The sequence below is a fragment of the Agromyces zhanjiangensis genome, from assembly GCF_040496055.1.
Lineage (GTDB): Bacteria > Actinomycetota > Actinomycetes > Actinomycetales > Microbacteriaceae > Agromyces > Agromyces zhanjiangensis.
Genome location: NZ_JBEPKB010000004.1, coordinates 113,732 through 168,927, shown reverse-complemented (window position 1 = coordinate 168,927; position 55,196 = coordinate 113,732). Strand labels below are relative to the sequence as shown.

The 55,196-nt window shown below is 71.7% G+C and carries 55 protein-coding genes and 4 tRNA genes (2 of these 59 running past the window's edge); 31 read left to right on the top strand and 28 right to left on the bottom strand.

Translation table 11 applies throughout. The features are described from left to right. Positions 1-222, bottom strand: partial view of an NAD(P)-dependent oxidoreductase gene (locus ABME02_RS09910; protein ID WP_353815126.1) — the 5' end (the start) only. 708 nt of this gene lie to the left of the window's left edge; only the first 222 of its 930 coding nucleotides appear in the window; its start codon is at positions 220-222; its stop codon lies off the left edge, out of view. Between the two features lie 187 nt (positions 223-409). Between ABME02_RS09910 and ABME02_RS09905 the strand changes: the two genes are divergently transcribed. After that, positions 410-757: a hypothetical protein gene (locus ABME02_RS09905; RefSeq protein ID WP_353815125.1), complete on the top strand. Its 348-nt coding sequence runs from the start codon at positions 410-412 to the stop codon at positions 755-757. Between the two features lie 83 nt (positions 758-840). Here the strand turns inward: ABME02_RS09905 and ABME02_RS09900 are convergent, their stop codons facing one another. Beyond that, a complete protein-coding gene (locus tag ABME02_RS09900; RefSeq protein ID WP_353815124.1) occupies positions 841-2,385 on the bottom strand; it encodes an FAD-dependent monooxygenase in 1,545 nt (514 codons plus the stop codon). 76 nt (positions 2,386-2,461) lie between these two features. Between ABME02_RS09900 and ABME02_RS09895 the strand changes: the two genes are divergently transcribed. Continuing rightward, positions 2,462-3,037: an RBBP9/YdeN family alpha/beta hydrolase gene (locus ABME02_RS09895; protein WP_353815123.1), complete on the top strand. Its 576-nt coding sequence runs from the start codon at positions 2,462-2,464 to the stop codon at positions 3,035-3,037. On the opposite strand, the gene ABME02_RS09890 is transcribed toward ABME02_RS09895, so the two are convergent. Beyond that, entirely contained in the window at positions 3,000-3,857 is an 858-nt protein-coding gene (locus ABME02_RS09890; RefSeq protein ID WP_353815122.1) for a DNA/RNA non-specific endonuclease, read from the bottom strand. The genes ABME02_RS09895 and ABME02_RS09890 overlap by 38 nt on opposite strands. Before the next feature lie 128 nt (positions 3,858-3,985). Between ABME02_RS09890 and ABME02_RS09885 the strand changes: the two genes are divergently transcribed. Next, on the top strand, positions 3,986-5,575 hold the full coding sequence (locus ABME02_RS09885) for a molybdopterin-dependent oxidoreductase (protein WP_353815121.1): 1,590 nt from the start codon (positions 3,986-3,988) through the stop codon (positions 5,573-5,575). A 79-nt stretch (positions 5,576-5,654) separates the two neighbouring features. After that, positions 5,655-5,873, top strand: a complete 219-nt coding sequence (locus ABME02_RS09880) for a hypothetical protein (protein ID WP_353815120.1) — start codon at positions 5,655-5,657, stop codon at positions 5,871-5,873. Between the two features lie 30 nt (positions 5,874-5,903). Here the strand turns inward: ABME02_RS09880 and ABME02_RS09875 are convergent, their stop codons facing one another. Continuing rightward, on the bottom strand, positions 5,904-6,890 hold the full coding sequence (locus tag ABME02_RS09875; RefSeq protein WP_353815119.1) for an acetylxylan esterase: 987 nt from the start codon (positions 6,888-6,890) through the stop codon (positions 5,904-5,906). A gap of 156 nt (positions 6,891-7,046) precedes the next feature. On the opposite strand from ABME02_RS09875, the gene ABME02_RS09870 reads away from it, so the two are divergent. From ABME02_RS09870 to ABME02_RS09860, 3 genes are all read left to right on the top strand, one after another. Continuing rightward, positions 7,047-9,014, top strand: coding sequence for a gluzincin family metallopeptidase (locus tag ABME02_RS09870; protein ID WP_353815118.1), 1,968 nt, complete (start codon positions 7,047-7,049; stop codon positions 9,012-9,014). A gap of 21 nt (positions 9,015-9,035) precedes the next feature. Then, positions 9,036-10,277, top strand: coding sequence for an MBL fold metallo-hydrolase (locus ABME02_RS09865; protein WP_353815117.1), 1,242 nt, complete (start codon positions 9,036-9,038; stop codon positions 10,275-10,277). 89 nt (positions 10,278-10,366) lie between these two features. After that, complete coding sequence (locus ABME02_RS09860; protein WP_353815116.1) at positions 10,367-11,239, top strand: carbohydrate kinase family protein; 873 nt, start codon at positions 10,367-10,369, stop codon at positions 11,237-11,239. Between the two features lie 28 nt (positions 11,240-11,267). Here the strand turns inward: ABME02_RS09860 and ABME02_RS09855 are convergent, their stop codons facing one another. From ABME02_RS09855 to ABME02_RS09840, 4 genes are all read right to left on the bottom strand, one after another. After that, complete coding sequence (locus ABME02_RS09855; RefSeq protein ID WP_353815114.1) at positions 11,268-11,693, bottom strand: pyridoxamine 5'-phosphate oxidase family protein; 426 nt, start codon at positions 11,691-11,693, stop codon at positions 11,268-11,270. A 59-nt stretch (positions 11,694-11,752) separates the two neighbouring features. After that, positions 11,753-13,177, bottom strand: a complete 1,425-nt coding sequence (locus ABME02_RS09850; protein ID WP_353815113.1) for an MBL fold metallo-hydrolase RNA specificity domain-containing protein — start codon at positions 13,175-13,177, stop codon at positions 11,753-11,755. A gap of 3 nt (positions 13,178-13,180) precedes the next feature. After that, positions 13,181-14,017, bottom strand: a complete 837-nt coding sequence (locus ABME02_RS09845) for a universal stress protein (protein ID WP_353815112.1) — start codon at positions 14,015-14,017, stop codon at positions 13,181-13,183. A 117-nt stretch (positions 14,018-14,134) separates the two neighbouring features. Then, a complete protein-coding gene (locus tag ABME02_RS09840) occupies positions 14,135-15,052 on the bottom strand; it encodes a DNA-3-methyladenine glycosylase family protein (RefSeq protein ID WP_353815111.1) in 918 nt (305 codons plus the stop codon). A 95-nt stretch (positions 15,053-15,147) separates the two neighbouring features. Here ABME02_RS09840 and ABME02_RS09835 point away from each other — a divergent pair, with 95 nt between their 5' ends. From ABME02_RS09835 to ABME02_RS09815, 5 genes are all read left to right on the top strand, one after another. Next, complete coding sequence (locus ABME02_RS09835; protein WP_353815110.1) at positions 15,148-16,146, top strand: TIGR00341 family protein; 999 nt, start codon at positions 15,148-15,150, stop codon at positions 16,144-16,146. Between the two features lie 64 nt (positions 16,147-16,210). After that, positions 16,211-17,377 carry a trans-sulfuration enzyme family protein gene (locus ABME02_RS09830; RefSeq protein ID WP_353815109.1) on the top strand — a complete coding sequence of 389 codons (1,167 nt, stop codon included), beginning with the start codon at positions 16,211-16,213 and terminating at the stop codon, positions 17,375-17,377. Positions 17,378-17,441: 64 nt separating this feature from the next. Further along, the gene (locus ABME02_RS09825; RefSeq protein WP_353815108.1) at positions 17,442-17,957 is read left to right on the top strand and encodes a hypothetical protein; all 516 of its coding nucleotides are present in this window, start codon (positions 17,442-17,444) and stop codon (positions 17,955-17,957) included. A gap of 88 nt (positions 17,958-18,045) precedes the next feature. Beyond that, complete coding sequence (locus ABME02_RS09820; RefSeq protein ID WP_353815107.1) at positions 18,046-19,053, top strand: hypothetical protein; 1,008 nt, start codon at positions 18,046-18,048, stop codon at positions 19,051-19,053. A gap of 9 nt (positions 19,054-19,062) precedes the next feature. After that, positions 19,063-20,340: a DNA polymerase domain-containing protein gene (locus ABME02_RS09815; protein ID WP_353815106.1), complete on the top strand. Its 1,278-nt coding sequence runs from the start codon at positions 19,063-19,065 to the stop codon at positions 20,338-20,340. On the opposite strand, the gene ABME02_RS09810 is transcribed toward ABME02_RS09815, so the two are convergent. Further along, the gene (locus tag ABME02_RS09810) at positions 20,337-20,924 is read right to left on the bottom strand and encodes a TetR/AcrR family transcriptional regulator (RefSeq protein ID WP_353815105.1); all 588 of its coding nucleotides are present in this window, start codon (positions 20,922-20,924) and stop codon (positions 20,337-20,339) included. The genes ABME02_RS09815 and ABME02_RS09810 overlap by 4 nt on opposite strands. Positions 20,925-21,002: 78 nt before the next feature. Here ABME02_RS09810 and ABME02_RS09805 point away from each other — a divergent pair, with 78 nt between their 5' ends. From ABME02_RS09805 to ABME02_RS09795, 3 genes are all read left to right on the top strand, one after another. Next, complete coding sequence (locus tag ABME02_RS09805) at positions 21,003-22,079, top strand: SDR family NAD(P)-dependent oxidoreductase (RefSeq protein WP_353815104.1); 1,077 nt, start codon at positions 21,003-21,005, stop codon at positions 22,077-22,079. Between the two features lie 161 nt (positions 22,080-22,240). Beyond that, positions 22,241-23,257 (top strand): SDR family oxidoreductase, encoded by a 1,017-nt coding sequence (locus tag ABME02_RS09800; RefSeq protein ID WP_353815103.1) that lies wholly within the window; start codon positions 22,241-22,243, stop codon positions 23,255-23,257. A 103-nt stretch (positions 23,258-23,360) separates the two neighbouring features. Beyond that, a complete protein-coding gene (locus ABME02_RS09795; protein WP_353815102.1) occupies positions 23,361-23,531 on the top strand; it encodes a hypothetical protein in 171 nt (56 codons plus the stop codon). A 6-nt stretch (positions 23,532-23,537) separates the two neighbouring features. On the opposite strand, the gene ABME02_RS09790 is transcribed toward ABME02_RS09795, so the two are convergent. Continuing rightward, positions 23,538-24,722: a low temperature requirement protein A gene (locus tag ABME02_RS09790; protein ID WP_353815101.1), complete on the bottom strand. Its 1,185-nt coding sequence runs from the start codon at positions 24,720-24,722 to the stop codon at positions 23,538-23,540. Positions 24,723-24,882: 160 nt separating this feature from the next. Between ABME02_RS09790 and ABME02_RS09785 the strand changes: the two genes are divergently transcribed. Beyond that, positions 24,883-25,536, top strand: coding sequence for a DUF305 domain-containing protein (locus ABME02_RS09785; protein WP_353815100.1), 654 nt, complete (start codon positions 24,883-24,885; stop codon positions 25,534-25,536). Positions 25,537-25,640: 104 nt separating this feature from the next. On the opposite strand, the gene ABME02_RS09780 is transcribed toward ABME02_RS09785, so the two are convergent. After that, positions 25,641-27,332 carry an LVIVD repeat-containing protein gene (locus ABME02_RS09780; protein WP_353815099.1) on the bottom strand — a complete coding sequence of 564 codons (1,692 nt, stop codon included), beginning with the start codon at positions 27,330-27,332 and terminating at the stop codon, positions 25,641-25,643. A 331-nt stretch (positions 27,333-27,663) separates the two neighbouring features. Here ABME02_RS09780 and ABME02_RS09775 point away from each other — a divergent pair, with 331 nt between their 5' ends. Next, positions 27,664-28,386: an SOS response-associated peptidase gene (locus ABME02_RS09775; protein ID WP_353815098.1), complete on the top strand. Its 723-nt coding sequence runs from the start codon at positions 27,664-27,666 to the stop codon at positions 28,384-28,386. A 36-nt stretch (positions 28,387-28,422) separates the two neighbouring features. Continuing rightward, positions 28,423-28,812 carry a DUF2255 family protein gene (locus tag ABME02_RS09770; protein WP_353815097.1) on the top strand — a complete coding sequence of 130 codons (390 nt, stop codon included), beginning with the start codon at positions 28,423-28,425 and terminating at the stop codon, positions 28,810-28,812. Between the two features lie 39 nt (positions 28,813-28,851). Here ABME02_RS09770 and ABME02_RS09765 read toward each other — a convergent pair whose 3' ends face one another. The 7 genes from ABME02_RS09765 to ABME02_RS09735 all read right to left on the bottom strand — a co-directional run bounded on the left by ABME02_RS09765 (position 28,852) and on the right by ABME02_RS09735 (position 34,892). Continuing rightward, complete coding sequence (locus ABME02_RS09765; RefSeq protein ID WP_353815096.1) at positions 28,852-29,538, bottom strand: DnaJ family domain-containing protein; 687 nt, start codon at positions 29,536-29,538, stop codon at positions 28,852-28,854. 73 nt (positions 29,539-29,611) lie between these two features. Continuing rightward, the gene (locus tag ABME02_RS09760; RefSeq protein WP_353815095.1) at positions 29,612-29,950 is read right to left on the bottom strand and encodes an SHOCT domain-containing protein; all 339 of its coding nucleotides are present in this window, start codon (positions 29,948-29,950) and stop codon (positions 29,612-29,614) included. Between the two features lie 344 nt (positions 29,951-30,294). Further along, positions 30,295-30,912, bottom strand: coding sequence for a DUF333 domain-containing protein (locus ABME02_RS09755; RefSeq protein ID WP_353815093.1), 618 nt, complete (start codon positions 30,910-30,912; stop codon positions 30,295-30,297). 112 nt (positions 30,913-31,024) lie between these two features. Next, a tRNA-Gly gene (locus ABME02_RS09750) sits at positions 31,025-31,100 on the bottom strand. A 107-nt stretch (positions 31,101-31,207) separates the two neighbouring features. Continuing rightward, positions 31,208-32,269 carry a hypothetical protein gene (locus ABME02_RS09745; protein WP_353815092.1) on the bottom strand — a complete coding sequence of 354 codons (1,062 nt, stop codon included), beginning with the start codon at positions 32,267-32,269 and terminating at the stop codon, positions 31,208-31,210. A gap of 9 nt (positions 32,270-32,278) precedes the next feature. Further along, entirely contained in the window at positions 32,279-34,150 is a 1,872-nt protein-coding gene (locus tag ABME02_RS09740) for a substrate-binding and vWA domain-containing protein (RefSeq protein WP_353815091.1), read from the bottom strand. A 67-nt stretch (positions 34,151-34,217) separates the two neighbouring features. Next, positions 34,218-34,892, bottom strand: a complete 675-nt coding sequence (locus tag ABME02_RS09735; RefSeq protein ID WP_353815090.1) for a phosphatase PAP2 family protein — start codon at positions 34,890-34,892, stop codon at positions 34,218-34,220. A gap of 61 nt (positions 34,893-34,953) precedes the next feature. Between ABME02_RS09735 and ABME02_RS09730 the strand changes: the two genes are divergently transcribed. Continuing rightward, positions 34,954-35,493: a YaeQ family protein gene (locus tag ABME02_RS09730; RefSeq protein WP_353815089.1), complete on the top strand. Its 540-nt coding sequence runs from the start codon at positions 34,954-34,956 to the stop codon at positions 35,491-35,493. A gap of 44 nt (positions 35,494-35,537) precedes the next feature. On the opposite strand, the gene ABME02_RS09725 is transcribed toward ABME02_RS09730, so the two are convergent. Then, positions 35,538-35,624, bottom strand: a tRNA-Leu gene (locus ABME02_RS09725). 303 nt (positions 35,625-35,927) lie between these two features. Here ABME02_RS09725 and ABME02_RS09720 point away from each other — a divergent pair. The 9 genes from ABME02_RS09720 (at position 35,928) to pknB (ending at position 48,120) form a co-directional block, all read left to right on the top strand. Beyond that, complete coding sequence (locus tag ABME02_RS09720; RefSeq protein ID WP_353815329.1) at positions 35,928-36,728, top strand: HAD family hydrolase; 801 nt, start codon at positions 35,928-35,930, stop codon at positions 36,726-36,728. Beyond that, positions 36,725-39,247: a glycoside hydrolase family 65 protein gene (locus ABME02_RS09715; RefSeq protein ID WP_353815088.1), complete on the top strand. Its 2,523-nt coding sequence runs from the start codon at positions 36,725-36,727 to the stop codon at positions 39,245-39,247. Before ABME02_RS09720 ends, ABME02_RS09715 begins: the two co-directional genes overlap by 4 nt. A gap of 100 nt (positions 39,248-39,347) precedes the next feature. Then, positions 39,348-40,097, top strand: coding sequence for an FHA domain-containing protein (locus ABME02_RS09710; RefSeq protein WP_353815087.1), 750 nt, complete (start codon positions 39,348-39,350; stop codon positions 40,095-40,097). Next, on the top strand, positions 40,094-40,627 hold the full coding sequence (locus tag ABME02_RS09705) for an FHA domain-containing protein FhaB/FipA (protein ID WP_353815086.1): 534 nt from the start codon (positions 40,094-40,096) through the stop codon (positions 40,625-40,627). Before ABME02_RS09710 ends, ABME02_RS09705 begins: the two co-directional genes overlap by 4 nt. A gap of 3 nt (positions 40,628-40,630) precedes the next feature. After that, positions 40,631-41,863, top strand: a complete 1,233-nt coding sequence (locus ABME02_RS09700; RefSeq protein ID WP_353815085.1) for a PP2C family protein-serine/threonine phosphatase — start codon at positions 40,631-40,633, stop codon at positions 41,861-41,863. A gap of 61 nt (positions 41,864-41,924) precedes the next feature. Beyond that, positions 41,925-43,256, top strand: a complete 1,332-nt coding sequence (locus tag ABME02_RS09695; protein WP_353815328.1) for an FtsW/RodA/SpoVE family cell cycle protein — start codon at positions 41,925-41,927, stop codon at positions 43,254-43,256. Further along, positions 43,253-44,707 (top strand): peptidoglycan D,D-transpeptidase FtsI family protein, encoded by a 1,455-nt coding sequence (locus ABME02_RS09690; protein ID WP_353815084.1) that lies wholly within the window; start codon positions 43,253-43,255, stop codon positions 44,705-44,707. The genes ABME02_RS09695 and ABME02_RS09690 overlap by 4 nt, the downstream gene beginning before the upstream one ends. Continuing rightward, positions 44,704-46,389, top strand: coding sequence for a serine/threonine-protein kinase (locus ABME02_RS09685; protein ID WP_353815083.1), 1,686 nt, complete (start codon positions 44,704-44,706; stop codon positions 46,387-46,389). The genes ABME02_RS09690 and ABME02_RS09685 overlap by 4 nt, the downstream gene beginning before the upstream one ends. Positions 46,390-46,443: 54 nt before the next feature. Further along, positions 46,444-48,120 (top strand): Stk1 family PASTA domain-containing Ser/Thr kinase, encoded by a 1,677-nt coding sequence (pknB, locus tag ABME02_RS09680; RefSeq protein ID WP_436408258.1) that lies wholly within the window; start codon positions 46,444-46,446, stop codon positions 48,118-48,120. 4 nt (positions 48,121-48,124) lie between these two features. On the opposite strand, the gene ABME02_RS09675 is transcribed toward pknB, so the two are convergent. Beyond that, on the bottom strand, positions 48,125-48,763 hold the full coding sequence (locus tag ABME02_RS09675) for an anthranilate synthase component II (protein WP_353815081.1): 639 nt from the start codon (positions 48,761-48,763) through the stop codon (positions 48,125-48,127). Positions 48,764-49,018: 255 nt separating this feature from the next. Here ABME02_RS09675 and ABME02_RS09670 point away from each other — a divergent pair, with 255 nt between their 5' ends. Further along, a complete protein-coding gene (locus ABME02_RS09670) occupies positions 49,019-49,258 on the top strand; it encodes a cell division protein CrgA (protein WP_129234281.1) in 240 nt (79 codons plus the stop codon). 263 nt (positions 49,259-49,521) lie between these two features. Here the strand turns inward: ABME02_RS09670 and ABME02_RS09665 are convergent, their stop codons facing one another. Next, on the bottom strand, positions 49,522-50,379 hold the full coding sequence (locus ABME02_RS09665; RefSeq protein WP_353815080.1) for a rhomboid family intramembrane serine protease: 858 nt from the start codon (positions 50,377-50,379) through the stop codon (positions 49,522-49,524). 10 nt (positions 50,380-50,389) lie between these two features. Further along, complete coding sequence (locus tag ABME02_RS09660; RefSeq protein WP_353815078.1) at positions 50,390-50,929, bottom strand: peptidylprolyl isomerase; 540 nt, start codon at positions 50,927-50,929, stop codon at positions 50,390-50,392. 120 nt (positions 50,930-51,049) lie between these two features. On the opposite strand from ABME02_RS09660, the gene ABME02_RS09655 reads away from it, so the two are divergent. Further along, positions 51,050-51,586: a hypothetical protein gene (locus ABME02_RS09655; protein WP_353815077.1), complete on the top strand. Its 537-nt coding sequence runs from the start codon at positions 51,050-51,052 to the stop codon at positions 51,584-51,586. A gap of 562 nt (positions 51,587-52,148) precedes the next feature. Further along, complete coding sequence (locus tag ABME02_RS09650; RefSeq protein WP_353815076.1) at positions 52,149-52,403, top strand: hypothetical protein; 255 nt, start codon at positions 52,149-52,151, stop codon at positions 52,401-52,403. Between the two features lie 88 nt (positions 52,404-52,491). Here ABME02_RS09650 and ABME02_RS09645 read toward each other — a convergent pair whose 3' ends face one another. The 6 genes from ABME02_RS09645 to gyrA all read right to left on the bottom strand — a co-directional run. Then, positions 52,492-52,935: an NUDIX hydrolase gene (locus tag ABME02_RS09645; RefSeq protein WP_353815075.1), complete on the bottom strand. Its 444-nt coding sequence runs from the start codon at positions 52,933-52,935 to the stop codon at positions 52,492-52,494. 12 nt (positions 52,936-52,947) lie between these two features. Beyond that, on the bottom strand, positions 52,948-53,739 hold the full coding sequence (locus tag ABME02_RS09640) for a class I SAM-dependent methyltransferase (RefSeq protein WP_353815074.1): 792 nt from the start codon (positions 53,737-53,739) through the stop codon (positions 52,948-52,950). A 59-nt stretch (positions 53,740-53,798) separates the two neighbouring features. Beyond that, positions 53,799-53,871, bottom strand: a tRNA-Ala gene (locus ABME02_RS09635). A gap of 42 nt (positions 53,872-53,913) precedes the next feature. After that, positions 53,914-53,987, bottom strand: a tRNA-Ile gene (locus ABME02_RS09630). Between the two features lie 65 nt (positions 53,988-54,052). After that, positions 54,053-54,457 carry a DUF3566 domain-containing protein gene (locus ABME02_RS09625; RefSeq protein ID WP_129233062.1) on the bottom strand — a complete coding sequence of 135 codons (405 nt, stop codon included), beginning with the start codon at positions 54,455-54,457 and terminating at the stop codon, positions 54,053-54,055. A 5-nt stretch (positions 54,458-54,462) separates the two neighbouring features. Further along, positions 54,463-55,196, bottom strand: the end of a protein-coding gene (gyrA, locus tag ABME02_RS09620; protein ID WP_436408257.1) for a DNA gyrase subunit A. It continues 1,780 nt past the right edge of the window; only the last 734 of its 2,514 coding nucleotides appear in the window; the start codon falls outside the window, past its right edge — the gene reads right to left on this strand; its stop codon occupies positions 54,463-54,465.

Genomic DNA, 55,196 nt, shown 5'->3' with positions numbered 1-55,196 from the left:
CACCTCGCGCGAGTGCTCGGACCTCGGCAGCGAGGTGAACACGGCGTCGGCGTCCCGCGCCGCGGTCGCGGCATCGGTCACGACTCGCACTCCCGTGGCCGCCGCACGCTCGGCCATGCCCGCGTCGACGTCGAAGCCGACGACCTCGTGTCCCGCCTCGACGAGGTGCGCGGCCATCGGACCGCCCATGTGCCCGAGCCCGATCCACCCGATCACGGCCATCGCGTCCTCCTCGACGTCGCGGGCGGCCCCGTCGCCGCACCCGCTCCCACGCTACGACCCGGGGCGCGGCCGCGCACGGGTCGCTCGTCCTTCGGCGGCGCGATGCGCAGTGCGCGGTGCGCGACTCGCCCCCGCGCCTGCCGCCCGGCCGAGCCCGGCTGGGGTTGGCTGTGCAAAGGGGTGCACGATGACGAAGCCATTCGGAAGCCTGACCGACGACGAGGTGCAGCACGCGGGGCGAGTGGAGTTGCGCCGGGTCGTGGTGACCGACGACGTCGAGTCGTGGGACCTGCTGCTGTACACGGCCGGCGGGATCGAGCCGATCGCGGTCGATGCGTTCAGCCTCGACGAGCTGAACCGCATCAACCCGCCGTCGTCCCGCGACCTCGCCGACGGCGTCGCGAAGGTCGTGCTCGGATGCCACGGCCTGCGTCGCACGGAGCCGTGGACCATGTCGCGCGACGCGGCGGCCTGGTCGGCGCGCGTCGCACCCGTGCCGGTCGCCGCCTCGGAGGAGGCGCCGGCGAGCGGCTGACGCGGCGCGGAGGCGGGGATGACACGGCGCCGAACCGCTGGGTCGGGGCCACGGGCCGCCGCGGTCGGAGCCCCGCCGCGCGCTCAGCCGTCGAGCTGCTCGAGGAAGCTCGCGGGCACCGCACCGCGTTTCGCACGTCGCCCGGCCGCGACGCTCGCCTCGGCCGCGACGAACCCGTCGGGTCGCACGAGGTAGAGCCGGTCGGATCGGAGCCGACCCGCCGCCGGCGGGAACACGTGGTGCTCCAGGCCGAGCGACCCGGCCACCGCGCGCACGAGCTCCGCGGGGGCGCCGTAGCCGTGCACCTGCCATCGGAACGACCGCAGCGCGTCGAAGTTCGACGGGTCGGCGCCGGCGTAGGGCAGCCGCTTGCCCACGATGTCGTCGCGCACCTGCGACCGCGAGGCGCGGCGCGGCGACATCCGGTACCTGATCCGGATCTGCGAGATGAGGCCGAAGATCCGCTCACCGCCGAGGATGCGGGGAAGCATCGGCGCGAGCACCGGTCCGACCGTGGGGATCATCCGCCCGCGGATCGTGTGCGCCAGCTCGGCCTCGGACGTCACGTTCGAGAAGATCCGGTCCGTGGTCGCCACCAGCTTCAACGCGACCGGACGGCGCTCGGCTTCGTACCGGTCGAGGCGCGCCGGCGGCATCCCGTCGACGAGCACGTCGCCGAGCGCGTTCGCCAGGTTGTGCGCGTCCTGGAGACCGGTGTTCATGCCCTGGCCGCCGACCGGCGAGTGGATGTGCGCCGCGTCCCCGACCAGGAAGCACCGGCCGTCGCGGAACCGGGCCGCGACGCGGTGGTGCAGGCGGTACGTCGCGAACCACGTCGACGAACGGTAGCCGACCGTGAACCCCCGGGCGAGGCGCGAGCGGAGGAGCTTCTCCGAGAGCTCGTCGGCGCCCTCGAGTTCGGTGTCGCGCACGACGCCGAGGATGCGGTGATGACCCTCGCCGCCCATCGGGAACGACAGCAGCAGGTCGTCGGGCGCGAACCGCACGTTCACCCAGCCCTCGACGAGCCCGCTGACGCCGACCGCGTCCGCGACGAAGAACGTGTGCTGGTTCGTCACGCCCTCGAACGGGATGCCGTGCAGGTCGCGCACGGCCGAGTGCGCGCCGTCGGCGCCGATGACGTGCCGGGCCTCCACCACGATGGGGCCGTCAGGTCCCTCGAGCGTGGCCGAGACCAGCGAGGTCTGCGAGCGGAGCCCGACGAGGCGATGGCGCCAGCGCACCTCGCGCCCGGACTCGGCGAGCGCGTCGACGAGCAGCCGCTCGTTGCGGCTCTGCTCGAAGACCGTGAGGTCGGGGAACGGCGTCAGCCCCTCGCCGAACCGGCGCAACGGGATGCGGCCGAGCTCGCGGTGCCGGAAGCAGAGCACGGCGCCCTGCGCGTCCGCGCGACCCGCGAGGACCCGGTCGGCGAGCCCGAGCTGGTCGTACAGCTCCATCGACCGCGCCTGCACGAGCAAGGCGCGGGACTCGTGCGTCGGACCGTCCTTGGCGTCGACGACGATCGCGTCGACCCCGCGGCGCGCGAGGACGACCGCGGCCATGAGCCCGCTCGGTCCCGCGCCCACGACGAGCACGTCGGTGCGGAGGATCTCGGGTTCCGCCATGACCCCAGCCTGTCACCGGGCGCGCGATGACGGAATGCGTCACGGCGGCGCGGCTCGGGATGCCATGCTGGGCGCCGTGACCCACCCCCTCGTCATCGTCCCCGGCATCGGCGGCTCCGGCCCCGGGCACTGGCAGTCGCGCTGGGAGGCCGCACTGCCGGGCACCGTCCGCATCGCCCCGGCGTCGTGGGACGAGCCGGAGCTCGCCGACTGGGTCGCCGCGATCGACCGGGCGGTGGCGGCGAGCCACGCGCCGCCGGTGCTGGTCGCGCACAGCCTCGGCTGCCTCGCCGTGGCGCACTGGGCGGTCGAGGCGGATGCCGCGTCCGCGCGCACCGCGGGCGCGTTCCTCGTCGCACCGCCCGACCCCGCCGGGCCGGCGTTCCCCGACGCGGCGACCGTGGGCGAGTTCACGGCGGCCGTCGGCCCCATCGGCATCGCCGCGACGGTGCTCGCCTCGTCGGACGACCCCTACTCGGAGCTCGCACGGAGCGCGGAGTTCGCGGCGACGTGGGGAGCGGGGTTCGTCGAGCTCGGCGCGCGCGGGCACGTGAACGCCGCGAGCGGCCTCGGCGAGTGGCCCGAGGGGCTGCAGCTGCTCGAAGACGTCGCGGCTACGGCGCGCCGAGCAGCAGGTCCTCCGGCCGCGTGACCTCGCGCGGCCCGGCGGCCGCGAGCGCTCGCGGCATCCGGTCGGCGGCGACGAGGGCGGGCATCTCGAGCCCGGTGAGCGCCGCGACGTCGGCCACCGGCACCTGGAACGTGCGGAACGGGCCGAGGTCGGGCACCTCGGTCGCACCGGACTCGACGCGCGTGCGCTCGCGCGCCGCGATGCCGGCACGGCTTCGGAGCGGATCGTCGAGGTCGACGACGGGCGCCTGATCGAGGACGAAGCCGGCCGTCGCGAGCTCCTCGCCCGAGCGCCACGCGACGACCTTCACGAAGCGCAGGGGCACCCGGATGCCGCGGTACGGCGGATCGTCGGGCGCGAGCACGGGCGCGGTGAAGACGCTGAGGCGCTGCTCGTGCACGCGCGCGAACTCGAGCACGTGGTCCTCCAGTCCGTTCCACAGCTCGAGCGACTGGTTGAACTCGGCCTGCTGCGGCGCGGCGTTGGGGTAGCGGAAGGTCTCGGCGTTCGCACGGGCGGCGACGTCTGGCGGACCCCAGACGGGGTCGCGGCGACGCACGAGGTGCCCGCGGTCGAGGTCGTTGCGCGCATACACCTCGGGCCCGGCCTGCCAGTCCTCCGGGATGCGGGCGTCGTATCGCCAGTCGTCGCCGCGCTCGACCTCGACGAGCGCGGCGCCGTCGACGTTGACGCCGGTCATCCGGGCGAATCGACGACGTGTGTCGAGCACGATCGTGAAGTGCAGGGAGTCGAGCGCGACGGATGCCGCGGCCGCGGGATCCGCATCGGGCACCGCGGGCATCGGTGCGTCGACCCCCAGGAACCGCGCATCGAAGCCCATGCGCCCAGCACACCACGTGCCGCCGACACCGTGCGGGCGCCGCCTCGCCGCGCGACGCCCAACCGGATCACGGGCCGCGACGAACCACTCGCAGCGGGCATCCGACGCCCCGCGGACGTGGAGGGGACATGGCGCGAACGAACCGACCGGTGCGGGCTGCCCGACTGCGCTTCGTCGCCTGGGCCGCCGCCGCCGGCATCGCGGCCGGCGCCGCCTTCCTCGCGGTCGCCGAACTCCTCGCGCTGCTCGTCGCCCGCACCGCGAGCCCCGTGCTCACGGTCGGCGCGTTCGTCATCGACGTCGTCCCGCAACCGCTGAAGGAGTTCGCGATCGCGGCGTTCGGCGAGGCCGACAAGCCGGTCCTGCTCGGCGGACTCGGCCTCGCGGTGGTGGTCGCGAGCGCGGCATGCGGGATCCTGCAGCTCGTCCGGCCGCCGCTCGGGCTGATCGCGCTGGGGCTCGCGGGAGCCGCGTCCGTCGCCGCGGGCGCGACGCGGGCCGGCGCATCGGGATGGGCCTGGCTCCCGGCCGTCGCCGGCACGGTCGCCGCCGTGCTGTTCCTCCGCGAGGCGATCGTCCGGCTCCGCGCCTGGCGCGACCGCGAACGCGAGCCCACGGGCGCGGGCGCGGGCGACGAACCGAGCCTCCGGCTCGACCGGCGGCGCTTCCTCGCGCTGACCGGCGTCGCCGCGGCATCCGCCGTCGTCGTCGGCCTCGGCGCGCGACTCGCGAACGCCGCGACCTCGTCCATCGAGTCGATCCGAGCGGCGCTGCGCCTCCCGGCGCCGCGATCGGTCGTGGCGGTGCCGGACGGCGCCGAGCTCGGCATCCCCGGCCTCAGCCCGCTGATCACGCCGAACGCCGAGTTCTACCGCGTCGACACGGCCCTGACGGTTCCCGAGGTGGACCCGTCGACGTGGCGGCTCGTCGTCGACGGGATGGTGGACCGGCGCATCGAGCTGGGCTTCGAGGACCTCGTCGCGATGGGGCTCGGCGAGTTCGGAGTGACGCTCACGTGCGTGTCGAACGAGGTCGGCGGCGACCTCGTCGGCAACGCGATCTGGCTCGGCGTGCCCGTCCGCGACGTCCTCGCCCTCGCCGGCCCGCGTGACGGCGCCGACATGGTGCTCTCGCGGAGCGTCGACGGCTTCACCGCGTCGACCCCGCTCGAGGCGCTGACCGACGACGGGCGCGACGCGATCCTCGCCGTCGGCATGAACGGCGAGCCGCTGCCCCTCGAGCACGGCTTCCCCGTGCGGATGGTCGTGCCGGGGCTGTACGGCTACGTCTCGGCGACGAAGTGGCTCGTCGGCCTGACGGTCACGACCTTCGCCGACGACGAGGCGTACTGGACGCCCCGTGGCTACAGCGCCGAGGCGCCGATCAAGCTGTCGTCCCGCATCGACACGCCGAAGCCCGGCCGCCCGGTCCCGGCGGGCCGGGTCGTCATCGCCGGGATGGCGTGGGCGCAGACGGTCGGCATCGACCGCGTCGAGGTGCGCATCGACGACGCCGACTGGCGCCCCGCGACGCTGTCGACGCCGATCAACGCCGACACCTGGGTGCAGTGGATGCTCGAGTGGGATGCCGCTCCCGGCACCCACTATGCGACGGTGCGGGCTGTCGACCGCGACGGGCGCGTGCAGGTCGAGGAGCGCGCCCCGATCGCGCCCGACGGGTCGACGGGCTGGCAGCGCACCCTGATCACCGTCACGTGAGCTGTCAATGCCTCGACGGATGCCGCACCCGCGACGACCATCGGAGGAGGCGGCCCGAACGCCGTCGGAGGGAGGGACCATGGCCGAGACCCCTGACACCCAGGACGAGCCGATCGAGGAGGGCGCGGTCGACGCGAGTCGAGCCGACCGCGTGGCCGGGATCCTCGAGCAGGTGCGCAGCGACGTGCGCCTCGGTCACGCGCGCGACGAGGAGGCCGAGCTGCGCCTCCGGTTGGCCGACGCCGGGATCGCCGCATCCGACGAGGAGATCGAGCGCTACGTCGCGCGCGAGCTGTGATCGCGCCGGGGCGTCGACGCGCCGCTGGCGTCAGCGTGCCGCCGACCCCCTCGACAGCACCTGGGCGAGCCAGGCCGCCTGCCGCTCCCAGTGCACGCCCTGCCCGCCCTCGTGCTCGTTGAACGCGTACTCCACGACCTCGGCGCCGACCGCGTGGTGGTTCGCCGCGGCGTAGACGGTCGACGGCGGGCACACCGGATCCATGAGCGCGACGGAGACCAGCGCGGGCGCGCTCGCGCGCTTGGCGAAGTTCACGCCATCGAAGTACGACAGCGTGCGGAACACGGTCGGCGCGGCATCCCGGTGGATCGCGAGGTAGCGCACGATCTCGTTGTACGGATCGCGATCGGTGAGTCCGACGGACCGCTCGAAGCAGCACAGGAACGGCACGTCGGGCATCGCGCCCACGAGCCCCTCGACGAGCCCGGCCGCGGCGAGCGCGATGCCGCCGCCCTGCGATCCGCCGGCCACGGCGACGCGCGTCGGGTCGACCGCCGGGAGGGAGCGCATCGCGTCGACGGCGAGCACCGCATCGGTGAAGACGCGTCGGTAGTAGTACTCGCCCGGGTCGTGGATGCCCCGCGTCATGAACCCCGGGAACGACGGGCCCGTGCCGTGCGGGTCGGGCGTGCCGCCGCCGGTGCCCCACGCGCTGCCCTGGCCGCGGGTGTCCATGAAGAAGTGCGCGTACCCGGATGCCGCCCACTGGAGCCGCTCGTGCGGGAGACCACGGCCGCCGCCGTAGCCGTTGTACTCGACCACGGCGGGCAACGGCCCCGACGCATCCGCCGGCGCCAGGAACCAGCCCTTCACGGGGTCGCCCGCGTACCCGGAGAACTCGACGTCGTAGACCTCGACGAGCGCGAGCGGTGAGTCGACGCGCGTCAGCCGGGGCGGCCGCGCGGCGGCGCGCGACGCGGCGAGGGTGTCGGCCCAGAACGCGTCGAAGTCGTCGGGCTCGGCCACCTCGGGACGGAACGCGCGGAGCTCGGCGGCGGGCAGGTCGAAGAACGGCATGCGGGACTCCTCGCGAATGTCGGCCGGGGTGGACGCAACTCTACGGTGCGCATTCCCGGAACGGCGTGATGCGGGAATCAGTCGTGGTGCGGGAATCAGTGGAGGATCGTCGCCGGAATCCATACGCTCGGGATCATCGGGGGGAAGGAGTCGATCATGCGATCCGCCTCGAAGTTCTCATCGGTTCCGTCCGAGCAGTACGGGTCGCCGGAGATGCCCCGTGACCTGGGTTCGTCGCAGCCGACCGTTCGCGGGCACGGCACGCTGGCATCCCGGAACCTCCAGATCTACGCCTTCGACCCGCAGCTCGGCAGGCGGCGTCGGTTCCGGATCTCGCTGGAGATCCCCCACGAGTCCCTCCGCGTGGAACAGCACCAGGGCGTGAACGTCCGGCTCCGGGGCCGGCTGTTCGACGTGATCGACTACGACGCCGGCCGTGAGCAGTTCTACGAGGTGGTCGACCTCGAGAACCCGAGCCTCGTCGCGGGCGGCGGGCTCCCGCCGACGGTCGACGACCCGAAGTTCCACCAGCAGATGGTCTACGCCGTCGCCATGAAGGTGGTGTCCAACTTCGAGCGCGCCCTCGGGCGCCGCATGCAGTTCCGAGATCCCGTCACCCTCGTCCCCCATGCGTTCCATGGACGCAACGCGTTCTTCGATCCCAGCACGAACGCCATCTACTTCGGCTACTTCCGGGCCGATCCCGACGATCCGGGTGACAACCTGCCCAACCAGTGGATCTTCACCTGCCTGTCCCACGACATCATCGCCCACGAGGTCACGCACGCGATCGTCCACAACCTCCGACCCCGGTTCCGCGACGCCACCAACAAGGACGTCTACGCGTTCCACGAGGCGATCGCCGACATCGTCGCGATCTTCCAGCACTTCGGCTTCCCCGGCGTGCTCGCCGACGCCGTGCAGGCGGGTCGCACCGACCTGTCCCGACCGGGGCCGCTGCTCGAGCTGGCCGCGCAGTTCGGACACTCGACCGGCGGCGGCCGAGCGCTGCGCAGCGCGCGCGATCGGATCGACGAGATCGCGACCTACGAGGACACGTTCGAGCCGCACGATCGCGGCGCCGTGCTCGTCCGCGCGGTCTTCGACGCGTTCTTCTCGACGTACTCCGCGCGCGTCGAGGACCTGATCCGGATCGCGACGGGCGGAACCGGGTTGCTGGGGGAGGGATTCCTCGGCGCCGAGCTCGTCAAGCGGATCACGGACGAGGCGAGCGACACCGCGCAGCGCGTCCTCGACCTGTGCATCCGCGCCTTCGACTACCTGCCTCCACTCGACATCACGTTCAGCGACTACCTGCGGGCCCTGGTCACCGCCGATCGCGAGCTCAACCCCAGCGACCCGTACGACCTCCGCGCCAACCTGGTCGACGCGTTCCTGTCCCGCGGCATCCACCCGAGGGACGTGTTCTCGCCCAACGAGGAATCGCTCCTGTGGCCGGGCCTCACCGGCCCCTTCGGCGAGGTCCCCGAGGCGCTCGCACCGACGGTCCTCGACCGGCTCGCGGCCTTCGAGGTCGCCGAGTGGGGTGCGGCACCGGCCGGTGAGGCCGACCTCGACACGTCCGCCCGGATACGGAAGCGCCTCGAACGCCGGAACCTCGAGCGGCACGACCTCGAGAGCGAGGTGCGTGCGTACGGGCAGCGCCATCATGGACTGCTCGGCCTCGCGCCGGACTCGCCCGCCAGGCCGATCGAGGTCGACGGCCTCGACCTCGTGTTCCGCGTCGGCGGCGACGGCCTGCCGCTCACCGAGGCGACCGCGCAGTTCGTGCAGGTTCGCGACGACGGCGCCGTGGACCCGGTCGGCGGCCTCGACGTGCGGGCCGGAACCACCGTGGTGTTCTCGGGCGACGGGTCCCCCCGCTACGTGATCGCCAAGCCGCTCGCCGACGACGTCGACGAACAGGGGCGGGCGACGGGGCGGCTCGCCGGGATCTCCGAGTTCGTCGACCAGTGCGACCAGCGCGACCCTCGTTCGGCGTGGTTCGGCGACGACCGGGGATTCGCGGAACGCATGCAGGAGCGCTTCGACTTCGCGTTGGTCCACCAGACGGCTCCGGTGCGCCGAGCGGAGGACCCCGGGGCCGCTCGGGCCGGCGGGTGAGGGCCGAGGGGAGGGCGGATCATGGATGACGTCACGGTCTCGATGTACAACGTGGGCTTCGGCGACTGCTTCCTGCTGCGCATACCGTCGGATGGAGGTGAGCGGAAGGTCCTCATCGACTGCGGTTCGATCAAGCAGGGGTCGGCGCGGAGCATCGACGACGTCGTCGAGCGGATCGTCGCCGACGTCGACGACGGAACGGGCCCCTCGATCGACGTCGTCGTGATCACGCACCGTCACCGGGATCACGTGTCCGGCTTCGCGAGCGAACTCTGGCGACGCGTCGCCGTGTCCGAGGTGTGGTTGCCCTGGACGGAGGATCCGGACGACCCCGTCGCTCGCGACATCCTCCAGACGATGGCGTCATTCGCGCAGTCGTTGCGAGTCGATCGCGATGCGGGACGGTTCGCGGCGATGTCGGAGACCGAGATCGAGCTGGTCGACCACGTCATCGACAACACCCTCGCGCTCTCGAACGAGGCGGCGATGGCGACGGTGCACCGCGGCTTCAAGGGCGGATCGAGCGGGGCCGAGCGCCGCTTCCTCGATCGCGAGCCGGGCACGCTCGACACCGAGAAGGCCCTCCCCGGCGTGAACGTGCACGTCCTCGGCCCGTCGCGCGACGAGGACATCATCCGGGACATGAACCCGCCGTCCGGTGAGAGCTTCCTCCGCGTCGCCGACGACGGCGGACCCGATCTCGATTCGTCGGACCGCCTGCCGTTCGAGCCGATCGCGGTGCCGCCCCCGGACCTGCTCCCGGCCGCGGTCGAGGAGCGTCTCCGGGAGATCGCACGGCGATCGCTGCTGATGGGCGCCGTGGCGCTCGAGAGTGCCGTCAACAACACCAGCCTGATGCTCGTGTTCGAGATCGGCGAGGCGGTGCTGCTCTTCCCGGGCGACGCGCAGTGGGGCACCTGGAAGGTCAACCTGGACGACGACGTGCGCCGCGACCTGCTCGCGCGGACGACCTTCTACAAGGTCGGCCACCACGGGAGCCACAATGCGACACCGGTCAGGTTCGTCGAGGACGTGCTCAACGCCGACGGCCGCGACGACGTGTGGGCCGCGATCTCGGTGACGCGTCACGGCAGGTTCGTGAAGATCCCGAAGGCCGAGCTGGTCGACGAGCTCTCCGCGCGGATCGCCGACCCGACGCGACTCGTCCGGAGCGACGAGCCGCCGGCGGCGCCCGCACCCCCGATGACGGTCGTACGCGACGGTGCCGACGTCATCCGGTACGACTTCACCCTGTCCACCTGACGCGGCGGGGCCCGGTCGATGCGGCACCGGGGACCACGGCAGGATGGGGAGCGGATGCCGCGACCGACGCGGTCGGACGGGAGCATGGCGTGAGCGGCAGGGTCGTGGTCTCCGGGCCCGCATCGTGGAACCGGATCGTGCGACTCGAGCACCTGCCCGAGCCCGTGCCGCACATGCAGTTCGCGCACGGCGACCACGAGACGGTCGGCGGCACGTCCGCCGGCAAGGCGCTCGGGCTCGCCGCGCTCGGGCGCCCGGTGACGCTGTTCACCCTGATCGGGTCGGACCCCGACGGCGAACGCCTTCGCGACATCCTGGAGCGGGTCGACGGCCTCGGGCTCGACGTCGTCGACGGGGCGCGCACCGAACGCCACCTCAACCTCATGACGCCGCTCGGCGAGCGCGTGTCGATCTACCTGTCCACGCCCGACGACCGGGACTCGCCCGAGGACGATCGGCTGACCGCCGCGATGGAGGACGCCGCGGCGATCGTGCTCGACCTCTCGGAGCGGTCGAGGCGCCTCATCCCCGACGCGCGGGCCTCGGGCCGGCCGATCTGGACCGACCTCCACGACTACGACGGCACGAGCGAGTTCCACCGGCCCTTCCTCGACGCGGCCGACGCCGTGTTCCTCAACGCCGATCGCCTCGGCGGCGACCCCATGCCGTTCCTGCGACGGGTCGTCGACGGGGGCGCCCGTCTCGCGGTGTGCACCCTCGGTGCCGAGGGCGCCGTGGCCCTCACCTCGGCGAGCGGGAGCGTGACCGAGCACCGCGTCGACGCCGTGCCCGTCGAGGTGGTCGACGTGAACGGCGCGGGCGACGCCTTCATGTCGGGCGTGCTCCACGCCGTGCTCGACGGCGCCGGCATCGACGCGGCGCTCGAGGTCGGCGCGCAGCACGCGGCATCCGTCCTCGTCACCCGTCACCTGCACCCGACGCTCGACGCGCTCGTCGGCTGAGTCGGGAGGACGCCGACGAGCCGGCCGCTCAGCGCCGGAACTCGCGCCCGCGCACGTCGGTCGGCTGGATGCGCACCCACCGGTCCTTCGGCTCCGGCGCCCACGGGTGGACGCCGAGGGTCTCGGCGTGCTCGATCTCGCTCTGCCGCTCGAGCTGGCGCGCCTCGCCCTTTGCGACGACGCTGAACGCGTCCTCGTCGGTGTAGCCGTCCACCTCGAAGGCGACGTGCGAGTGGATCGTGAGTTCGAGCAGCTTGGTCCCGGCCGCGGTGCGGAAGACGATCGCGGGTCCGTCAGGGCCATCGCGATCGACCACGTGGTTCACCGGGAAGATGTCGACCTCGCCCGCCGCGAACACGGCGATGCGCCCGAACGGCGCCGCCTCGATGCGCTTCCAGCACTCCTCCTCGCTGAGGTGCTGCGTGGGGGGCCGCATGTCGTCCTGTTCGTCCATGGGGCTTCCTTTCCTGAGTCGTCCGGTGGTCGGGAGCGTATCGCGGCGGCGGTCGTCCGTCAGATCGACGCGTCGATCGCCGCGACCGGGTCCAGCGAGGCGGCGCCGGCCGACCTCGGCACGATCTCGGCGGCCTGACCCTGATCGGGCACGCGTGCCGACCACCCGAGTTCGCGTCGGATCCGCGCGCGCAGCGTGTCGGCCGCGTGCGCCTCGCCGTGCACGACCCACGTCATGCCCGGCGGTTCCGGCGTCCCGCGCATCCAGCCGAGGACCTGCTCGGCGTCGGCGTGCGCCGACATCGACTCGATCGTCACGACCTCGGCACGGATCGGGAGATCCCGTCCGAACAGCCGCAGCGAGCGCTCGCCCGCCTGCAGCGCGGCCCCGCGCGTGCCGCCCGCCTGGAAGCCGGTCAGCACGATCGCGTTGTGCGGATCCGAGCCGTACGCGTCGAGGTGGTGCAGGATCCGCCCGCCGGTCAGCATCCCGCTCGCGGAGAGGATCACGAGCGGGCCGCCGCGAAGGTTGAGCAGCTTGGAGTCGTCGACGGACGTGACCCGCCTGGCGAGGCCGTACATGCGCCGCAGTTCGTCATCGCCGAGCCGGTGCTCCTCGGGGTGGCGCTCGTAGATCTCGACGGCGTCGACCGCCATCGGGCTGTTCAGGTAGATCGGCACGTCCGGCAGCTCGCCGCGGTCCGCGAGGCGCGAGAGGTGGAGCAGCACGGTCTCCGTCCGGCCCACCGCGAAGGCCGGGATGAGCACCACTCCGCCCCGTCGCGTCACGCGGCGGATGACGTCGCCGAGCCGGCCCTCGGGATCGTCCGCCGGGTGCGCCCGGTCGCCGTAGGTGGCCTCGGCGACGAGCACGTCGCACGATTCGAGCGACTCGGGCGGGCGCATGAGCGGGTCGTCGGGGCGGCCGAGGTCCCCGGTGAAGTGCACCGTCGCACCGTCGACGTCGAGCCGCACCTGCGCCGCGCCGAGGATGTGGCCCGCGCGCGTGAGACGCGCCTCGACGCCGGGGGCGATGCGCCGCGACTCGTGGAAGTCGAGCGGCTCGAACCGCGGCATCGTCCGGCGGACGTCCTCCGACGTGTAGAGCGGGCGGGGGTCGGCGTGCCGCGACCAGTGGCGGGATGCCGCGTGGCGGGCCTCCTCCTCCATGAGGTACGCGCTGTCGGCCAGCATGATCTCGGCGAGTTCGATGGTGCCGGGGCTTGCGAGGATGCGGCCCGCGAAGCCGTCGCGCACGAGCGCCGGCAGGTACCCGGAGTGGTCGAGGTGCGCGTGCGTCAGCACGACGGCGTCGATCGTCGACGGTTCGACGGGGAACGGCTGCCGATTGCGTGCGCGGAGCACCTTGTAGCCCTGGAACAGCCCGCAATCGACGAGCACGCGGGTGCCGCCGGACTCGACGAGGTGGCGCGACCCGGTGACGGTGTCCGCCGCGCCGAGGAACCGGATGGTCCGCTCACCCATGGCCTAGCCCACGTCGCTGACCACGATGACGGGACCGGCGGCGCTCAGCAGGAGGTCGTGGCTCACCGATCCCAGGAGGAAGCGGGCCATGCCGCCCGCCGCATGGCTGCCGACGACCACGACGCTCGCGGTGTCGCTGTACTCGGCGAGCACCGCCGCGGCCGATCCGCGCTCGAGCCGTCCGGCGGGTTCGCCGCCGAGCGATCGCGCGAACTCGACGGCGTCGTCGAGCACGTCGCGTCGCATCTCCTCCATGAGCGCAACATCGCCGAGGTACTCGACATACGCGGAGTTCCAGCTCGTCGGCACGACCCACGCGTGCACGAGTTCGAGCGGGCGCCCGGAGCGGGCGGCCTCGTCGACGCCGACGCGGATCGCCGCGCGCGCCTCGTCGGACCCGTCGACGCCGACGACGACCGCGCGGCGCTCGACGGTCTCCCAGTCGGGCGGGACGACGGCGACCGCGCCGCGACCCCGCCTTCCCGCGAGTCGGGCGCCGAGGGTCCACGCGGTCTCGTGGCCGCTCTGCGACCCGCCGACGACGACGAGCGCGCCGCCGTCGAGGTACGCCGCGAGTTCCTTGTCGGCGCGGCCGTGGACCGTGAGGGTGTCGACCGTGCGTCCGGCGTGCTCGGCGCGCAGCCGCCCGGCGCGGTCGATCAACTCGACCCTCGCCTCCGGGAGGTCGCCGGTCGCCCGCAGGTACTCGCTCGACGTGTCCGCGCCCGGCACGGTGTGCACGATGAGGAGCGGTGCCGCGTCGTCACGGGCGGCCGCCCACCTCAGCGCTGCCTCCGAGTTCGGGGACCCGTCCCACCCGACGACGATCTGCGTGAACACGTCCGATCACCCCTTCGCGCCGTATCCCGACGGCGTGCACCCAGCCTCGCGCCGGGCGGTGCGCGCCAGTCGGGCCGAAGGTCACTCGGCGGGACGCGCCCTGCCGGGTGCGGGGGATCAGCGGCCGCGGTGGTCGACGAACGACATGCGCGGGCCGCGCCGGGGTCGCCCACGCAGTCCGGCCGCCATCATCAGTCGGATCACCCGGTAGCGCTGGCCTGCCCACGGCGCGAGCGCCTCGAGCATCTCGCCGTCGGTCATGTCGCGCCCGAACAGCGCGTGCCCGACGTAGTTCGCCAGGTGGTAGTCGCCGACCGACACCGCGTCGGGGTCGCCGAACGCGCGCTGCCCGACCTCGGCCGCCGTCCACGCGCCGATGCCCGGGAACAGGGTCAGCCGGGCGGCGGCGTCGGCGTGCACGAGGTCGGCCGCCTCCTCGATGCGGGAGGCGCGAGCCGCGACCCGCTGGACGGCGGCCGCGCGCTTCGGGTCGACCCCGGCCCGGTGCCACTCCCAGGCCGGGATGGCGCGCCATCCGTCGGCGGAGGGCGCGACGCGCATCGGGCGGGGAACCGGGCCGGGAGCCGCCGAGCCGAACGCGAGCACCAGGCGACGCCATGAGGCGTGCGCCTGCAGCGTGATCACCTTCTGCTCGAGGATCGCGGGCACGAGCGACTCCATCACCCGGGCGGTGCGCGGCACTCGGAGGCCCGGATTGCGCCGGTGCGCGGCGTCGAGTTCGTCGACGCCGGTGCGGAAGCCCGTCGTGTCGTCGCGCTCCCCGAGCATCGAGGGGGCGAGGGCGACCGCCGCCTGCGCACCGGGCCCCCACGCCTCGATGCGGACGAGGTCGGCGCCGCGCTGCACGATGCGCAGCGTCGCCGGGCCGGCATCGGTCAACGTCGCGCGCCAGACCGCGCCGTCGGGCGCGCGCATGAAGGTCGGGTCGCCGGGACCTCGTCGCAGCACGCCGAGCGTCTGCGCGACGTCGGTCTCGTGCGGAGCGCGCCAGTCGAGCGCGAGGTCGGGGCTCACCCCTCCAGTGTGCGCCCCGCCACCGTCTTCGCCCGAACCCGCATCCCGCGGCGTGCGCGGTTGTCGCGGCCCGCGCCCGGTGGGATCATCCGGGTGTGGCGAAGTTGACCGCGCTGCTGCTGCCGACGCTGCAGCGCAATCCGCTGACCGACCTGCTCGACCAGCTCGACCTCGGGTCGGGCGATCGCGTGGGCAAGCGGAGCGGCTTCGTGATCATGCTGGTGCTGTCGGGCATCATCGCCGCCGCCGGCGTCCTGCTCGACTCGACGGCCACCGTGATCGGCGCGATGATCATCGCCCCGCTGGGCACCCCGATCCTGGGCATCGCCGCCGGGATCGTGACGGGTCGCGCCCGGCTCGTCGTGGCATCCGTCGTCTGGGTCGCCGGTTCCGTGGGCGCCGTGATCCTCATCGGCGCCGCGTTCTCGATCGTGCTGCCGGCCGGCGCGAACCTCAGCGGGAACGCCCAGATCGCGGGGCGGACCTCCCCGCAGCTGATGGACCTCGTCGCGGCGCTCGCGACCGGCGTCGCGGGCGCCTTCGCGATGAGCCGGAAGGACCTCAGCGCAGTGCTTCCGGGCGTCGCCATCGCGATCTCGCTGGTCCCGCCGCTCGCGGTCGTCGGGGTCACGCTCGGCCAGGGGGACTTCGACGGGGCGATCGGCGCGTTCCTGCTCTTCTTCTCGAACGTGGTCGCGCTCATCATCGCCGGGGCGATCGTGTTCACGCTCGCGGGCTACTCGCGCGACGCGCTCGCGCAGCCCGTCCGACGCCGGCGCGCCTACACGATCATCTCGGTGCTCACGGTGCTGACCGTGATCCCGCTCGGGCTGAACACCTTCGTCATCGTGGCCCAGGCCACGTGGACCGCTCGGATCCAGGCCGCCGCCAACGAGTGGATCGCCGACGGCGAGGGCGAAGTCGACGGCATCACCTGGAAGAGCCTCGTCGCACGCATCTCGGTGCAGGCGCCGGGCGGGCGCATCCCCCCGGTGTCCGAACTCCGCGATGCGCTCGAGTCCCAGGTGCCCTCGATCGTCGGCGTCGAGGTGGACGTGACCGACGCCGTCGTGCACCCCGTCATCGACGAGTGAGGCGGTCGCCGCCGGCCGGTCGATCGGCGAGGATCGACGTGGAGCGTCGACGAGAGGACCACCCATGCACGACCGATCCCACGAAGCGCGGGAAGGCGATGCCCCGCACGAGCGGTTGCACCCGGAGACCGTCGCGGTGCACGCCGGCCGCCCGCCTCGCGAGCCCGACGGTCCGATGAGCACGCCCGTGCACCTCGCGTCGACGTTCCACGAGGGCGGCCCCACCGCGTACGGTCGGTACGGCAATCCGTCGTGGACCGCGTTCGAGGAGGCGCTCGGCGCTCTCGAGGGCGGGGCGTGCGTGGCGTTCGCGTCGGGCATGGGCGCGATCTCGGCGGTCCTCGCACTCGTCCCGACGGGCGGGGTCGTCGTCGCGCCGCGGCACTCGTACACGGGCACGATCGGCCTGCTCGACGACCTCGTCGCCACCCGGAACGTCACGGTCGGGTACGTCGACGTGCGAGACGCCCAGGCGGTGGCGGATGCCGCGCAGGGCGCCGACCTCGTCTGGGTCGAGTCGCCCACCAATCCCGCGCTCGAGGTGGCCGACCTCGCGACGATCGGCCGCGCCGCACGGGCGGCCGGCGCCCTGTTCGCGGTCGACAACACGTTCGCGACGCCCCTGCTCCAGCGCCCGCTGGAGTCGGGCGCCGACCTGGTGGTGCACTCGGCGACGAAGTCGATCTCGGGCCACAGCGACGTCGTCATGGGCGCGGTGATCACTCGCGACGCCGCCCTGCGCGATCGCATCGTGACGCGCCGGAGCCTCGGCGGCGCGATCCCGGGCCCCCTCGATGCATTCCTCGCGCTCCGGGGCCTGCGCACCCTCCCCGTTCGCCTCGAACGCGCCCAGGCCAACGCGCGGGAGCTCGCCGCCCGCTTCGCGGACCACGCCATGCTCGACGAGGTCCGCTATCCCGGCTTCGGCACGATCATCTCGATCGTCGTGACGGGCGGGGCGGATGCCGCGGAGCGCGTCGCGGCGTCGACCCGCGTCTGGGTGCACTCGACGAGTCTGGGCGGCGTCGAGTCGCAGCTCGAGCGCCGCCGCCGCTGGCCCGCCGAGGCGGACACGATCCCCGACGGGCTCGTCCGCCTCTCGGTCGGGCTCGAGCACGTCGACGACCTGGCCCGCGACCTCGAGCAGGCGCTCGAGCGCGCGGCCGAGCCGCGCGACGGCGATGCCGGCGTTTCTCCGAGGACGGTCCCGCCTGCGGCATCCGGCTACTGACGACGGCGGGGGCGCCGTGGCATCCGCGTGACCTTCGGCCCCCGCGCCCGCGCGGAGGCGGAACATGCTGGTGCCGACCCGGCCCGCGTCGGAGGGGGTGTCGACGATGACCATGCAGGGCATCGCGCGTCGCGTGCTGCTCACCGTGCAGATCTTCGTCGGCATCACGAGCGTGCTCGGCGGGGCGGCACTCGTGCTCGGGGGCGTGCTCGACTTCAGCGGGACTGCGATGGCGATCCCCCTCGACTACCTCGACGGGTCGCCGTTCACGTCGTTCGTGATCCCCGGACTCGCGCTCGCGCTCGTGGTCGGCGGCACGCACCTCGTCGCGTTCGTCATGCTCTCGCGCCGCATGCGCTGGGCGATGATCGCCTGCGCCGTCGCGGGCTTCGGCATGCTCGTCTGGGTCTTCGTCCAGATGGTGTTCATCCCGTTCAGCCCGCTGCAGGCGGTCTACTTCGGCCTCGGCCTCCTCGAACTCGCGGCGACCCTCGTGCAGCTCGACATCCTGCACCCGTGGGCGCACGCTACGGTGCACCGCGACCGCCGCCCCCACGCCGACGCCACGCACCCGAACTGAGCCGCGCCGGCGGCGCTTCCGCCGCCTCGTGATCCGTGCCATGGTGGGGACCGGGGGCACCTGCTGCCGGACAAGAGATGAGGTCGTCATGACCCGGATGCCGCGGAACGGAGTGTTCGCCGGGCGCCGCGCCCGTGCCGGCGCGTCGTTCCTCGCGGTCGCGGTCGTGCTCGCGGCGACGAGCGTGTCGGTCGACCTCGCCGTGCCCGGCTTCGCCTCGCCGGTCCAGCGCACGGTGGTCGGAGCCCTGTCCGATGTGGTCGAGGTCGTCGCGGTGTGGGGCGCGCTCCCGCTCGGTCTCCTGCTGCTGCTCACCGCCGGCGAGCCGCGCGCCTGGCGGCGCTGGGCGGCCGTGCTCGCGGCGGTCGCGGCTCCGATCGCGGTCCAGCTCACGGGCGTGGGCGATTCGCCGTTCTTGATCCTGCTCGCCCTCGCGGCCGCCGTCGGGGGGTACGCGCTCATCGCGCTCGGCCTGTCCGAGCGCCGCGGCGTCGCGGGCCGCCCCGAACGGGTCCGCGTCGCGGTCGCGGTCCTCGCCGCGGCCGAGCTCGCGGTGGTCGCGCTCGGTGCCCTGCACCTGCTGGTCTGGAACCCGATCGCGACCGTCCCGGAGCTCTCGCTCGCGCAGATCTATGCGATCCTCGTCGAGCGCTACGGCGTGATCGACGGCGGGCCGTTCGTCTGGGCGTTCGGCGCGACGCTCGCGACGGCCGCGGGGTCGATCGTCGCGATCCAGGGCGCCCGCCGCGGGATCGTCACGTCGCACGACGTGGTCACGGTGGGCCTGCTCCTCATCCACGCGACGACGTTCTTCCTCTGGTGGGCCGGATTCGCACTCGGCCTGCACTTGGCCGACGCGTTCGCGGCGGTCGGCGGCGACGTGTCGTCGGTCGGCTCGCTGCTCGCGCTGGTGGGGGCCTCGTGCCTCGCCGCCGCGATCCTCATCCAGCTGCGTCGCGCCCCGGTGCGGGACGACGAGCAGGCCGAGGACCTCAGCGGGGACGGCTCCGGCGATGAGGCCGATCCGCTGCGCACCGCTCCGACGACCTCTGACTCCGGCGGAACCGAGGGCGCGTCGGCGACGGTCACCCCCTAGCGTGGTGTCATGGCGGCCCGCAGCGACGACGCCATGGTCCTCGAGGTCGGGGGCCACGAGGTTCGCGTGAGCCACCCGGGGAGGGTGGTCTTCCCCGATCCCGGGCTGACGAAGCTCGACCTGGTCGAGTACTACCTCGCAGTCGCCGACGGCGCGTTGCGCGGCGCCGGCGGGCGGCCGATGGTGCTCAAGCGTTTCGTCAAGGGCATCGGCGGCGAACCGTTCTTCCAGAAGCGCGTCCCCGAGAGCCATCCGGATTTCATCGACACCGCGACGCTGCAGTACGCGCGCGGGACGTCGGCCGAGGAGGCGGTCGTGCGCGACGCCGCGGGGCTCGCCTGGGTCGTGAACCTCGGATGCCTCGACCTCAACCCGCACCCCGTGCGCGCCGAGGACCTGGACCACCCCGACGAGCTGCGCGTCGACCTCGACCCGATGCCGGGCGTCGACTGGTCGCAGATCGTCGACGTCGCGATGGTCGCGCGCGACGTGCTCGAGGACCACGGGCTGGTCGGCTGGCCGAAGACCTCGGGCTCGCGGGGCATCCACCTGCTCGTGCGCGTCGAGCCGCGATGGGACTTCCGCGAGGTCCGGCTCGCCGCGGAGTCGCTCGCCCGCGAGGTCGAGCGCCGCGCGCCCGGGCTCGCGTCGGCGCGCTGGTGGAAGGAGGAGCGCGGCGAGAGCGTCTTCGTCGACTTCAACCAGAACGCGAAGGACCGCACCGTGGCCTCCGCCTACTCGGTCAGGCCGCTGCCGGACGCCCGCGTCTCGACGCCGCTCGACTGGGACGAGGTCAGGTCGAGGCGGCCCGAGGAGTTCACCGTCACGACCGTGCTCGAGCGCTTCGCCGAGCGCGGTGACCCGCACGCGGGCATCGACGGCGCGGTCGGCTCGCTCGACGGGCTGCTACGCCTGGCCGAGGAGCTCGGTCCCGCCGAGAAGGCGCCGCGGGGCGCCGCGAGGGGGGACGGCACCGGGCGCCGCGTCTCGACGATGCCGCTGATCGAGGTGGCCCGCACCGAGACCAGGCCGGAGGCGCTGGACGCGCTCGAGCGATGGAAGGCGTCGAACGCCGGGGTCGTGCCGCACCTGACGCCGGCCGACGTACTCGTCGACGGCATGCGCGGATCGAGTTCGCTCTGGTACCGGGTGCGGGTGAACCTGCAGCACGTGCCGGAGGCGGAGCGGCCCGAACAGGGTCCGCTGCTCGCCGACTACGATCCGTGGGCCGGGCGGTGGCCGGGCGGGCCGGGGGGCGGCGCGCCGCCGCTCGCGGACGGCGACTAGCCGCCGCGCGGCTCGAACGCCGCGTGCAGCAGCTCCCAGGCCCGATCGGCCGTCGCGGCGCGCTCGGCCGGCTCGGTCCGCGCCACGAGGCCGGCGAGCATCGAGATTGCGAGGAGCACGTCGTCGACGTCGACGTGCGCACCGAACCGGCCGGTCTCGCGCTCGTGCGCGACCGCGGCCACGGCGATGTCGCGCACGCGAGCGCCGAGGCGCTCGACCCTGGGGTCGTGCGGGTGCGCGGTGATGAGGTCGATGAGGGCCGTCGAGACGATCGCCTGAGCGATCACGCCCTGGAGCAGCGCATCGAGTCCGGCGTCGGGCGGGGCGACGGCGGCCTCGAGCTCGTCGAGGTTCTCCTCGTAGACGGCGACCGCGAGCGAGAGCCGGTCGGGGAAGTGCCGGTAGAGGCTGCCCTGGCCGACGCCGGCCCGCTTGGCGATCGCGCTGAAGGGCGCGGAGAGGCCGTCGGCGGCGAAGATCTCGCGCGCCGCGGCGAGGAGGGCGCGCCGGTTGGCGGGCCCGGCGCTCGGGCCGAGGTTCGGCTTGCGCGGTTTGGGACCTTCTCCCTGTCGTCGCTCGGGCATGGGTGTTAGGTTACTACCGGACAAGGTTGTCCGGTGTCCGCGGAGGACACGGACCGAGAGAATCAGAAGGAACCCCTCATGAGCCCCAGCAAGCCCCTCACCGGCGACTCCTCGATCAAGACCTGGCTCGAGGACCCCGTCGGCGGGCCGATCATCCGCGACCTGCTCTCACAGGCCGGACAGGACCCCGACGTCCTCCGCCCGGTCCACCGCCTCGCACTCAAGCGCCTGATCAAGCTCAGCAAGGGCTCGTTCTCGCAGGAGATGGTGGACCAGCTGGTCGCACGCGCGGCGGCGGGCGAGGTCCCGGCCGGCGCGCCCGCGGGATCCGCCCCGGAGGCAGCCGCACCCGAGGCCGCGGCCGCCGACGAGGTCGACGCCGTCGAGCGCCCCGAGTGGGTCGAGCGCATCGACCAGGGCCGCTTCACCGGCAAGACCGTGATCGTCACCGGCGCCGGCTCGGGCATCGGCCGGGCCACCGCCTCGCGCATCGTCCGCGAGGGCGGCAGGGTCGTCGCCGTCGACGTCTCGCAGGAGCGTCTCGACGCCTTCGCGGCCGAGCACGACGGCGCCGAGGTCGTGACCCTCGTCGCCGACATCACCGACGACGCGAAGATCGCCGACATCCTCGCGGCCGCAGGCGGACGCATCGACGGCCTCGCCAACATCGCCGGGATCATGGACGACATGACCCCCATCGGCGAGCTCACCGACGCCGTGTGGGAGCGCGTCATGCGCGTGAACGTCGACGGCACGATGAAGCTCATGCGCGCGGTCGTGCCCGGCATGCTCGCGCAGGGCTACGGCTCGATCGTGAACACCGCCTCCGAGGCCGCCCTCCGCGGCTCCGCCGCGGGCGTCGCGTACACCGCGTCGAAGCACGCCGTCGTCGGCCTCACCAAGTCGACCGCGTTCATGTACGGCCCGAGCGGGCTCCGCGTGAACGCCGTCGCGCCCGGCCCGACCATCACCAACATCGAGGCGTCCTTCGCGTCGCCGCTCGGCGCGCAGCGCGTGCGCCAGGCGATGGCCCTGCTGCCCGATGCCGCGGAGTCCGAGGCCCTCGCCGCGTCGATCACCTTCCTGCTCTCCGACGACGGCATCAACATCAACGGCGTCGTGCTCGCGTCGGACGGCGGCTGGTCGGCCGCGTAGCGCGCACCGTCCCGAGCCCGCACGCCCCAAGTGAGGTTTGCCCGCCCAAGTGGGGTTCCGTACCTCACTTCGGCGCGCGAACCTCACTTCGAGTGCGGAGCGCGTGCGGGAGGGTGCCCGTGCGGGGAGCGCGTCGGCGCGCAGAGTGACAGCATGGGTCGATGGCCACGAGCGCGAAGCGGATCCTGTTCATCGGCGGCAGCGGCGTCATCAGCTCGGCCTGCGTGAGACGCGCGGTCGAGGTCGGGCACGACGTGACGGTGCTGAATCGAGGAGGCTCGTCGAGCCTGCGACCACTGCCACCCGACGTGCGACAGGTCGTCGCGGACATCCGCCGCCCCGACACGATGCGCGCCGCGCTCGGCCGCGGGACGGCGGACCCGCTCGAGTTCGACGTGGTCTGCGAGTTCCTCGCGTTCACGCCGGAGCACGTGCAGGCCGACCTCGACCTCTTCGAGGGGCGGATCGGCCAGTACGTCTTCATCAGCTCGGCGTCGGCCTACCAGACGCCGCCCAGTCGCCTGCCCGTCACGGAGTCGACACCGCTCGTGAACCCCGAGTGGCAGTACTCGCGCGACAAGATCGCGTGCGAGCAGCTGCTCGTCGATGCCGTGCGCGAGCGCGGGTTCCCCGCGACGATCGTGCGGCCCTCGCACACGTACGATGCGACGCTGATCCCGACGACCGGGCACTGGACCGACCTCGCGCGCATGCGCGCCGGGCGGCCCGTGGTCGTCCACGGCGACGGCACCAGCCTGTGGACGATCACCCACCACGACGACTTCGCCGTCGCGTTCGTGGGACTCCTCGGCAATCCGATGGCCGTCGGCGACGCGTTCCACATCACGGGCGACCACGCCCCGACCTGGAACCAGATCTACCGGTGGCTCGCGGAGGCGGCCGGTGTGCGCGACCCGGAGCTCGTGCACGTGGCGTCCGAGACCATCGCCGCGGTCCACCCCGACTGGGGCCCCGGCCTGCTCGGCGACAAGGCGCACTCGATGGTGTTCGACAACGCCAAGGTGAAGGCGCTCGTGCCCGAGTTCCGCACCACCGTCACGTTCGACGAGGGCGCCCGGCGCATCGTCGCGTTCCACGATGCGCACCCCGGACTGCAGGTCGTCGACCGGGTCGCGGATGCCGCGTTCGAGCGGATCCTCGCACTCCCCCGTCGGTGAGGTGCGAGGTTGCCGCGACCCGTTCCGCCGCACGCGCCGGCGGGTCTAACCTGAGGGCACGCGGCCGCCCGACCGCCGGGACGGCCATCTGAAGGGGGATGCCATGACCAGCTTCGTCGACCCGCTCGAGGGCCCGTTCAACCGGGGCCAGGAGGCGGAGATCGAGTACGAGGAGGAGCTCGAGGCGGAGGGCGTCGGCGAGGACGACGTCGAGTACGTCATGGAGGAGGTCGCCGACCCCGAGGACGACCAGGAGGAGTTCGGCGGGCGCTGAGCGCCGTCAACCGCCCTTCGGCGCGCTGCGCCGCATCCGCTCGACGCTCTCGCCGACCGCCGTCGCGACGAGGACGAGCGCGGCGAGCAGCCCAGTGCCGAGCGGATCCAGCCACGGCGACACCACGGCGACCACGAGGATCGCGGCGATACCGGCGATCTGCGCCCGGATCCACCGCCGCTCGAGCACCCGCCGGAACAGCACCGTGCCGGTGAGGAACAGCAGCGGGCCGCCGAGCACCGTCACGACCGCGGCGACGCCCTGCTCGTGCGGATGCCCGAGCACCTCCTTGTCGCCGACGCCGAGCAGCACGATGCCACCGACGATCAGCAGGTGCACCCACGAGTATGCGGTGCGCGCCACGCGTCCGGGTGCGTCGGACGCCTCGATGGCCTCGGACCCGATCCGCTCGCCGTGGTCGAAGTAGATCCACCAGCAGGCGGCGGCCGCAACGAACGCGGTCACGACGGCGATGACGCGATCTGGCGAGGACTCCTCCGCGACGAACGCGAATCCGGTCACGAGCAGGCCCTCGCCGAGGGCGATGAGCACGAAGAGCGCCGTCCGTTCCGCGATGTGCGCGCCCGAGACGTCCCACCTCCCGATCTCCATGCGTCCGCGACCGGGGACGGGGTAGCCGAGGATGCTGCCGACGAGCTCGACCGCGAGCGCCGCCGCCCAGAACGGCAACTGGGCGGACAGCGGCAGCAGGGCGCCGACGATCCACAGCGCCGATCCGGCGAGCGCCCAAGCGAGCACGTTGCCGAAGTCGTGCGCGACCTGGCGATCATGCCGCGCGGTGGCCCACACCATGAACCCCGCGCGGCCGAGCTTCAGCACGATGTAGGCGAGTGCGAAGGTCCACGCCCGGTCGCCGAACGCCTCGGCGATCGCGGCGCTCATGACGAAGGCGACGAAGGCGAGCGCGATGACCGCGATGCGCACCGGCACCCGGACGGGGTCCAGCCAGTTCGTCACCCAGGTCGTCGACACCCACGCCCACCACAGCGCGCAGACCATGATCGTGCCCTCGAGCGCACCGAGGACGGTCTGGTCCTCGTAGAGGTACGCACCGAGTTGGGTGAGGCCGAACACGAACACGAGGTCGAAGAAGAGCTCGACGTAGGTGACGCGATCGGCGCGCTCCGAGCCCGTGGGGCGGAGGACGTCCGTGCGGAGTCCGATGGCCATGCGGTCATCCTGCACCCTGCCGGGCGTCGACGGGCGGGATGCCTCGATGCCGGCGTTCGCGCGGGACGATGATCCGGGTTAGCCTGACGTGACCTGCGGCGCGGCGGGCCGAACCCGACCGCACGCATGACGTTCCCTTCGACGTGGATGAGGTATTCGGATGGCGGCATCGGCTCGGTCCTTCGGCGTCGCAGCAGCGCTCCTGCTCGCACTCGGCATGACCGCGTGCACGACCGGGAACGACTCGCCCGAGTCGACGAGCCCCGTGGTCCAGCTCGGCGCGCCGGGCGAGGAGAACCGCACGCTCTCGCCCGAGGAGGCCGCCGAGATCGGCCAGCCGGAGCACACCGACGCCGACATCGCGTTCATGCAGATGATGATCGTGCACCACGACCAGGCCGTGACCATGACGGAGTGGGTCGACGAGCGCACGACCGATCGCGACCTCCGGCTCATGGCCGAGCGGATGCGGGTCAGCCAGGAGGACGAGATCGAGTTCATGGCGAACTGGCTGCGCGATCGCGGCACACCGCTGGAAGGCGACCACGCGGACCACGGCGCCGAGATGATGCCCGGAATGCTCACCGACGAGCAGCTCGAGTCACTCGAGGCGGCCACCGGCGAGGACTTCGAGCGCCTGTTCCTCGAGTACATGATCCAGCACCACGGCGGCGCCCTCCAGATGGTCGCCGACCTGCGGGCGGCCGGCGGCGGCATGGAGATCATGGTCAACCGGTTCGCGAACGATGTCGAGGGCGACCAGGGCATCGAGATCGCGCGGATGCAGCAGATGCTCGCCGAACTGGGCTCCTAGCGCAGGCCTCTCCGCACCCCCGGACGTGACGATGCCCGGCGATCCGATGATCGCCGGGCATCGTCCTGCGGTGGGGAGGCCGCGAGGCCTCCCCACCGTCCGGTTCAGCTGAAGGTCGCCTTCAGGTCGAGGATCGCCTGCACGACCGCCGAGTCGGACGCGGCGCCCGACTTCTTGATCGCGTTGTCGAGCTGCGCGATCACGGACTTGCTGCTCGATCCGTCGGCCTCCAGCGCCTCGGCCTCGGCGAGGTGCTTGCGCACCTGTGCGAGCTGCTTGGCGGTGAGGTCGCCTGATCGCTCGGCCTGGTCGACGTAGGACCCCGCCACCGCGAAGCTCGGCGCGTGCACGAGCATCGACTGGGTCTGGGCGTTGAACACGTCGAGCTGGATCTCTCCGGCGGCCGCGATCTCGTTGTCCGACATCCAGTCGCTCGCGCTCAGCGCGAGGCTGTCGAAGCCGCGGGCGATCTCGCTGCCGAGCACGTTGCCGTTGTACCAGTAGGTCGACCAGTACCCTCCGAGCACGAGCGCGTTCGGGTTGATCGGGCCTCGATCGAGGTACGCGATCTCGACCGGGTTCGCCGTGTCGGTGAAGTCGAAGATCGACACACCGCCCTGGTACCAGGCCTGGACCATGACGTCACGGCCGGGCACCGGGATGATCGAACCGTTGTGCGCCACGCAGTTCTCGGCGGTCGTCTGCGCAGCCGGCAGCTTGTAGTAGCTCGCGAACTCGAGCTCGCCGCCGACGATGTCGAACAGCGCGTTCGCGCCCCACGACGGCTCGTGCTGGGCGAGGCATCGGGCTCCGGTCCCGCCGCCCCACTCGTCGGTGAAGACCACCTTCGTGCCGTCGTTGCTGAACGTCGCCGAGTGCCAGTACGAGAAGTTCGGGTCGGAGACCGCGTCGATGCGCACCGGGTTCACCGGGTCGCTGATGTCGACGAGGATGCCGTTGCCCTGGCAGGCGCCGGCGAGGAGCCCGATCTCGGGGAACGCCGTCACGTCGTGGCAGGTGTTGGTGTTCGGCGTCGGAGAGTAGAACGACCCGCTGGGGTGCTGCGCGGTGCCCGGCAGCGTGTTCTGGAGCCCGTTGTACGCGCCGGTCTCGACATCGGTGAAGATGCGGGGCTGGCTGACGATCTCAGCCGTATCAGGCGCCGCGAGCGGCACCTTGATGACGTCGATCCGCCACTGCGTCGGGTTGCCCTCGGTGACCGGCTCGGTCGTCAGCGCCGCGTTCTCGCAGCCCTCGAGCTCGAGCGGCGAACGCACGCCCGAGGTGCCCGAGTTGTAGACGTACACGTTCTCCGCGTCATCCGGGTCGGTCACGATGGTGTGCGTGTGCGAACCGCGGCAGGTCTGCACGCCCGGCAGCTGCACGGGGTTCGAGAGGTCGCTGATGTCGAAGATGCGGACGCCGCGGAAGCGCTCGGGGTCCACGGCGCCGGAAGTGCCCTGCGTACCGCAGTCGACGCGGCCGTTGCTCGCCTCGACGGACATGAACATCAGGTCTCCGTGGATGGAGACGTCGCCCTGGCCGCCGGGACACACGAACGCCGTCTCGAGCACCGGCGCGGCCGGATCGGAGATGTCGAAGACCTGGAAGCCCGAGAAGCTGCCGACGACGGCCTTGTCGCCGGTGAACGCCAGGTCGGAGTTGATCACGAAGCCCGCCGGGATCGGCAGGCTCTCGAGCAGCTCGACGCCGCTGGCGGCGATCTCGGCGTCGTACAGGCCTCCGCCGAGTCCCTCGCGGGGGTCGTCGCCGGCCGCGGCCGCGGTGGCCGTCATCAACGACGCCCCGAGCAGCAGTGCTCCGGATGCCGCGATCGCGCGTCTGCGCCACGGCGCGTGTCTGGGTGAGGATCTCATCGGTGGTGCCCTCTCTCTTCGCTCCACGAAACGTGCTTCACATGTGTGAACGGCGCCTTCCGACGGACGAGCCGCACGACATCGGGCGGCTCGCCGGCCCGGACGGGCCGATCTCTGCTCTTCACGCTACCCATGCGAACGCATTTGCAACAGGATGCGTTTTCCGTCGGACTGGGCGAGTGACGCCCGTGACGGGCGTCGGGGGCGCGGCGTAGGCTCGCGGCATCCGGAATTCGAAGGGCGACCCGACATGTGCGGACGATTCGTGGTCTCGCAGCAGGCCGACGACCTCACCGCGGTCTTCGACGCCGAGAACGACTTCGCCGACTGGCGGCCGTCGTACAGCCTCGCGCCGACCGACACGGTGCCGATCGTCCGCGAGCGCGCCCGCTCCGATACCGGCGAGTTCGTCCGCCGCCTCGAGCCTGCGCGGTGGGACTTCCATCCCGCCTTCATGAAGGACTCGAAGCGGCCGCAGTTCAACAGCCGCATCGAGACCGTGGCGTCGAACGGGCTGTGGAAGGGCGCGTTCGCCTCGGGTCGGTGCGTCGTCCCCATGCGCGGCTACTTCGAGTGGACGGGCGAGCCGGGGAAGAAGCGCGCGCACTACCTCCACGGCCCCGGCGACGTGCTCGCCGCGGCGGGCATCTCGACCGCGCGCAAGCTCGACGACGGCACCTGGGAGGTCTCGACCTCGATCATCACGCGCGAGGCGCGAGATGCGTCCGGCGAGGTGCACGACCGGATGCCGGTCTACCTCCCGCTCGACGCGATCGACCACTACCTCGATCCCGAGAAGCTCTCCCCCGCCGAGGCGTCGGCGATGGTCGACTTCCTCATCGCGCAGTCCGATCGCGTCGCGCCGACGATCTCGGAGTACGAGGTCGACCCGCGCGTGAACAACCACCGTCGGATCGACCCGCACGACCCATCGCTCATCGAGCCGCTCGGCGAGGAGCCGACACTCGTGTGAGCCTCGCCGCCGCTCCCGTATGAGAGAGGACCGAACATGCACGGCTGGACCGACGACCAAGTCGACCGCGTGGGCGCGGCCGATCAGCTCGAGATCGCCTCGGTGCGCGACGACGGCTCGCTGCGCCCGTTCACGACCGTGTGGGTCGTCCGGGTGGGCGACGAGCTGTTCGTCCGCTCCGGCTACGGACCGGAGAACGGATGGTACCGACGAGCGAGGGAGGCCGGGGTCGGCCGGATCAAGTCGGCCGGCATCATCCGCGACGTCGCGTTCATCGACGTCCCATCGGATGACGCGGAGCTGCACGAGGCGCTCGACGCCGAGTACACGCGCAAGTACGGCCCGAACCACGCGGCGCACGTGATGGCGACCGTGCTCGGCGACGACGTCCGCGGGGTGACGCTCAGGCTCGACGCGCTGGACTAGGCCGCGCGGCGGATCGGCGCGCGCCGCATCACCACGCGCTCAGCCGCGGCGGAACCAGCCGCGACGGCCGCGGCCGCGCCCGGCGGCCGACTCCTCGGCGCGCGCGCGCTCCGCCTCCTCGGCGGCGACCCGGCGGCGCTCGTCCCGCCGCTCGCGCCAGGCGGCGACCTCGGCATCGACGTCGCGCGTGGGCGTGACCACCGGAGGGCCGCCCAGCAACTGGCGGCGCGCCTCGGCGACCCGCGTGTTGAAGTCGGCGACCGCCTCCCGCACCTCGTGCTCGCGGTGGAGTCGATCGAGGCGGTCCTCGAGTTCCGCGGCCTCGACGCGAAGCGTGAGCGCGGGCGGCCCGAGGCCGGTGAGCCGCTCGGTCTCGATCTTGCGGCGGATCCACCAGTCGGGGTCGTGGCGACCCAGGCCCGGCAATGGCTTGCCCGCCCCCGGCAGGTCGTCGAACTCGCCGCGCCGGATCGCCTGCTGGATCACGACTTCGACGTACGCCGCCCGCTCGGCGGCGAGCGATCCTGCCGTCGTTCGCTCGGCGGGCCGTTCCGGCGTCGGCTCGGCGGCACCCGTCGGCCCCGTGGCATCCGTCGGCGCCGCGACCGCAGACGATGAATCGGCGTCGGCAGCGTCCTCGCCCGCCTCGCCGCGGCCGCGCGCCTGCTCGCGCTCCCACCGCTCGAGGCGGTACTGCCACGCGTCGCGTCGCGGGTCGTCGACCATGCCCGATGCCTCCGTCCGATCCGGCCGGTGCATCGATGGTAGGTCCTCGACCTGCGAGGCGCGGGGCGTGGTCCTACGCCGTTCCGCCTCCCCGTCGACCCTCGTCGAGCGTCGCCACCAGGGATCGGAACTCGTCAGGCGTGATCTCGCCGCGAGCGAGTCGCTCCTCCAGGATCTCCTTCGCCCGATCGGGCCGGGCCATGCTCCCGGACCCCCCGCCGTACGCGGCGCCGGTTCCTCCGTGCCCCGAGGCCGATCGCACCAGCAGCACGATGAGCACCACGATGCCCGCGATGACGAGCGCCCCGAAGAGGAGTCCGGGTAGCCACATCCACCATCCGCCGAAGCCGTAGTCCCACATCATCGGCGTCACCTCCTCGACCGGTGTCCGGGCGTGTTCCCGCCGGACCACGTCTCGAGTCAACCCGATGTCGATCCGCAGGGTCGGGTCATTGGACCCAGGCGCTCGCCGGCGTCCGACGGGCGCAGCCCGAGCGGACCGCACGCGAGCTGCGGCATCCGTCAGAGCCTGCTCACCATGCACTTCGGCTCGCTCGAATTCGGTCCGGCCCTCGACGCACCCGACCTGCTCGCGGCGCCGACGCTGGCGGCCCTGAGGGCGCGTCGCACGAGCACCTGATCGTCGGAAGCGGCATCCGCGGGTCGAAGCTGCTCGTCCCCGGTTCCTTCCCGGCCGGCCTGCCGAGCGTCGAGGTGCTGGCGCTGGCGCAGGCGCGTGCGTAGCGGACGACCCGCTCAGAACACCTCGGGAAGCGTCGACCGGTCGAATGTGAAGACGCTCGAGAGGTCGATCCCCCGCACCGTGCCCTCGGCGTAGTACGCGATGCCCCACTCGTCGATGAACGAGCCGTCGGCGAACGTGCACGGCGCGACCACCGGGTCGTCGGGGTCGTCGGGCGCGGTGAGCCCGCCCGACTCGCTCGAGCCGAAGCGACTGGTGCCGCCCAGCGCCGCGCAGAGCGCGGAGGCGGGGTTCCCCGGAGGATCGTCGGGGATCTCGGTGCGCGACAGGTACGCGAGCGCCGCGAGCGTCGGCTCGTCGGACGTGATCGTCACGAGGTCGACGTAGATGCGCGACTGGGCCTCGTCGTCGAGCGTCTGGAATCGGCAGACCGCGACCGGGTCGCCGAGCGGCACCCAGTCGTCCTCGTCGAGCCCCGTCTGCCACGCCGGCTGGCGCTGCTGCACCTCACCGCCGCGCTGCTCGCAGTAGGCGGCGGCCTCGGCCATGTCGGCGGCGGATGTCACGGGGTCGGTCGACGTCGGCGGTGCGACGGGCTCCGAGCACGCCGCCAGCCCGAGGCTCGCCAGGGCGAGCAGCCCGATCCCGGCCATCCGGCGGATCCGTCCCATGCGCACCCCGTTCCCCGTTCGCGTGCGTGTCGACCCGCCCCAGACTAGACGGCGCGGACTCCGAGCGGGCCCGACGCCGTCGCGAACGAGGGTGGGAGGAGGGGCCTTGACGTGGAGCGGATGACGGGGTTCGAACCCGCGACCTTCACCTTGGCAAGGTGACGCGCTACCAGCTGCGCTACATCCGCGTGGGGCGGCTCCGCCGCTCCGATGCCGTTCGTCCGACCGGCTGGATGAGCCTACAGGACCGACGACCCCGTCGACGACCGCCGCGGGCGCGGCATCCGCCTTCGAGTCACGCGCCCGATCCCGGCAACCGGCCGTCGCCCTCGCCGAGCGCGCGCTCGCCCGACGCGCGCTCGAACGCGCGCTCCCACTCCTGCAGCTCCTCGCGCCCGCCGATGAGGCCGTCGAGCGAGACCTGGAAGTGCAGCCCGCGTCGCGCGTTGACCTGCTTGATGTTCTCCACGAGTTCGCCCGAGACCGCGACGACCGCATCGCGCACCTCCCGCACGCGCTCGTCGGGGTCGTCCCAGAGGTGCGGGTGGGTGAGGATGTCGAGCAGGTAGTCGCGGTCGAGCGCCGCGGTGAGCTTGCGGAGCGTGTCGTCGTACTCGATGGCGGCGATCCCGCGCTGCCCGCCTCCGGCGCGGTCGAGCCTGACGAACAGCTCCTCGACGTTCTCGGCGATCCGCATGGTGTCGTTCGCGGTCTGCTGGGCGGCGGCGTTGCCGCGCGCGCCGACCTGCGCGTACTCGCCGGCGAGCGTCCGCAGGGTCGCCACGTGGCGGCGGATGGGCTCGGGGAGCTTCCCCTCGCCGCCCCCGCGCGCACGACGCCGTCGCGCGCGGACCACCCCGAACACCGCTCCGGCCGCAGCGACGAGCACCGCCGCGCCGAGCACGAGCGCGTAGCCGGGACCGATGCCGCCCCCGCCCTCTCCGCCGCCGACGAACGGCGACGGCTCGGCGGCGGCCTGCACGCCCTGCACCGTCTCGGAGAGCGCCAGGTCGAGGCTGTCGGCTCCGGACTCCGCCTGGTTCGCGATCTGCATCGCCTCGCCCGCGTCGAGCACGCGCGACCCGGCCGACAGGTCGTCGCCGACCGCGACGATGATCGTGTCGTAGCCGGTCGTCTCGGCGAGCTGGGTCACGATCTCGGGACCGGATGCCTCGAGCGCGGCGTTGTCCGAGAACACGGCGATGCCGATCGAGTCGTCGCCGACCTGTGCGAGCAACGCGTCCTGCAGTGCCGCCGCGCCGCCGACCTCCGGCGAGACGTAGACCGGGGTGGACTGCAATGCGTCGGCCGCGTCGTCGACGTATCCGTCCGAGGCTGCGAAGTACCGGGCTCCCATCCGTCGCCCCTAGAAGTTGTTGATGACCGACGCGAACACGAGGTCGATCTTCGCGGCATCCGAGGCGTCGAACCACTGGCCGCCGGTCGCCTCGGCGATGCGCTGCAGCGAGCCGGTGTCGGCGCCCTCGCCGTAGGCGATGGGGAAGATCCGCACCGGCGCCGCGTCGCCGCCCTCGCGAGAGGCCCCGCCGATCTTGGCGATCAGCGAGTCGATCGAGATCGACGAGTCGGTGTCCTGGCCGTCCGACAGCACGACGATCGCGTTGATGCGACCGGGCTCCGCGCGGGCGACCATCTCGTCGTACGCGACGGCGATCGCGTCGTACAGGGGCGTGCCCTCGCGGTTCGCGTAGCGCAGGTCGTCGACCGAAGCGCTCAACGTCTCGCGGTCGGACCCGAGCGGCGAGACGTCCCGCAGCACGATCAGGTTCTCCCCCGCCGACGAGTCCACGCCGGTGGTGAACGCCCACATGCCGACCTCGTCGGTGCCGCGGAAGTGGCCGAGCGTCGCCTGGGCGCCCTCGATCGCGCCGTCGAGCTTCGAGCGGCCGTCGCCGATCTGGTCGTCCATCGAGCCCGACACGTCGATGAGCTCCAGCACCGACGACGGCTTGCGGATCTGCGTCCACTGGTCGAGCGCCGCCGACACGACGTCGACGTCCGGGCGGGGCAGGGTGACCGCCGGGCCCGCGGGATCGACGCCGTACTGCTCGGTGAACAGGTCGCCGAGCGGCACCGACTCGTCGAGGGGCCGGAACCCGTACTCGGGCAGGATTCGCTGCGCCGGCTCGGTGGCGAGGAAGTCGACGAACGCCTCCCCCGCGGCGCGCTGGACGTCGGTGACCCAGTCGGCGCCGAGCACCGTGATCGGGTTGTCGGACCACATCGACCCGCCGGTCGGGTAGATCGCGACGAGCTTCTCCTTCGGCGGCGTCAGCGTCTCGCCGGGCTGCACGGTGTGCGAGTCGGGGTTGCCCTGGTTGTAGTTCAGCATCGAGGTCTCCTCGAGTGCCACCGCCGAGACGTAGCCGGAGCCGCCCGCGCCGTTCTGCGTCTCGTCGTACAGCGTCGTCAGCACCTTGCCCGTCGTGTCGCCGTAGTGGATGACGCACTCCTCGAACACCCGCGAGAACTCCTCGGCGCCCGCGACGTCCGCCGACGTGAGCCCGTCGGTCTTGCCGGATGCCTCGTACGACTGCATCAGGATCGCCGACAGCCCCGTGGTCGACGTGTTCGGGTTCGTCTTCGAGATCTTGAACGAGCCCCAGATCGGCTTGCCCGCGCTGCTCCAGCCGTCCGGGTCGGCGCACAGCGCCTCGAAGTCGGAGATGCCGATCTCGGCATCGGGCCAGCCGAGGGCCTTCGCCATGGTCTCCGGCATCGCGAAGATGATCGGCGTGTGGGTGAACGACGCCGGCTCGCCGACGAGCGAAGCGGATGCCGCGGCCGCGACCCGCTCGGTCCACACGGTCGAGGCGGGAGACCAGAGGGTCGGCCAGCGGCGCGTGTCCTCGTCGGGCCAGTCCCCTCCCGCGGTGAGGAACCGCGTCGCGTCGCCCGAGGACACGTTCACTGGCCGGACGGTCGCGCACTCGTCGAGCGCCGCGTGCTCGGGCGACTCCTTGAACGCCGCGGCGAGGGCGTCGAGCATGTTCACCTTCTCCGACGACGTCGCGACGACGACGCTCGTGCAGCCGTCGTCGGCGAAGTCCCCGCCGTCGATGGGCCCGCGGTCGACCTCGTCCCGGCCGAACGTGCAGGCACTCAGCGCGAGGGTCATCGCGGCCACGACGGTCACCGCGAGCGCGCCTCGGACCCCCCGGCGAGACATCGACGTGATCGCGGGTCGAGCGGCCGTGCGCCGCGGAACGGGTGCCATGTGAACAGGGTAGGTCCCGCGAATATCGTTCGCATCACGGTGCGGGTGCCCGGGGTGCCCGACGACGTCAGAGCAACTCCCGCCGCACGACTCCGGCGCTCCAGCGCCCGAGCAGTGCCCCCGCGACGGTGTCGGTGATGTGATGCTGCCCGCGGTGGATCCGCGAGAACGCGATGCCGGCCGGAATCGCGTACCGCAGCACCGGCCCGAGCACCCGCGCGCCGCGGACGCCGCGACGGTCGAGCAGGTCGGCGAGCGTGGTGTGCAGGGCGACGGATGCCGCGGTGTGCCCCGACGGGAACGACGACGTCGCATGCGGCGGCTCGGGGCGCCAGACGCCCAGCGGTCGCGGTCGCCCGACGAGCGCGGCGGCTCCGACGAAGCAGGCGGTCTCGAGCGCGAGCGTCGCGGCGGGTGCCACCGCGGAGCGCCGGTCGCGCGTCAGCACCCAGGTCACGACGCACCAGATCGCCCCGTTGGCGACCGTCTGCGGCACGCCCGAGTACCACGAGAGCGGAGCGGTGATCCGATCGAGCGGCGAACGCGGCCGGTCCGGGTCCACCGGCACCTCGGCAGCGCCGTCGCCGTCGGGCGGATGTCCCGAGGCGGCCTGGAGGGCGCGGACCGCCTTGTCCTCGGCAGGATTCTCGCCACCGAGGAGGCGGACCGTCCGACCGATCGCGGCCAGCACCGCGATGGCGCCGAGCCCCTGGAGGACGAACGAGCGGAGGACCCGGCGCATGCCCCGCAGCCTAGCGGCCGGACTGCGGGATCGGACCGCCGCGCCCGTAGGCTCGAGGACCATGGCCCTCGGTGCGACGATCCACACGTTCGACGTGCAACTCGCGGACGTCGACCGCGGCGTCTACGAGAACCTGACGCTCCGCCTGGCGCGGCACCCCTCCGAGACGGACGCGTTCATGGTGACGCGCCTGCTCGCCTACTGCCTCGAGTACGAGGAGGGCATCGCCTTCAGCGAGGGGGTCGCCGCCACCGACGAACCCGCGGTGCTCGTGCGCGACCTCACCGGACGCGTGACGGCATGGATCGAGGTCGGCGCCCCGGATGCCGAACGCCTGCACTTCGGCGCCAAGCTCGCCGATCGAGCCGCCGTCTACACGCACCGCGACCCGGCGAAGGTCGCCGCGGCGTGGGCGGGGAAGCGGATCCATCGCGCCGAGGAGATCCCGCTGGTCAGCTTCGACCCCGGTTTCATCGACGACGTCGCGGCCTCGCTCGAGCGCCGGAACTCGATGACGCTGTCGATCACGGAGCGCCACGCCTACCTCGAGCTCAACGCGTCGAGCTTCAGCACGGCCATCCACGAGCAGCGGGCGGGCTGACGCGAGAACGGCCCGATCCCATCGGGATCGAGCCGTTCTGCTGGTGGTGCGCAAGGGGGGAGTTGAACCCCCACGCCCTCACGGGCACACGGACCTGAACCGTGCGCGTCTGCCTATTCCGCCACTTGCGCATACCGCTTCGCACGGGGTGCGAACCAGCCAACCGAGACTAACACAGGTGGTCGGCGCGCCCGAATCGAGCGGATGCCCCGGACGGCCGCCGCACAGGCGGCGCGCAACCGCCCCGACCGGACGACGAGCACCCTTGGCATCCGCTCGGAACCACCGCTGCACCTCGCGCCGCCGCCGACCGCGGGCATACCCTTGCACCACGGCACCGGCGCCCCACCGACCCCCAACCGAAAGGATCGCCCGTGACCCACCCTCGCGACGCGCATGCGCCCGTCGATCCGCACGATGTCGACCTCGGCGGCATCCGCGGCTGGCTGTTCGACCTCGACGGCGTGCTGACGCCGACCGCGGTCGTCCACATGCACGCGTGGGCGCGGCTGTTCGCTCCATTCCTCGAGGCGCACGGCGCCGAGCCCTACCGCGACGCCGACTACTTCGCGTACATCGACGGCAAGCCGCGCTACGACGGCGTGCGCTCCCTGCTCGAGAGCCGCGGCATCCGCCTGCCCGAGGGCGACGTGTCGGATGCCGCGACGGCGGAGACCGTCCACGGCCTCGGGAACCGGAAGAACGAGGCGTTCAACGCGACCCTGGCCGAGGAGGGCGTGGAGCCCTACCCCGCGAGCGTCGCGCTGCTCGACGCGATCGAGCGCGCGGGCGGCGACGTCGCGGTGGTGTCGAGCTCGAAGAACGCGCCCGCCGTGCTCGAGGCGGCCGGGCTCGCCGAGCGCTTCGAGGTCGTCGTCGACGGCGCGGTCGCGGCTCGCGAGGGCATCGTCGGCAAGCCGGCGCCCGACATGTTCGAGCGCGCGGCCGAGCTCCTGGGGCTCGCGCCCGAGGAGTGCGCCGTCATCGAGGACGCGGAATCCGGCGTGAAGGCCGGCGCGAGCGGACCGTTCGCGCTCGTCGTCGGCGTCGACCGCGGCGTGGGCCGCGAGGCGCTCACCGAACTCGGGGCCGACGTGATCGTCGACGAGCTCGACGAGCTCATCCCGGCGCTCGAGCGAGCGGGCGAGACCTCCGCCATCCTCAACGACGCCGCCGACCCGCAGACCCCGACCGCCGCAGCACCCGCCGCACCAGAAGAGGAGGACCGAGCATGAGGTTCGCCGACACCGATCCGCTGAACCGCACGATCTTCCCGATCGACGAGTGGGCGCTCGTCGAGACCGAGTTCGGCGTCGACGACATGGGCCGCACCGAGACGCTCTTCGCGGTCGGCAACGGCTACCTCGGCCTCCGCGGCAACGTCGAGGAGGGCCGCGACGGCCACGTCCACGGCACGTTCATCAACGGCTTCCACGAGACCTGGCCGATCCGCCACGCGGAGGAGGCGTTCGGGTTCGCTCGGGTGGGCCAGACGATCGTGAACGCGCCGGATGCCAAGATCATCCGCCTCTACGTCGACGACGAGCCCCTCGTCATCACGGAGGCCGAGATCATGGGGTACGAGCGCCGCCTCGACTTCCGACTCGGCGTCCTGAGCCGCCGGATCGAGTGGCGCACGCCGTCGGGCAAGCGCGTGCTCATCACGAGCCGCCGCATGGTGAGCTTCACCGACCGCCACCTCGGCGTCATCGACTACGAGGTCGAGCTCCTCGACGCCGACGCGGCGGTGACGATCTCCAGCCAGATCCTGAACCGCCAGGACGGACGCGACGAGTACCGGGGCGGCGTGACGGAGGCGCCCGGCGCGTTCGACCCGCGCAAGGCCGAGACCTTCACCGAGCGCGTGCTGCAGCCGCGCGTGCAGAAGAAGTCGGAGGACGGCCGCTACGTCCTCGGCTACCAGACGACGAACTCGAAGATGGCCATCGCGGTCGGCGCGCAGCACTCGATCACGACCGACAACGAGTTCAGCGAGAGCAGCTCGATCGGCGACGACCTCGCCAAGCACATCTACCGGGTGCGTGCCCGCAAGGGCGTGCCGATCCGCATCACGAAGCTGATCAGCTACCACACGGCCAGGAAGGTGCCGGCCCGCGAGCTCGTCGACCGGTGCGAGCGCACCCTCGACCGCGGGGCCGAGGTCGGCGTCGCCGAGCTGTTCGCGCAGCAGCGCTCGTGGCTCGAGGACTTCTGGGCCCGCTCCGACGTCGAGATCGCCGGCCAGCCCGAGCTGCAGCAGGCGACGCGGTGGAACCTGTTCCAGCTCGTGCAGGCGACGGCCCGCACCGACGGCGGCGGCGTCGCCGCGAAGGGCGTCTCGGGATCCGGCTACGGCGGCCACTACTTCTGGGACTCCGAGATCTACGTGATGCCGTACCTCAGCTACACCGCGCCGATCGTGGCGCGGAACGTGCTGCGCTTCCGGCAGCGGATGCTCGAGCCCGCCCGAGCCCGCGCGCTGGAGATGAACCAGCACGGGGCCCTGTTCCCGTGGCGCACGATCAACGGCCTCGAGTCGAGCGCCTACTACGCCGCAGGCACGGCGCAGTACCACATCGACGCCGACATCTCATACGCGCTCTGCCAGTACGTCGCCGCGACGGGCGACGAGGACTTCCTCGCCCGCGGCGCGATCGACATCCTCGTCGAGACGGCCCGGATGTGGGAGGACCTGGGGTTCTGGCGCACGAACACCGACGACGTGTTCCACATCCACGGCGTCACCGGACCCGACGAGTACACGACCGTCGTGAACGACAACCTCTACACGAACGTCATGGCGCGGGCGAACCTCTCCGCGGCCGCCGGGGCGGTCGACAACCTCCAGGTGCTCGACCCGCACGCGCACAAGCGGCTCGTCGAGCGGCTCGGGGTGACACCGGCCGAGGTCGCCGGATGGCGGCGGGCGGCGGCGTACATGCACATCCCGTTCGACGAGAAGCTCGGCGTGCACCCGCAGGACGCCGCGTTCCTCGAGAAGGAGTTGTGGGACCTCGAGCACACGCCCGACAACCGGCTCCCCCTGTTGCTGCACTACCACCCGCTCGTCATCTACCGCTTCCAGGTGCTGAAGCAGGCCGACGTCGTGCTGGCCCTCTACCTGCAGGGCGATCGCTTCACCACGGAGGAGAAGCTGGCCGACTTCGAGTACTACGACCCGCTGACGACGGGAGACTCGACGCTGTCGGCGGTGGTGCAGTCGATCATCGCGTCCGAGGTCGGGTACCACGAGCTGGCGCTGCGCTACTTCCGCTCGGCGCTCTTCGTCGACCTGGCCGACCTGCACCACAACGCCGCCGACGGCGTGCACGTCGCGTCGACCGGAGGCGTCTGGGCGGGGCTCGTGTCCGGTTTCGGCGGGTTCCGCGACCACAACGGCCGCTTCACGTTCGATCCGCGCCTTCCCGACGGATGGGACCGACTGTCGTTCCGCCTGACGATCCGCGGCGCGCGCATCCGGGTCGACCTGACCGAGGAGGCCATCCGGTTCCGGCTCGAGACCGGCGGGCCGGATGCCTCGATGCTGCTCGAGGTGCGCGGCGAGGAGGTCGTCGTGACCGCCGACACGCCGGTGACGGTCCGGCTCGACGGGCACGGCGCTCGACGCGTCGGCGCGCCGACGATGCAGAACGTCCGCGGCGCGCGCCGAGCCGACGGCACGCTGCTCACCGCGTCGATCCCGACCCTGTCGCTCGACGTCGACGAGGAGGAGCAGGCGGCGGTGTTCGACTGAGTCGAACCTCTCGGAACCGCATCGTTTCCGCCCGCAGCCCGGCGGGTACGCACGGGCTGCGGTTAGCATGTGAGTCGAAAACGCACCGGACGGGAGACCTGTGGGCCTACTGGACAACTTCGAGAAGGGTCTCGAGCGCGCGGTCAACGGCGCGTTCGCGAAGACCTTCCGCTCGGGGCTGCAGCCCGTGGAGATCACCGCGGCGCTGAAGCGCGAGATCGACACGAAGGCCGCCGTCGTCTCGCGCGATCGCGTCCTGGTGCCGAATCGCTTCATCGTGCGGATGTCCCCCGCCGACCACCAGCGCATGGACTCCCTCGGCCCGGCGCTCATCGACGATCTCACCGACCTCGTGCAGAAGCACGCGGCGACCCAGCGCTTCCAGTTCGCCGGCGGCATCTCGATCGTCCTGCATCCCGACCCCGGCCTGTCCGAGGGCATGGTGTCGGTCGAGTCGCAGAACGTGAAGGGCCGCGTCGCCTGGACTCCCGTGCTCGACGTGGACGGCCGGCGGCATCCGATCCTCAAGGGCCGCACGGTCATCGGCCGCGGCAGCGAGGCCGACCTCACGCTCGACGACTCCGGCGCGTCGCGCCGACATGCCGAGGTCCAGTGGGACGGCCAGCGGGCCCGGGTGCGGGACCTCGGGTCCACGAACGGCACGCAGCTCGACGGGCAACCCGTCAAGGAGTCCGTGCTCGAGCCCGACTCGGTCATCACGATCGGTCGCTCGCGTATCGTGTTCCGGGTGCTCGCCCAAGCCGAACCCACCGACACCGCGGCCGCGCGCCGCGTCGACCCGGCTTCCCAGCGCCGCGACGACGGCGGATTCTGGGGGCCCGACCGATGAGTGAACTCACGCTGCTCGTCCTGCAGCTCGGCTTCCTGCTGCTGCTGTGGGTGTTCGTGTTCGCCATCGTCTACGCGCTGCGGAGCGACCTGTTCGGCCAGCGCGTGCGCAAGCTGCAGCCGGAAGTCGCCGCGGCCACGCCGGGGCCCGCCCCGGCGGCGAGCGCGACCGCCCCGACCGCCGCGGTCTCGAAGCCGGCGCCGACGCCCGCGGGAGGCGGGGGCGACGCCACCGCTGAGAACGCCTCGCGCCTCGTCATCACCTCGGGGGCGAAGTCGGGCGCCGAGTTCCCGCTCGGCCGCGACGAGATCACGATCGGCCGCTCGAGCGACTCGGCCATCATCATCCGCGACGACTACACGTCGACGCACCACGCGCGCCTCATGCTGTGGAACGGCCGCTGGATGATCCAGGACCTCGATTCCACGAACGGCACGTTCCTCAACGGCTCCCGAGTCACCGTGCCCACGCCCATCCCGCTCGGAGCCACCGTCAAGGTCGGAGCGACGACGTTCGAGCTGCGGCGGTAGCCGATGGCCAGCGTCAAGGCGAGCGCGGCGGTCTCGCACGTCGGTCGGGTCCGCGCGAGCAACCAGGACTCCGGCTACGCGGGCCGCCGGCTCTTCCTCGTCGCCGACGGCATGGGCGGGCACGCGGGCGGCGACGTCGCGAGCGCGATCGCGACGCGGCGCATCGCCGACGCGGACGCCGACTACGACTCGTCGGCCGACGCCGCCGCGGCGCTCGAATCCGCGCTGCTCTCGGCCAATCGCAACCTCGAGGAGACGGTCGCCGAGCACTCCGAGCTCACCGGCATGGGGACCACGACGAGCGCGATGCTCGTGCAGCAGGATCGGGTCGTCATCGCGCACATCGGCGACTCGCGCGTCTACCTCTTCCGATCGGGCGAGCTCAGCCAGGTCTCGACCGACCACACGTTCGTCCAGCGCCTCGTCGACGCGGGCCGCATCACGGCCGAGGAGGCCATGGTGCACCCCCGACGGTCGGTGCTGATGCGCGTGCTCGGCGACGTCGAGGCCTCCCCCGAGATCGACACCATGGTCATCGACACCCACCCGGGCGATCGATGGATGCTGTGCTCCGACGGCCTCTCGGGCGTCGTCTCCTTCGACGACATCCACGAGATGCTCGCCGCGGACGCCGGCGCGAAGCAGGTCGCCGACCGACTCGTCAAGGCCTCGCTCGACGGCGGCGCCCCCGACAACGTGACCGTCGTGGTCGTCGACATCGGCGACCCGCCCGCACCCGACACGCCGCCGCTCATCGTCGGTTCGGCCGCCGCACCGCTCGCGTTCGGCACGGCGTCCGAGCCGGCACGCCGCCCGGGCATCCGCCTCACTCCCTTCCGCCCGCACCCGGTGCAGGAGACGCACTTCGAGCCCGACTCCGAGGAGTACTTCGACGAGCTCATCGAGGAGGACGAGCGCCGCCGCCGGCGGCGGCGCATCATGTGGGGGGTCTGGATCGCGCTGCTCGTCGGCGCGATCGTCACCGTCACCGCGCTCGGCTACCAGTGGACGCAGACGCGGTACTACGTCGGCGAGTACAACGGCCGCGTCGCGATCTACCAGGGCATCCAGCAGGACCTCGGCCCGATCTCCCTGCACCGCCTCCACTCGGAGACGCCGGTGGACATCGCCGACCTGAAGGCGTACGACCAGCAGCGCGTCGAGCAGACGATCACGGCCGGCACGCTCGAGGAGGCCATGCGCATCGTGGACCGATTGGAGGAGTCCGTTGACTGACCGAGCCGCGGCCCGCGCCCCCGAGCGCGCCCCCGCGACGGGGAGCGTCCGCCGCATCCGCATGCCGCAGAAGCTGCGCAACCTCGAGCTCGGCCTGCTCATCGTCGCCTGCATCATCAACGCCGGCGCGATCGTGCTCGTGCAGCTCGGCGCGCTCGGGCGGATCGACACGCAACTCGTGCTGCTCGGCGCGGGACTGTCGGTGCTGGTGTTCGGGCTGCACATCGCCATGCGCTTCGTCGCGCGCGATGCCGACCCGTTCCTCCTCCCGGTCGCGACGGTGCTGAACGGGCTCGGCATCGCGATGATCTACCGCATCGACATCGCGTACGGCGACGGCGGCTGGGACAGCGCCGCGGTGCGCCAGATCGTGTGGAGCGCGATCGCGATCATCTCGGCGATGGCCACGATCCTGCTGATCCGCAACCACCGCACGCTGTTCCGGTACACGTACCTCTCCGGGCTCATCGCGATCGTCCTCCTGCTGCTGCCGCTCGTGCCGGGACTCGGCCAGACCCGCGGCGGCGCCCGCGTCTGGGTGGGGATCGGCGACCTCGTGACGTTCCAGCCGGGCGAGATCGCGAAGATCGCCCTGGCCGTGTTCTTCGCGGGCTACCTGGTGCGCAATCGCGACTCCCTGTCGATGGTCGGTCGCACGTTCCTCGGCATGCGGTTCCCGCGTGGCCGCGACCTCGGCCCGCTGCTGGTCGTCTGGGCCCTGTCGATGGCGGTCATCGTCTTCCAGCGCGACCTCGGCACCGCGCTCCTCTACTTCGGGCTCTTCCTCGTCATGCTGTACGTCGCGACGAGCCGGCTGTCGTGGGTCGTCCTCGGGCTCAGCATGTTCCTCGCCGGCGCGATCATCGCCAGCCAGACCCTCGACTACGTCAACGGGCGCTTCCAGAACTGGCTGAACGCGTTCGACCCGGCCGTGTACGACGCCCAGGGCGGCTCCTTCCAGCTCGTGCAGGGCCTGTTCGGACTCGCCAACGGCGGTCTCATCGGCACCGGCCTCGGCCAGGGCCGCCCCGACCTCACGCCAGTGCCCCAGTCGGACTACATCATCGCGAGCCTCGGCGAGGAGCTGGGCCTCGCCGGCCTGTTCGCGATCCTCGCGCTCTACGTCCTCTTCGTGGCCCGGGGCTTCCGCATCGGCTTCGCCGGGCAGGACGACTTCGGCAAGCTCCTCGGCGTCGGGCTCTCGTTCGTCGTCGCCCTCCAGGTCTTCATCGTCGTCGGCGGCGTGACCCGGGTCATCCCCCTGACCGGCCTCACGACGCCCTTCCTCGCGGCCGGCGGTTCCTCGCTCGTCGCCAACTGGATCATCGTCGCGCTGCTGCTGCGGCTCTCCGACACGGTCCGCAACCACCCGAGGCTGGTGATCGACGGATGAACCGCGAACTCAAGCGGGTGACCGTCGTCTCCCTCCTCATGTTCCTCACGCTCTTCGTCGCGTCGACGGTGATCCAGTATGCGCAGGCCGACAACCTCGCCGCCGACCCGCGCAACGCGCGGACCCTGTACCAGAGCTACTCGGTCGAACGCGGGCCGATCCTGGTCGGCGGCGACCCGATCGCGTTCTCGGAGCCGTCCGACGACGACTACAAGTTCCAGCGCATCTACGCGAACGGTCCGCTGTACGCACCGATCACGGGGTTCATCCCCGTCAACGGCGAGGCGACCGGGCTCGAGGGCTCGCTGAACGCCGAGCTGAGCGGCACGTCGGAGTCGCAGTTCTTCGACTCGCTGAACCGGCTCATCTCCGGCCAGGACCCGATGGGCGCGTCGGTCGAGGTCACGATCGACCCCGTCGCGCAGCAGGCCGCGTGGGACGCGCTCGGCGACTACACCGGCGCGATCATCGTGACCCAGCCGAGCAGCGGTCGCATCATCGCGATGGTCACGAAGCCCACCTACGACCCGAACAGCCTCGCCGTCCACAACGGCGAGGAGGTCGAGCAGACCTACCAGAACCTCGTCGAGGATCCGGGCGACCCGCTCTTCAACCGCGCCACCGGCGGCGACATGAACCCGCCCGGATCGGTCTTCAAGCTCGTGATGACCGCCGCGGCGCTCGAGTCGGGCCAGTACACGCCCGACAGCACCTTCCCGAACCCCGCCGAGTTCACGCTCCCCGAGACGAGCTCGGTCGTGCGGAATTCGAGCGGTGGCACCTGCGGCGGCGGGTCCGAGGTCACCCTCGCGACCGCGCTGCGGCTGTCGTGCAACATCCCGTTCGCCGAGCTCGCACTCGAGCTCGGCGACGATGCCATCCGCGCACAGGCCGAGAAGTTCGGCTTCAACTCGAACTTCACGATCCCGAACCCCACGGAGACGAGTACGTACCCGGCGAACCCCGACGCGCCCCAGACGGCGCTCAGCGGCTTCGGCCAGGGCGACGTGCGGGCGACTCCGATGCAGATGGCCATGGTCTCCGCGGCGATCGCCAACGGCGGGATCGTGATGAACCCCGACCTCGTCGAATCGATCACGGCGCCCGACTTCCGCCCGATCGAGGAGTTCGACGCGACCCAGTTCGGCCGCGCGATCAGCGAGTCGACGGCCAGGACGATGACCGAGATGATGGTCAACGGCGTCGAGAACGGTGCCGCGAGTAATGCAAGAATAGACGGCGTCAGCGTGGCCGGTAAGACGGGTACAGCGGAGAACGGCGAGGACGATCCCTACACCTTGTGGTTCACAGGTTTTGCCCCCGCCGACGACCCTCAGTATGCGATCACGGTGCTCGTGGAAGACGGCGGAGGGCTTGGTCAGGAGGGGTTCGGCAATCTGATTGCCGCGCCATTGGCGAAACAGGTACTAGAGGCGGTGCTGAACAAATGAGACCGAGTGCTGGGCTCACCTTCGGTGGACGGTACGAGCTGCAGTCCCGGATCGCCATCGGCGGCATGGGCGAGGTGTGGCAGGCCACCGATCTCGTCATCGGCCGCCAGGTGGCGCTGAAGATCCTCAAGGACGAATACCTCGGCGACCCGGGCTTCCTCGAGCGTTTCCGCGCCGAGGCCCGTCACGCCGCGCTCGTGAACCACGAGGGCATCGCCAACGTATTCGACTACGGCGAGGAGGAGGGCAGCGCCTACCTCGTCATGGAGCTCGTCCCCGGCGAGGCGCTCTCGACGATCCTCGAGCGCGAGCACGTGCTCTCGACCGACAAGGTCCTCGACATCGTCGCGCAGACCGCCGCCGCGCTCCAGGCCGCGCACGCGGCCGGCCTCGTGCACCGCGACATCAAGCCGGGCAACCTGCTCATCACGCCCGACGGCCGCGTGAAGATCACCGACTTCGGCATCGCCCGGATCGCCGACCAGGTGCCGCTGACGGCGACCGGCCAGGTCATGGGCACCGTGCAGTACCTCTCCCCCGAGCAGGCCTCGGGCCACCCGGCTTCGCCCACGACCGACATCTACTCGCTGGGCATCGTCGCCTACGAGTGCCTCGCGGGTCGCCGCCCCTTCACGGGCGAGTCCCAGGTCGCGATCGCCATGGCGCAGATCAACGAGACGCCGCCCGACCTGCCGGTGACGGTGTCCGAGCCCGTGCGGAACCTCGTCTACTCGTGCATCGCGAAGAACCCCGCCGACCGCCCGCAGACAGCCGCGCACCTCGCTCGGGCCGCCACCGCGCTGCGCCGTGGCGACGTCCAGGCGGCGGCCGCCGCCGTTCCGGCCGTGCTCGGCGTCGCGGCCGGCATGACCGCCGCCACCATGCTCATGCCCCAGTCGGGCGCGAACACCGCTGCGACGACGGTCCTCGCCGCCGGCGCAGGCCTGCCCGACGGCGAGGAGGAGGAGCAGCCCGCCGAGCGGAAGCGGAGTCCGTGGACGTGGCCGCTCATCGTCCTCATCATCCTGCTCGCGCTCGTCCTCATCGGCACGATCATCGCGCTCGCGCTGAACAGCGGCAACCAGCCCGCGGCGTCCACGTCGAGCGGACCTCCCACGACCGCGACGACCGCGCCGCCGACCTCGTCGAGCGCGCCACCGCCCGAGACCACCACCGCCGCTCCGACGACCGAGCAGGTGGATCGCGCGGCGTACATCGGCCGGAACGTCGACGACGTGCGCGCCGAGCTCGAGGGTCTCGGCTTCCCCGTGAACACCCAGGAGGGCGCGCCGGCGACCAGCCCCGACCAGGCGAACACGGTCTCGGACGTCAACCCGAGTGGTCCCGTCGAGATCGGCACGACCATCACGGTCACCTATCTGGGTGCACCCGAGACCCCGAGCGCGCCGGCGAACGCGCCGACGGTGAACCCGGCGGATGTCGCATCCGGCGGCATCGTCCAGGTCAGCTGGCCCGCGGCGAGCTGCCCGTCCGGGCAGCAGCTGAGCGGCTACGAGGTCGCGGTCACGAACGATGCGACCGCGCCCAGCCCGGTCGGCGCGGGGACGACGAGCGTCAACGTGCAGGCGGGGAGCGAGGACTTCGAGGTCACCTACCGGTACTTCTGCGGCCAGCTCGACTCGCCGTTCTCGCCCGCCGCCCCGGTGACGATCCAGCCCTAGCATCCCCGGAACGAGCCCTACACGAACGGAGACACCGTGAACGACGACGAACGCATGCTCGCGGGCAGGTACCGCGTGGGTGCGCTCATCGGGCGCGGTGGGATGTCCGACGTCCACGTGGGCACCGACAGTCGTCTCGGCCGCCAGGTCGCGATCAAGCTGCTGAAGCCGCAGCTCGCCACCGATCCGGCATTCCGCATGCGGTTCCGCCAGGAGGCGCAGTCGGCTGCCCGGATGGCGCACCCGACGATCGTGCGCGTGTTCGACGCCGGCGAGGAGACGGTGCTCGACGCATCCGGGCACGAGGTGCAGTTGCCCTTCATCGTGATGGAGTTCGTCGAGGGCCGCCTGCTGAAGGACATCATCCACGACGGTCCACTCGATCCGACCGCCGCCGCCCGGGTGATCGACGGCGTGCTGACCGCGCTCGAGTACTCGCACCGTGCCGGTGTCGTGCACCGCGACATCAAGCCGGGCAACATCATGATCACCACGGGCGGCCAGGTGAAGGTCATGGACTTCGGCATCGCCCGGGCCGTGTCCGACTCGGCGACGACCGTCGCCCAGACCACGGCGATCCTCGGCACCGCCTCCTACTTCTCGCCCGAGCAGGCCAAGGGCGAGACCGTCGACGCGCGGACCGACCTCTACAGCACGGGCGTGGTCCTCTTCGAACTCCTCACCGGTCGGCCGCCGTTCCGCGGCGACACGCCCGTCGCCGTGGCCTACCAGCATGTCAGCGAGCGGCCGGTCAAGCCGAGCGTCATCAACCCGAAGGTGTCACCGGCCCTCGACTCGGTCGTCCTGCACGCCCTCGCCAAGGACCGCACGGCCCGGTACCAGACGGCGGCGGAGTTCCGCGCCGACGTCGAGGCTGCGGCATCCGGTCGCATCCCCGTCCCGAAGAAGACCGACGAGACGGCGCTGTTCTTCGGGACGCCAACGGGCTCGCTGTCGACCTCGGAGCTCGCGCTCCGCCAGCTCACCGAGGACGACACCATGACGCGGACGCAGCGACGCCCGCCGGCGATCTGGATCTGGTCGGGCATCATCGCGGTCGTCGTCATCGTCGTCGCCGTCATGTACTGGGCGTTCAACCTGCAACCGAGCGACACGCTCCCCTCGAACGCTCGGGAGGTCCCCGAGTTGAGCGGTTCGACGTGGGAGGAGGCGGCCAACGAGTTGCAGGCGCTCACCCTGCCGCCCACGCGCATGGATCGCGTGAGCGACACGGTCCCCGCCGGGGAGGTCATCGAGACCGAACCCAGCGCCGGCGAGATCGTCGACACCGGCACGCCGGTGAGCGTGTTCATCTCGACCGGTCGCGAGGCGGTCTCGGTGCCCGATGTCGTGAACATGCAGCTCGACCAGGCGAAGACGGCCATCACCGACGCCGGGCTCGCCGCCGGCTCGGAGACGCGGCAGAACTCTCCGACGGTTGGCGCAGGGGTCGTCATCTCGACCGATCCCGAGGGCGGGTCGTCGGTGGACCAGGGCAGCACCGTGAACTTCACGATCTCGTCGGGCAACGTCACGCTGCCCGACCTCACCGGGCAGTCGCTGCAGGCGGCGTCCTCGTACCTCGGCACCGCGTCGCTGCAGTTGACGCCCACGCCCGTGCCCGATTCGAGCTGTCCGTCTCAGCCGGGTTCGCCCATCATCCGGCAGTCGCCGGCGCCCGGCGACGTCCCGCAGAAGTCCGCGGTCGAACTCGTCTACTGCGCGGGCTGACCGCTCAGCTCGCGCGCACGAGCGGGTTGAGCGACTGTGCGCGCTCGCGCGCCTCCGGCAGGCCCGCGAGTGCGAGCCAGTTGCCGAGCATCCGGTACCCGCCCTCGGTGAGCACCGACTCGGGATGGAACTGGACGCCGAGGATCGGGGCGGTCGCGTGCCTGAGCCCCATGATGACACCTCCCTCGGTGCGGCTGGTCACCACGAGCTCGTCGGGCACGGTGCCGTCGACGACCGCGAGCGAGTGGTACCGCGTCGCGGTGAAGTGCTGCGGCACGCCGTCGTAGAACGGGCTGTCGTCGTGGAGGACCTTCGAGGTCTTGCCGTGCATGAGCTCCTCGGCATTGGTGACGACGGCGCCGAACGCCTCGGCGATGGCCTGGTGTCCGAGGCAGACGCCGAGGATCGGCTGGCCCGAGGCGAGGGCGGCCTCCACGACGGGGATCGAGACGCCCGCATCCGCGGGCTTGCCCGGACCGGGCGAGATGAGCACGGCGTCGTACTGGGCGATGCGCTCGGCGACGTCGTCGACGGCGATGTCGTCGTTGCGGACGACCTCGGTCTCCGCACCGAGTTCCTGCAGGTACCCGTTGAGGGTGTAGACGAAGCTGTCGTAGTTGTCGATGACGAGGATCCGGGTCATTGCTCCACCGTGGCGTCGATTGGGTTCACGATCCCGTGCACCCGGGAGACCCGGGTGCAGGGGACGAAGATCACGCCGGCGAGGATGGCCGGCACGACGATGCCGCGGAACCAGGCCGGTCACGGCAGGATACGCCACAAGGCCGGGTCAACGCTCATCGCCCCATTTCCGCGACGGCCGCCGCGATCTCGTCGGGCGGACCTGCCGACGCTCCTCGGATCGGAGGCCCGAAGCGGGTGCAGTAGAATCTCCGGCATGGCACGCACCAATTCTTCGAAGCCCGCGCGCGCGGAGCAGCCGAGCGGCGAGGACGCGCCGAATCCCGTCTGGTTCAAGCCCGTCATGTTCGGCTTCATGCTGCTCGGCCTCGTCTGGATCATCCTCTTCTACGTGAGCCAGGGTGCGCTGCCGGTGGCCGCGCTCGGTTCGTGGAACATCCTCGTCGGATTCGGCATCGCCTTCATCGGCTTCCTCATGACCACTCGCTGGCGCTGACGCCGGCCTGAACGACCTCGAAGCGGGGCGGATGCTGCGGCATCCGCCCCGCTTTCCCCATCTCTGCACAGTGTTATCCACATCTTCCACAGGGTTCTCCACACCGTCCACACCCTGTGGAAACTCGGAAGGCCCGGATTTCCGGACATCGTGCGGAATCACACCGGTGTAACTCTCCCCAACTGTGGACAGCGTTGTGGATAACCGGGATCCGTCGGTCACAGCGGCGCGGCCGGCGGCCGATCCGAGGAGCCGCGACGGACTCAGAAGACGGGGAAGAAGAAGTACCTCAGGCTGAGGATCAGCAGCAGCAGCACGAGCGCGGCGAGCAGGACCACCTGCAGGGTGCGCTGGTCGCGCTTGCGGGTCTCGACGTAGACCAGGCCGACGAGCGCGCCAACGACGAGGCCTCCCAGATGCGCCTGCCAGGCGATGTTGAAGCCCGGGACGAACCCGATCACCAGGTTGATGCCGACGAGGATCAGCAGTTGCGTCGCGTTGCCGCCGAGCCGGCGCTGGATCACGAGGAAGGCGCCCATGAGACCGAAGATCGCGCCCGACGCGCCGACGACGCCGGTCCGAGGATCGGAGAGCCACAGGACGGCGACCGAGCCGCCGAGGCCGGAGATCAGGTAGAGCGAGAGGAACCGCCAGCGCCCGAGCACGTTCTCGAGGAGCTGGCCGAAGATCCACAGCGTGTACATGTTGAGCGCGACGTGGAAGATCAGGCCCGTCGAGTGCACGAGCATCGACGTGATCATGCGCCACGGCTCGAAGTTGAACGGCAGCGAGTACACGCCCGCGTAGGCGAGGCGTTCGGTCACGGCGAGCCCGGGGATGAGCTGCAGGAGATAGACCGCGAGGGTGATGCCGATGATGGAATACGTCACCACCGGTGCGCCGCGACCCGCCGCCGAGCGGGCGCGCGTCAGCACCGCGGGCTTGGTCCGCGGTGCCGACGCGCGCTGCTCGCGCATGCATTCCGGGCAGATCACGCCGACCGGAGCGGGGGTCTGGCACTCCCCGCAGATGGTGCGACCGCAGCGCTGGCACAGCACGAAGCTCTGCCGGTCGGGATGCCGATAGCAGGTGCTCGCGCGCTCGGGCGCCGGGTCGCTCACCGGGTGGGGCTCAGGCCTGCTCGACGGTGATCTTCTCGATCACGACGTCGTCGAGCGGACGGTCCCGGCCGTCGGTCGGGACGGAGGCGAGCTTCTCGACGACCGCCTGGCTCGCGGAATCCGTCACCTTGCCGAAGATGGTGTGCTTGCCCTGCAGCCACGTGGTCGGGCCGACCGTGATGAAGAACTGCGACCCGTTGGTGCCCTTGCCGCCCTGGATGCCGGCGTTGGCCATGGCGAGGACGTAGGGCTCGGTGAAGTCCAGCTCGGGGTGGATCTCGTCGTCGAAGCGGTAGCCCGGTCCGCCGATGCCCTGGCCGAGCGGATCGCCGCCCTGGATCATGAAGCCGGGGATGATGCGGTGGAACACGACGCCGTCGTACAGGGGGTCGGTGGTGGTCTGTCCGGTACCGGGGTGGGTCCACTCGATCTCGCCGGTCGCGAGGCCGACGAAGTTCTTCACCGTCTTCGGTGCGTGGTTGCCATAGAGGTCGACCTTGATGTCGCCGTGGTTGGTGGTGATCGTCGCGACTGCGGTGGGATTCGGCATACCGACGATTCTCTCATGCACGATTCGGCACGGGGCTGGCAACCCCCGGGCTTCCCACCCCACATCCAGCCGGTTCGGTGGCAGGATGGAGGAGTTCGCTGCACAACGATGGAGGTCGAGATGAGCCTGTCACGCAAGCGCCGGAAGGAACTCAAGCGGCTGCGCAGCAGTGCAGAGGATCTGTGGGGGAACCAGCAGGACGTGCTGGGCCACGCGAGCAAGGTCGCCCGGGAGGCGAGCCGCCAGATCAACCTGCTCACGCAGGAGGAGGTCGTTCCGCGGGTGCGCACGGGCTACCAGACCTACGTCCGGCCGGGCTTCGACCAGGCCCGCGGCTACGCGCGGACCGCGGGCGACCAGGTCGAGCGCACGCTCGGCAGTGCGCTCGGCTCGCTGCTGTCGATCGGCGACATCGCCAACGACACGCGCGTCCGTCGCGCGCTCGAGCGCGTCTCGCCGACTGCGGCGGCCGAGCTCAAGCGAAAGCAGGGACCGGGCGTGGGCACGTATCTCGCGATCGGTGCCGGCGTGATCGCGGCGGCCGGTGTCGCGTACGCGGTCTGGCAGACGTTCCGCGCCGATGACGAGCTCTGGGTCGCCGACGAGGAGCCGGGCGCGACGTCGGACTCGGGTTCGGCCCCGTCGCCCGTGATCTGACTCCACGGTCTTCCGAAGGGCCCCCATCCACTCCGGATGGGGGCCCTTCGCCGTCTCCGACGCCACTCGACTCGGTGCTGGCACTGATTTCCGTCGGATTCCCGGATCCCCTCTTGCGCGTGAGGAGCGAACGGCGCTATGGTCGTGACTCGGTTCGACCAACATGGTCGGGCCCGGCACAGGAGAGGAGGCGAGACCCCATGATGATGCAGCGAATCCAGTCGCCCATTCGCGCGGTCGCCTTCCTCGGCGCTGCGTTCGCGGCCTGCTAGCTCGCGCGTCCACGCGCTGACCGCCCAGAGCAGGTCCACCGCCTGACGAGGCGCGCCCGCATCGCGGGCGACGTCCGTCCCAACGGCCCTCGATCCGATGGATCCGCGTCCCAGATGAGGACGCGCGCAGATCGCCGACCTCTCCCGCCACGCCTGTGCGCCTCGCACCGCGCCGCCCGATCGGGGCGACGGATGCCGCGACGCGACGGCCCGGGAGCCAACCACCACGTCACCTCCCAGCGCGTCGCACCCGCGCGCGCCATCCGTCCCATCCGATGAAGGAACCCACCGTGAACACCACACTCACCGCAACCCGCTCGACCGCGCAACAGGTGGCGGCCGGATCCGGCCGCCTGCAGGAGCGCCTCGCGCGCCGTGCCGGACTGGCACTGCTCGCGTGGAGCCGCGCCGCCGAGGCGCGCCGCTGGCGCACGGCGCGTTCGCGCGCCGACGACCTCGCGCGACAGGCTGGACTCCAGCGCGAGGCCGACCGACTCCGCGAGGGGAACTTCAGCACCCTCGCCCTCGTGGCCCGGACGCTCTGATCACCATGAACGCCGAATCCGGACCGAACACGACGGCCCCGTCCGCTCGCCGGACGGGGCCGTCGCCCGTCTCCGGGAGCGGTGCCGTTCAGGCGCGCGACGGCGCGCCGTCCGCCGGCTCGTCCGCGTTCATGCGCAACGCGATGTCGAGCAGGCTCACCCGCTTCAGCGAGCCGACGTCGGCCAGCGGGAACCACCTGGCCTCGTCGCTCGAACCTCCGACCTCGTTCGCCAACTTCCCCCCGACGACGTGCGCGCGGTACACGATGCGCATGGCGTACAGCGGCGCCGACCCGTGGTGGCGCTTCGCCGCCGGCACGATCATCGTGTCGATGCCGAGCAACCGGTCGACCTCCGCGTCGTAGCCGGTCTCCTCGCGGATCTCGCGCCGCGCCGCCTCGAGCGGATGCTCCGCCCCCTCGATGCCGCCGCCGGGCAGCGTCCACGCGGACCGGCCGTGCTCGTTCCAGTGGGAGAGCAGGATCTCGCCGTCCCGGATGATGACCCCGTACGCGGCGATGCGGATGTCCATCCCGCCACCGTACTACCCGGCGATCAGCTCGAGCACTCCCGTCCGAGCGTCGGTCGGAGGATGCACCAGCGGTCGCCAACCGGCGGCGCGGCCCTCCGCCGCCGCGACGCGCAGTTGCGCCGCGTGCAGCTCGATGAGCAGCGAACCGCCGCGCGCCAGCCACGGGAGCGCGCCCCCGATCAGCGTCCGCACGTGGCCGAGGCCATCGGCGCCTCCGCCCACGAGGGCGCTCATCGGCTCGTGGTCCCGGGCTTCCCGGGGCATCAGCGCGAGTTCGGCCTCCGGGACGTACGGCGGCACCGCCGCGATCGTCGTCAGCCGGCCTCGGAGCCGGACGGGGAGCCCAACCAGCGCGTCGGCGACGTGCACGTGCGCGGTCGACGGCAGGTTTCGCCTGGCGAACGCGAGTGCGGTGCGGTCCCGGTCCGCGGCATGCACCTCGGTCGCCGGTGCGGATGCCGCGACCATCGCCGCGAGCGGCGCCACCCCGCAGTACGCCTCGAGCATGACCGGATCGCGGGTCGCGCGAACGCGCCGCACGGCGAGGCGGGCGAGGCGCAGGCTCCGCTGCCTCGGGACGAAGGCGCCGGGGCCCACGGCGAGGCGGATCGCGCCGAACCGAACCCACCCGACGAGGGGCTCGAGAGGCTCGCCTGCGAGGCGGCGGCGCACGAGGTGCTCGAGCTCCGCGTCATCCGTCGCGGCCTCGATGAGGATCGCGGCCTCGTCCTCGGCGAAGACGCTGCCGGACGCGCGGAGGCGCGACGCGAGCTCGTCGACACGGTGATCGGGACGAGGAGCCACTCCCCCAGTCTGGCGCAGCGATGCTGCGGCCGGAGCGGGAGTCGAGGCGATGAAGACCGTGGAGCCTAGGAGATTCGAACTCCTGACATCCTGCTTGCAAAGCAGGCGCTCTACCAACTGAGCTAAGGCCCCGTGGCGGATGCACTGTGGCACCCGGGTGTGGAGTTATCGGAGTGGGGATACGAGGACTTGAACCTCGGACCTCTTCGTTATCAGCGAAGCGCTCTAACCGCCTGAGCTATATCCCCGAATTTCGGCCGAAGGACAGACTACCCGAAGGGTTCGGGATCGTGAAATCGAGCCGAGGACGGCGTCAGTTGTTGGTGAAACCGACCAGGATGCCGCCCGTGATCTTGACGCTGAGGTTGTACAGCACGGCCACGACGGCACCGAGCGCGGTGGTCACCACGAGGTTCAGCAGCGATGCCACGACGGCGAAGCCCATGACGTTGCCGACCGACAGGATCGAGCGCAGGTCGGTGCCCGCACCGGCGACATCCTGCACCAGGCTGTTGAGGTTCTCGAACAGCCCGGTCGACTGCACGATCGTGAAGACGAGGAACGTCGCGACGATGTTCACCACCGAGAGGCACACGGCCACCAGGAAGGACAGCTTCACGGCCGACCAGAAGTCGATGTAGACGAGGCGCAGGCGCACCTGCTTGGCCGGCGGCTTCCGGTTGGACTTGCCGGCAAGTTTCTCTGCGACACTGCTCATGGCGGTCACTCCTCTCCCGCGGTCTCCGCCGCTTCGGACTCTGCGGCCTCTTCCACCAGGTTCCGCTCGGAATTCTTCGCGATCGCGATGATGCGATCGTCCGCGACGAACTTCGCGAAGACGACGCCCATCGTGTCCCTGCCCTTGGCCGGGACCTCGGCGACGTCAGAGCGTACCACCTTGCCGCTGGCAAGAACCACGAGGACCTCGTCGTCGCGCGCGACCGTGAGCGCCCCCGCGAGGTCGCCTCGATCGTCGCTCAGCTTGGCCACCTTGATGCCGAGGCCGCCGCGCTGCTGCTTGCGGTACTCCTCGATCCGGGTCCGCTTCGCGTACCCGCCCTCGGTCACGACGAAGACGTACGTGTTCGCCTCGCTGTGCTTCTGCCCGGAGGCGTCAGCCGGCGCATCCGCTCCGTCGTCGCCGTTCGAGTGGGGCACGACGGATGCCGCGAGCAGCTCGTCGCCCGCACGGAAGCTCATGCCCTTCACGCCCGACGTGGACCGACCCATCGGGCGGAGCGCATCGTCCGTCGCCTCGAAGCGGAGCGACATGCCCTTCTTCGACACGAGGAGGATCTCGTCGTGCTCGTCGACGAGCATCGCCGAGACGAGCTCGTCGCCCTCGCGCAGGTTGATCGCGATGACGCCGCGCGAGCGGTTCGTGTCGTACGCGGTCAGCTCGGTCTTCTTCACCAGGCCGTCGCGCGTGGCGAGCACGAGGTAGCGCGCGACCTCGT

What these genes read in the sequence shown, in the direction of transcription:
- ABME02_RS09825 (WP_353815108.1), top strand. Translation starts at nt 17,442, where the DNA reads ATGCTGGTGCCGACCCGGCCCGCGTCGGAGGGGGTGTCGACGATGACC.
- ABME02_RS09625 (WP_129233062.1), bottom strand. Translation starts at nt 54,457, where the DNA reads ATGAGCAGTGTCGCAGAGAAACTTGCCGGCAAGTCCAACCGGAAGCCG.
- ABME02_RS09695 (WP_353815328.1), top strand. Translation starts at nt 41,925, where the DNA reads ATGCCGCAGAAGCTGCGCAACCTCGAGCTCGGCCTGCTCATCGTCGCC.
- ABME02_RS09755 (WP_353815093.1), bottom strand. Translation starts at nt 30,912, where the DNA reads ATGGGACGGATCCGCCGGATGGCCGGGATCGGGCTGCTCGCCCTGGCG.
- ABME02_RS09655 (WP_353815077.1), top strand. Translation starts at nt 51,050, where the DNA reads ATGAGCCTGTCACGCAAGCGCCGGAAGGAACTCAAGCGGCTGCGCAGC.
- ABME02_RS09770 (WP_353815097.1), top strand. Translation starts at nt 28,423, where the DNA reads ATGCACGGCTGGACCGACGACCAAGTCGACCGCGTGGGCGCGGCCGAT.
- ABME02_RS09765 (WP_353815096.1), bottom strand. Translation starts at nt 29,538, where the DNA reads ATGGTCGACGACCCGCGACGCGACGCGTGGCAGTACCGCCTCGAGCGG.
- ABME02_RS09800 (WP_353815103.1), top strand. Translation starts at nt 22,241, where the DNA reads ATGGCCACGAGCGCGAAGCGGATCCTGTTCATCGGCGGCAGCGGCGTC.
- ABME02_RS09810 (WP_353815105.1), bottom strand. Translation starts at nt 20,924, where the DNA reads ATGCCCGAGCGACGACAGGGAGAAGGTCCCAAACCGCGCAAGCCGAAC.
- ABME02_RS09735 (WP_353815090.1), bottom strand. Translation starts at nt 34,892, where the DNA reads ATGCGCCGGGTCCTCCGCTCGTTCGTCCTCCAGGGGCTCGGCGCCATC.
- ABME02_RS09690 (WP_353815084.1), top strand. Translation starts at nt 43,253, where the DNA reads ATGAACCGCGAACTCAAGCGGGTGACCGTCGTCTCCCTCCTCATGTTC.
- ABME02_RS09805 (WP_353815104.1), top strand. Translation starts at nt 21,003, where the DNA reads ATGAGCCCCAGCAAGCCCCTCACCGGCGACTCCTCGATCAAGACCTGG.
- ABME02_RS09700 (WP_353815085.1), top strand. Translation starts at nt 40,631, where the DNA reads ATGGCCAGCGTCAAGGCGAGCGCGGCGGTCTCGCACGTCGGTCGGGTC.
- ABME02_RS09850 (WP_353815113.1), bottom strand. Translation starts at nt 13,177, where the DNA reads ATGGGTGAGCGGACCATCCGGTTCCTCGGCGCGGCGGACACCGTCACC.
- ABME02_RS09775 (WP_353815098.1), top strand. Translation starts at nt 27,664, where the DNA reads ATGTGCGGACGATTCGTGGTCTCGCAGCAGGCCGACGACCTCACCGCG.
- ABME02_RS09670 (WP_129234281.1), top strand. Translation starts at nt 49,019, where the DNA reads ATGGCACGCACCAATTCTTCGAAGCCCGCGCGCGCGGAGCAGCCGAGC.
- ABME02_RS09855 (WP_353815114.1), bottom strand. Translation starts at nt 11,693, where the DNA reads ATGGACGAACAGGACGACATGCGGCCCCCCACGCAGCACCTCAGCGAG.
- ABME02_RS09685 (WP_353815083.1), top strand. Translation starts at nt 44,704, where the DNA reads ATGAGACCGAGTGCTGGGCTCACCTTCGGTGGACGGTACGAGCTGCAG.
- ABME02_RS09885 (WP_353815121.1), top strand. Translation starts at nt 3,986, where the DNA reads ATGGCGCGAACGAACCGACCGGTGCGGGCTGCCCGACTGCGCTTCGTC.
- ABME02_RS09830 (WP_353815109.1), top strand. Translation starts at nt 16,211, where the DNA reads ATGCACGACCGATCCCACGAAGCGCGGGAAGGCGATGCCCCGCACGAG.
- ABME02_RS09905 (WP_353815125.1), top strand. Translation starts at nt 410, where the DNA reads ATGACGAAGCCATTCGGAAGCCTGACCGACGACGAGGTGCAGCACGCG.
- ABME02_RS09820 (WP_353815107.1), top strand. Translation starts at nt 18,046, where the DNA reads ATGACCCGGATGCCGCGGAACGGAGTGTTCGCCGGGCGCCGCGCCCGT.
- ABME02_RS09705 (WP_353815086.1), top strand. Translation starts at nt 40,094, where the DNA reads ATGAGTGAACTCACGCTGCTCGTCCTGCAGCTCGGCTTCCTGCTGCTG.
- pknB (WP_436408258.1), top strand. Translation starts at nt 46,444, where the DNA reads ATGCTCGCGGGCAGGTACCGCGTGGGTGCGCTCATCGGGCGCGGTGGG.
- ABME02_RS09780 (WP_353815099.1), bottom strand. Translation starts at nt 27,332, where the DNA reads ATGACGGCCACCGCGGCCGCGGCCGGCGACGACCCCCGCGAGGGACTC.
- ABME02_RS09865 (WP_353815117.1), top strand. Translation starts at nt 9,036, where the DNA reads ATGGATGACGTCACGGTCTCGATGTACAACGTGGGCTTCGGCGACTGC.
- ABME02_RS09795 (WP_353815102.1), top strand. Translation starts at nt 23,361, where the DNA reads ATGACCAGCTTCGTCGACCCGCTCGAGGGCCCGTTCAACCGGGGCCAG.
- ABME02_RS09715 (WP_353815088.1), top strand. Translation starts at nt 36,725, where the DNA reads ATGAGGTTCGCCGACACCGATCCGCTGAACCGCACGATCTTCCCGATC.
- ABME02_RS09890 (WP_353815122.1), bottom strand. Translation starts at nt 3,857, where the DNA reads ATGGGCTTCGATGCGCGGTTCCTGGGGGTCGACGCACCGATGCCCGCG.
- ABME02_RS09815 (WP_353815106.1), top strand. Translation starts at nt 19,063, where the DNA reads ATGGCGGCCCGCAGCGACGACGCCATGGTCCTCGAGGTCGGGGGCCAC.
- ABME02_RS09785 (WP_353815100.1), top strand. Translation starts at nt 24,883, where the DNA reads ATGGCGGCATCGGCTCGGTCCTTCGGCGTCGCAGCAGCGCTCCTGCTC.
- ABME02_RS09730 (WP_353815089.1), top strand. Translation starts at nt 34,954, where the DNA reads ATGGCCCTCGGTGCGACGATCCACACGTTCGACGTGCAACTCGCGGAC.
- ABME02_RS09675 (WP_353815081.1), bottom strand. Translation starts at nt 48,763, where the DNA reads ATGACCCGGATCCTCGTCATCGACAACTACGACAGCTTCGTCTACACC.
- ABME02_RS09880 (WP_353815120.1), top strand. Translation starts at nt 5,655, where the DNA reads ATGGCCGAGACCCCTGACACCCAGGACGAGCCGATCGAGGAGGGCGCG.
- ABME02_RS09870 (WP_353815118.1), top strand. Translation starts at nt 7,047, where the DNA reads ATGCGATCCGCCTCGAAGTTCTCATCGGTTCCGTCCGAGCAGTACGGG.
- ABME02_RS09900 (WP_353815124.1), bottom strand. Translation starts at nt 2,385, where the DNA reads ATGGCGGAACCCGAGATCCTCCGCACCGACGTGCTCGTCGTGGGCGCG.
- ABME02_RS09740 (WP_353815091.1), bottom strand. Translation starts at nt 34,150, where the DNA reads ATGGCACCCGTTCCGCGGCGCACGGCCGCTCGACCCGCGATCACGTCG.
- ABME02_RS09645 (WP_353815075.1), bottom strand. Translation starts at nt 52,935, where the DNA reads ATGGACATCCGCATCGCCGCGTACGGGGTCATCATCCGGGACGGCGAG.
- ABME02_RS09745 (WP_353815092.1), bottom strand. Translation starts at nt 32,269, where the DNA reads ATGGGAGCCCGGTACTTCGCAGCCTCGGACGGATACGTCGACGACGCG.
- ABME02_RS09660 (WP_353815078.1), bottom strand. Translation starts at nt 50,929, where the DNA reads ATGCCGAATCCCACCGCAGTCGCGACGATCACCACCAACCACGGCGAC.
- ABME02_RS09875 (WP_353815119.1), bottom strand. Translation starts at nt 6,890, where the DNA reads ATGCCGTTCTTCGACCTGCCCGCCGCCGAGCTCCGCGCGTTCCGTCCC.
- ABME02_RS09790 (WP_353815101.1), bottom strand. Translation starts at nt 24,722, where the DNA reads ATGGCCATCGGACTCCGCACGGACGTCCTCCGCCCCACGGGCTCGGAG.